Genomic DNA, 55,747 nt, shown 5'->3' with positions numbered 1-55,747 from the left:
GGCCTTGTAGTCGGGATGCTGGCGCAGCGTCTGGAAGCAGAAGCCCTTTTCCTTCAGGCCCACGATCAGCGGCTCCAGGTCGGCCGGCGCCCACGGATCCTTGCGCGACCAGATGCCCAGGTGCGCCAGCAGGATGTCGCCCGGGCGGATGCGGTCCAGGGCCTGCGCCAGCAGCTTCTCGTTGCTGTAGGTCTCGCTCGGCAGTTCGTCGCCGAGGAAGCCGGCCGGCGACCAGCCCACATGCTCGTAGCCACAGGCCTTGGCGGCGGCGAGCAGCTTCGGCGACGTCTTGCCGCCCGGCGCGCGGAACAGCGGCAGCGGTTGCTTGCCGGTGACATAGGCCAGCCGATCGGCCGCCTTGGCGATGTTTTCGCAGTACTGCGCCGCCGTCCAGGTGAACTCGCGGCCGGCAAACGCGCCCATCGACGGCCGCACGCGGAAGCGCGGCTCGATGCTCTTGTCGTCGCCGCGCCAGTAGACATGGTCGTAGGTGTGCGAGCCGAACTCGTTGCCCTCGGCGGCACGCGCCTTCCACCAGGCGGCCCAGTGGTTGTCGAGGCTGTCGCCCTCGGTCTGCGTACGCTCGGCGGCGGCGAAGAAGGTCACCCGCACGTTCTGCCGCTTCAGCACCTCGGCAAAGAGCGGCGCCACGCCCATGTGGCCCGTGTCGACCGTCAGATACACCGGCTTATCGCAGGACGTTTGCGCGACTGCGCCGGTGGTGCCTGCAAGGGCCGCAACCAGGAGGACGGCAAGCTGCAGGGACTTAACGCGCGCCATGGTCGAGCGTCCAGACGCCGTGCGGCGAGCGACCCACGTTCACCTGATGCACGACCTTGTGCGACGCCAGGTCCACCACGCTGAGCTTCTTGGCCCAGCGCGAGGTCACCAGCAGCGTCTTGCCGTCGGCCGACACGTCCATGCAGTCGGGGCCGCCCGGCACCGGGTAGTCGTCGGTCACCTTGAGCGTCTGGAGGTCGATGCGGCTGACGCTGTTCGACACCCGATTGCTGACGAACACCGTCTTGCCGTCGCCTGCGGCGCGGAAGGCGTGCGCGCCCTTGCCGGTGGGGATCTTGCCGGTCACCTTGGGCTGTGGGCCGGACACGTCGAACACCTGCACGCCATCACTGCCGGTCAGGCCGACGAGCAGCGTCTTGTCGCCGTTGATGCCGAAGATGTCCGCCGGCATCGCGCCGGTGGGAATGCGCCACTTGATCGCCTGCGTGGCCAGGTCGACCGCGATCAGCTCGTCGCTGTCTTGCATGGTCACGTAGGCCGTGGTGCTGGTCTTGTCGATCCAGATGTGGCTCGGCGTCTTGCCGGTGGCGATGCGCTTGGCCAGCTTCAGTTCCTTGCCGTCCCAGCGAAAGATGTCGACGTGATTGAGCCGGTTGCCCGCGGTCACGAACCACTTCATGTCGCGCGAGAACTGCAGTTGGTACGGATCGATGATCCCGTGCACCACGCGCTGCACCTCGGCCGTGCGCGGGTTCAGGAACGTGAGCGAATCGCCGGCCGAGTTGGCGACGATGAGTGATTGCTCGTCGGGCGTGAGGTAGAGGTGATGCGGCTCCTTGCCGGTCGGGATGCGCTGCTTCTCCGCCCAGGTGGCGGGGTCGATCACGCTGACAGTGGCGTCGAGCGAATTCAGCACGAAGACCGGTGGCGGCTCGGCCGCGACGGCGGTCGTGAGGGTCGCAGCCAGGGACAACAAAAAGGCCGCGATGCGGCCGGTCGGGGAAGCAGAAATTCGCAAGGGGAGGTTCCGTAAGAGGGCACTCGAATTTTAACGGCCGGGCCGGACCTGCGGCTGACCGGGGCAATGGGTGTTCAGTGCTGTTTTTGGCGCAGCGACTCGACCTGTCCAGCCGTGAGCCAGCGCCACTGCCCCGGTGCCAGGTCCGGCGGCAGCGCGAGTCGACCGATCGACGAACGATGCAATCCCTCCACCCGGTTGCCTACCGCCGCCACCATCCGCTTGACTTGGTGATACTTGCCTTCGGTCAGCGTCAGGCGCAGGTGCAGCGGCCCGACCGCCTCGCAGGCCGCGGCGCGCACCGGCTTCGGATCGTCGTCGAGCACCACGCCGGCCAGCAGCTTCTGCACCTGCACCTCGTCCAGCGGATGCTTCACCGTGACCTCGTACACCTTCGGCACATGGTGCTTGGGCGAGCCCATCCGGTGGATGAACTGGCCGTCGTCCGTCAGGAGCAACAGGCCGGTGGTGTCCTGGTCGAGCCGACCGATCGCCTGAACGCCCTGCACCGCACCCTTGTTCGGGCGCAGGCGCAAGGGCGACGGCAGCAGCGTGTAGATGCTGGGCCAGGTCGAGGGCTTTTGCGAGCACTCGGTGCCGGCCGGCTTGTGCAGCATCAGGTAGGCCTTCTCGTGGAACCCCCACTCGGTGCCCTGTACGGTGAAGCGCAGCCCATCGGGCTCCAGCTCGGCGAATGGGTCCGTTTCAACGGCGCCAGCGATGGATACATGGCCTTGCTGCACCAGGCCGGCACACACGCGACGGGTTCCGAAGCCCTGGCAGTAAAGAATTTCCTGGAGTTGCACGATTTCAATGACCGGAAGGATGACGCGAGGCATTCGCGCCGAAGCAGGGATTGTTGCCGACGGCGCCGCCAGCCGGCGGGGCGCCAGATCGACGGGACGCCATCGAAGAGGCCCGCAAGGCCAGCCGCCGGCTTCAGGCTGCAAGCAATCCCTTGCGACGCAAGTCCTGCAGAGCGAGCGCCACTTGCTGCGCAGCGAACTCGCGCAGCACCGATTCATCCTTCAATGGTTGTTCATTCTTGATGAACCGGATACGCCCCGCACGCGCTTCCGCTACCAGATGGTCTGCCAGCGCGTCATGCCCATGCGAGCCATCCAGCAAGGGCAAGAGGCAGCGCTCGAGCGGCGACAACGCAACGCTCTCATGCCACAAGTTGCAAGCCTGGGCGCTCGGGCCCGTGTGCAGCGCGAGGCCCGGCAAGCTGCGCACCGCCGCCAACGCGCGCGGCCTCTCCGTCACTGTCACTGCCGCCCCGAACGGACTCCGGCGCAAACGCACCGCGCCCAGGATGAGCAACTCCTCCAGCATGGCCATGACGAATGGCTCGACCGCATCACGCGGCTCGCCGGTGCGCGCGGCCACCTCGTCCAGCAATACATCGGGCAAGACGGCCGCCGGATAGTGCTGGTCCAGCACTTGCGCCACTGCCTTGTGGACCGGCAGGCGCAACGTGAGCTTCTGGTTGCGCAACGCGGTGCAGGGCTGCTCGGGCCCATCGAGCTTGATGGCGCCGCCATCATCCGGCAGGAACACCCCTGCATAAGCGAGCGAGCGCAGGCGTGCCGGATCGAGCCGATAGCGGATCTGTCCCGCCCGCTCCTTCCTGACCAGCAGCGTCTGCCGGAAAGTGCGGTTGACCAGGAAGTCGAGGTACTGTTCCATCATCACCTGGCTGCCGCCGCATTCGCGCAACAAGGGCTCGCGAACTTTCTCGCCATAGTTCTGCACGAACATCGTCGACGGCTCTGCATCGGCCAGGTAGGCCAGCCCGTACGCATCGGCGCGTTCGACGAATTCCTTGAAGTAGCAAGGTGCATTGCAGGGCTCGAGGAACTCGTGCAGCAGGTAGGCGCTGCTCGCATTGCGCACGATCGGCATCGCTTCCTCGAGCGTCTTCTCGAGCACGCTGTCCTTCCGGGCCGATTGCTCGAGGAACTCCAGCATGCCGCGCGCGAACGACAGTTTTTCTTCCGGCGCGTCACGCGGCCCGCCGCGCAGGATCATGGCGTCGCGCACGATCTCGCGCGACTTCCAGCCCGGATAGACGTTGTAGCTCACGTAGGCCACGCCATTCGGCGCAAGATTCTCGGAGCACACCCGCAGGATCGCCGACTGGACCGTGGGCGGAACCCAGCTGTAGACGCCGTGGCAGACGATGTAGTCGAACTTGCCGAAGGACGCGTCGATGTCGTGGATGTCGAAGGCGCGCAAGCCGACGTTGCCAAGCCCCGCCTGCTCGATCGCCGCGGCACCTTGCCCGACCTGTACCGGCGAAACATCCACGCCGATCGCCCTGCCAGCGGGATGCCGCGCCGCGAAGGGTATGAGGTTGCCGCCAGCCGCGCAGCCCAGTTCCAGCACGCGGGCCACGGCCGGCGGCTCCGCCTCCAGGCCGAACAGGTACGCCAGCGCCTCCAGGTGTTCGGGCGCCGACTGCGGAAAGGGATGGGAGTCGTACGGGACCGCGTCGTAGTAACTCGTGATCGCGCTCGTCAGCTTGTCCGGCATGTAGTTTTCCTGAGAGAAGAAAGACAGGCCAGCAACGCGGGCCCCGGGCAAGACCTAATGTAGTCTCGCGGGGCAAAAAAAGCCGCGCCTGGGCGGGGCGCGGCCCTTCCAGGTCCTTCTCCCAGCTCTTCCCAGCTCTTCCCAGTTCTTCCCAGCTCTTCCCGGCATTTCCTGCATTTCCCGACACTCCCGACACCTCTGACATCTCTGACACTCCCGGAGGCGGGCTGCATCTCAGCCACCAGCGCGGCGCCGGAAAGTGTCGCGCAAGAAAAAGGGCCCGGAGATCATCCGGGCCCTCTTGTGTGTGGTGGAGCTGGGGGGATTTGAACCCCCGTCCGCAAGCCTTCTTCGCGCAGTTCTACATGTTTAGTGATCTGATTTGAGTCTCGCTTCCGGAGTCGCGCAGTCACACGCTAAACCGGACGCCAGCACCCTATTTTCTCGCCCCGACCCAAGGTACCCGGATCGAAGCCAGCCCATGTAATTATCTTTGCAGCCGGGAGGTTTCAGATTGCTCTGTCACCCCCTTGCCCAGCCCATCGGCCTGCTGTTGCAAAGCTCACTGGCAATTAAGCAGCGAGTGCGAAACGTTCGTCGTTTGCAGTTAGTTTGTTTGAATCTGTTTTACGAGCGCATTCAGCTCGACATGCCCCGCTGCGATTCCGAACCCACGTCGAAACCAGTGCAGCCCCAAGCCCGCTATTCTAGGCCTGCTGGAGTACCTGCAAGAGTCCCAAGGGTGAAGCGATGGCCGCATTCGCCTGCCAGACGGTGGCATCGGCCTCCTCGCCAAGGTAGCCGTAGGTCGCCGCGACCGTCTGCATGCCAGCGGCGCGCCCGGCCAGGATGTCGCGATGGTCGTCGCCCACGTAGATGCAACGGGCCGGGTCGATGCGCAACCGCCGCGCCGCTTCGAACAGCGGCTCGGGGTGCGGCTTGGCGAAGGGCGTTGTGTCGCCGCTGATGATGGCGCCGGCGCTTGCGAACAGCGGGATCGATCGCGTCAGCGGCACCGTGAAACGCTCCGACTTGTTGGTCACCACACCCCAGCCGAGCCCGCGCGCGCACAACGCTTCGACCAACTCGGGCACGCCGTCGAAAATAAAGGTGTTTTCCAGCATGCGCGTCTCGTAGTTCACATAGAACTCCTCGCGCAATTCCTCGAACTCCACTGCTTCCGGCGTGATGCCGAAAGCGATCCCCAGCATTCCCCGCGCGCCCGCCCCGGCCATCGGCCGATACAACGCCGAGTCCAGCGAGGTCATGCCGCGGTCAGTACGCATCTTGTCAGCGGCGGCACCCAGATCGGGCGCGCTGTCGATCAGCGTGCCGTCGAGGTCGAACAGCACGGCTTGGACTTCATGGAAAAGCATCACGGGGCGGCTGGCGGTCGTTGGGTTGCAAACATGTAGTTGACGCTGGTGTCGTCATTGAGCCAGTACCGACGCGTGACCGGGTTGTGCTGCAGGCCGCGGGTCTCGCGCAGCACCAGTCTCGCTGCGCGGCAGTGCGCGGCGAGTTCGCTCGGTCGGATCAGTTTCTGGTATTCGTGCGTGCCGCGCGGCAACATGTTGAGCAGGTATTCGGCCCCGACGATGGCGAGCATGAATGCCTTGAGGTTGCGGTTGATGGTCGAGAAGAACACCCAGCCACCCGGCTTCACCAGCGTCGCACAGGACTTGACGACCGAGGCCGGGTCCGGCACGTGTTCCAGCATCTCCATGCATGTCACCACGTCGAACTCGTCCGGCGCCTCGGCCGCAATGGCCTCGGCACTCACCTCGCGGTACTTGACGTTGCGGGTGCCGGCTTCGAGCGCGTGCAACTGCGCCACCTTGAGCGCCTTGGCGGCCAGGTCGATGCCGAGTACGTCGGCGCCCTTGCGCGCCATCGAGTCGGCCAGGATGCCGCCACCGCAACCGACATCGAGCACGCGCTTGCCGCCGATCGGAGAAATTCCGTCAATCCAGTCAAGCCGCAATGGATTGATTTCATGAAGTGGCCGGAATTCGCTCTCCAGATCCCACCAGCGATGTGCCAGTTCGGAAAACTTGGCCAATTCGGCCGGGTCCGCATTCAAGCTATTTGTCATCCCGCGATTATGAATGGCGCATAAAAAAACCCCGCCGTGGCGGGGTTCCTCAAGATCCTTGCGGAGTGCTTAGTTGGCGCGGGTACCAACCACTTCGATTTCCACGCGACGGTTCTTGGCGCGGCCTTCCTTGGTGCGGTTGTCCGCAACAGGTTGCTTCTCGCCCTTGCCTTCGGTGTAGACGCGGTTGCGTTCGATGCCCTTCGAGACCAGGTAGGCCTTGACAGCTTCTGCGCGGCGGACCGACAGGCGTTGGTTGTAAGCGTCAGAGCCGATCGAGTCGGTGTGGCCGACGGCGATGATGACTTCGAGGTTCACGCCCTTGATCTTCGAGACCAGGTCGTCCAGCTTGGCGCGGCCTTCCGGCTTCAGGACCGACTTGTCGAAGTCGAAGAATGCGTCAGCAGCGAAGGTGACCTTCGAAGCGGCGACCTGCGGCGGGGGAACCGGCACAGGCGGCGCCGGCGTCGCGACAGGAGCGGCGGGAACCAAGGCACCGTCGCAACCGACAGCGGCGGTGGCGGGCGTCCAGTTCGAATCGCGCCAGCACAGTTCGTTCGTGCCGTTCCTCCAGACCAGTTGACCAGCGCTGTCTTGCCAGTTGTCGATCACGGGGCCGCCGTTTGCTGCGGTGACACGGGTCTGCGCGCCGGCGGCAGTGGCGAGCGCAGCGACTGCAAACATCATCGCCACTTTATTCAGTTTCTTCATGGTTCTCCTCTTGGGGAAAAAGCCGCAGCCGCGCTGCGAATCAAGGACGCTTTAAGTGACCACCACCCAAAACGTTGGGACGATTCTGCCACAGGGACCTTGGCAAACAGGCCGCCGGAGCGCCCGGAATCGCCGGACGGAGCCGGAATAGCCGCCTTGTGTTGCGGCGGTGCGACACCCGCCGGGGCGTAAAATTTCGCCTCCTTGCTGTCTGCGTACTGCTCATGACCTCGTTCGCCAAAGAAACCTTACCTATCAGTCTCGAAGAGGAGATGCGTCGCAGTTACCTCGACTACGCCATGAGCGTGATCGTCGGTCGCGCCCTGCCGGACGCCCGTGATGGCCTCAAACCGGTGCATCGCCGCGTGCTATATGCGATGCACGAACTCAACAACGACTGGAACCGCCCCTACAAGAAGTCGGCCCGCATCGTCGGGGACGTGATCGGCAAGTACCACCCGCACGGCGACCAGTCGGTGTACGACACCATCGTGCGGATGGCGCAGAACTTCTCGATGCGCCACATGCTGGTGGACGGCCAGGGCAATTTTGGTTCTGTCGATGGCGACCAGGCCGCGGCGATGCGCTATACCGAAATCCGGCTCGCCAAAATTGCGCATGAAATGCTCGGCGATATCGACAAGGAAACGGTCGATTTTCAGGACAATTACGACGGCTCCGAAAAAGAGCCCGCGGTATTGCCGAGCAAGCTGCCAAATCTGCTGGTCAATGGCGCCGGCGGCATTGCGGTCGGCATGGCCACCAACATCCCGCCGCACAACCTGAACGAAGTCGTCGACGCCTGCCTGCACCTGCTGCGCCACCCCGACGCCAGCATCGACGACCTGATGGAAATCGTGCCCGCGCCCGACTTCCCCACGGCCGGCATCATCTACGGCATCAACGGCATCAAGGAAGGTTACCGAACCGGTCGCGGCAAGGTCGTGATGCGGGCGCGCTGCCACTTCGAGGAGATCGACCGCGGCCAGCGCCAGGCCATCATCGTCGATGAGTTGCCCTACCAGGTGAACAAGAAGACGCTGCAGGAGCGCATGGCCGAGCTGGTGCACGAGAAGAAGATCGAAGGCATCAGCCACATCCAGGACGAATCCGACAAGTCGGGCATGCGCCTGGTGATCGAGCTCAAGCGCGGCGAAGTCCCCGAGGTGGTGCTGAACAATCTCTACAAGCAGACGCAGCTGCAGGACACCTTCGGCATGAACATGGTGGCGCTGGTCGACGGCCAACCCAAGCTCTGCAACCTGAAGGACCTGATCCAGGTCTTCCTGCAGCACCGCCGCGAAGTGGTGACGCGCCGCACGGTGTTCAACCTGCGCAAGGCGCGCGAACGCGGCCACGTGCTGGAAGGCCTGGCTGTGGCGCTGGCCAACATCGACGATTTCATCGCCATCATCCGCAACGCCCCGACCCCGCCCGTCGCCAAGACCGAGTTGATGTCGCGCCGCTGGGACAGCAAGCTGGTGCGCGAGATGCTCACCCGCACCCGCGCCGACGGCGGCGTGGTAAATGCCGACGACTACCGCCCCGACGGCCTCGAAGCCGACTTCGGCATGGCTGCCGATGGCCTCTACCGCCTCTCGGAAACGCAGGCGCAGGAAATCCTGCAGATGCGGCTGCAACGCCTGACCGGCCTGGAGCAGGACAAGATCGTCGTCGAGTACAAGGAAGTGATGGCCGAGATCGAGGACCTGCTGGACATCCTCGCCAAGCCCGAGCGGGTGTCGGTCATCATCGGTGACGAGCTGACCACCATCAAGCAGGAGTTCGGCCAGACCAAGCTGGGCGCACGCCGCAGCCAGGTCGAGCACAGCGCCTTCGACCTGTCGACCGAAGACCTGATCACGCCAACCGACATGGTGGTGACGCTCTCGCACAGCGGCTACATCAAGAGCCAGCCGCTCGGCGAATACCGCGCGCAGAAGCGCGGCGGGCGCGGCAAGCAGGCCACGGCGACCAAGGAAGACGACTGGATCGACCAGCTCTTCATCGCCAACACGCACGACTACATCCTGTGCTTCTCGAACCGCGGCCGGCTCTACTGGCTCAAGGTGTGGGAAGTGCCGGCAGGCTCGCGCGGCTCGCGTGGACGGCCGATCGTCAACATGTTCCCGCTGCAGGAAGGCGAGAAGATCAACGTCGTACTCGCCCTCACCGGCGAGAAGCGCACCTTCCCGGCCAACCAGTACGTTTTCATGGCCACCTCGATGGGCACGGTCAAGAAGACCACGCTCGATGAATTCAGCAACCCGCGCAAGGCCGGCATCATCGCGGTCGACCTCGATCCGGGCGACTACCTCGTCGGCGCCGCGCTGACGGACGGCGCACATGACGTGATGCTGTTCTCCGACGGCGGCAAAGCGGTGCGTTTCGATGAGAACGACGTGCGCCCGATGGGCCGCAACGCTCGCGGCGTGCGCGGCATGACGCTGGAAGACGGCCAGGGCGTGATCGCCATGCTGGTGGCCGAGGACGAACAACAAAGCGTCCTCACCGCCACTGAAAATGGTTACGGCAAACGTACAAGCATTACCGAATACACGCGTCATGGCCGGGGAACCAAAGGCATGATTGCGATTCAACAAAGCGAGCGCAATGGGAAGGTCGTCGCGGCGACGCTCGTGCACGCTGACGACGAGATCATGCTGATCACCGACAAGGGTGTTCTGGTGCGCACCCGGGTCGCGGAAATCCGCGAACTGGGACGGGCCACGCAAGGCGTCACATTGATCGGACTCGACGAAGGCGCAAAGCTCAGCGGGCTGCAGCGCATCGTGGAGAACGACGCCAACACCGACGCCGACTCCAATCCTGAAGAAACCAATCCAACATCCTGAACGGAAATTACCGAATGAAAAAACTCAAGCTCGCCATCCTCGCCACCGCCATGGCCGCCACCAGCTCGATCGGCTGGGCGCAAGACGGCAAGGCCGCCCTGGTCAAGCAGTTCATCGATCTGCAACGGCCCGGCATCGAAGTACTGGCGCGCGTGCTCGTCGAAGACTCCAGTGCCCAGATCGCCCAGGCCGGTTCGGGTTACCTGCAGACCCAGGTACCGGCCGACAAGCGCGAGGCCGCAGCCAAGGCAGCGGACGCCGAGCTCAAGAAGTATTTCGACGATGCCTACCCTTACGTGCGCGACAGGGCCATTGCATTGGCGCCTGGCGCGCTGGGACCGGTCCTGAGCGACTCCTTTACCGAAGACGAACTGAAGCAACTGATCGCGTGGCTGAATTCGCCGCTCAGCAAGAAGTACGAGGAAGTCAATCCCAAGCTTCGCAATGCGCTGACCGAAAAGCTCGTGGCCGAAACCAAGCCGACCATCGAGCCGAAGATGCGTGCACTGGATGCCGCCGTGGCCAAGGCCCTCGGCGCGCCGACCGGCGGTGGTGGCGGCGGCGGTCAAGGCGCGGCGCCTGCCAAGGCGCCCGCCAAGAAGTGATGCCCGCGCAGGGCAAGCGTCCATACAACTTCTCCGCCGGCCCGGCTGCCATGCCGGAAGCCGTGCTGCGCCGCGCCGCCGACGAGATGCTCGACTGGCGTGGCAGCGGCATGGGCGTGATGGAAATGAGCCATCGCGGCAAGGAATTCGGCATCATCCTGGCGCAGGCCGAAAGCGACTTGCGCGCGCTGCTCGCGATTCCCGAGCACTTCCACGTCCTGTTCATGCAGGGTGGCGGGCTCGGCGAGAACGCCATCGTGCCGCTCAACCTGTCGCGCGGCACCCAGGCCGACTTCGTGATCACCGGCAGCTGGAGCATCAAGTCGCACAAGGAAGCGCAGCGCTATTGCGACGCGCGCATCATCGCAAGCAACGCCGCCGACGGCCACACGGCCCTGCCCGATGCGGCAAGCTGGCAGCTCAATGCCGGCGCCTCGTATGTGCACGTCTGCACCAACGAGACCATCAACGGCATCGAGTTCCAGGAGTTGCCCGATCTGGCGGCGCTGGGCAGCAAGGCGCCGTTGGCGATCGACTTCTCATCGCACGTCGCTTCGCGCCCGGTCGACTGGCGTCGTGTCGGGCTGGCCTTTGGTGGCGCGCAGAAGAACCTGGGCCCGGCCGGACTCACCATCGTGGTCGTTCGCGACGAGTTGCTAGGCCATGCGCTGCAGATCTGCCCGAGCGCCTTCAACTACAAGACGGTGGCAGACAACCAGTCGATGTACAACACCCCGCCGACCTGGGGCATCTACGTGGCCGGGCTCACCTTCCAGTGGCTGCGCGAGCAGACCGAAGGTGGGCTCACCGGCATCGAGGCCATGGAGCAGCGCAACATCGCCAAGGCGAAGCTGCTCTATGACTTCATCGACGGTTCGGGCTTCTATCTGAACAAGGTACGCCCGGACTGTCGCTCGCGCATGAACGTGCCCTTCTTCCTGGCCGACGAGAGCCGCAACGAGGCCTTCCTGGCCAAGGCGCGCGAGGCCGGGCTGTTGCAACTCAAGGGCCATAAATCGGTCGGTGGCATGCGGGCCAGCATCTACAACGCGATGCCGCTTTCGGGCGTGCAGGCGCTGGTCGACTGCATGCGAGAATTTGAGCAATCGCATGCCTGACAACGCCTCCTCCCCTCCCCAACCGCCCACCGACGCTTCTGCCAGCCTGGCAGGACTGCGCGTACAGATCGACGCGCTCGACCAGAAGCTGCTCGGCCTGCTGAACGAACGTGCCCATGTGGCCGAACTGGTCGGCGAGATCAAGAAGCGCGAGGGCACGCCCTATTTCCGCCCCGACCGCGTCGCGCAGGTCATCGACAAGATGGAGCGCAGCAACCCGGGGCCGCTGAAGGGGCCGCATGTGGCCGCCATCTGGCGCGAGATCATGTCGGCCTGCCTCGCGCTCGAGTCGCCCCAGCGCGTGGCGGTGCTCGGCCCCGAGGGCACCTTCTGCGAACAGGCGGCCATCGAGTACTTCGGCGGCGCGGCCGACCTGGTCTACTGCGCCAACTTCGACGAGGTGTTCCACGCCACGGCCGGCGGCAGCGCCCAATACGGCGTGGTCGGGGTGGAGAACTCGAACGAAGGCGTGGTCACGCGTTCGCTCGACATGTTCCTGCATTCGCCGGCGCACGTGGTCGGCGAAGTCAGCCTGCTGGTGCGTCACAACCTGATGCGCAAGGAGAATTCGCTCGACGGCGTCGAGGCAGTCCTCGCCCATCCGCAGGCGCTGGCGCAGTGCCAGAGCTGGCTGGCCAAGCACCTGCCCGGCGTCGAGCGGCGCGCCGTGTCGAGCAATGCCGAAGGCGCGCGGCTCGCCGCAGAGAACCCGGCGTGGGCCGCATTGGCCAGCGAGCGCGCCGCGACGCGCTTCGGGCTGCACATCGTGGCCCACGCCATCCAGGACGATGCCTACAACCGTACCCGCTTCGCCATCATCTGCCTGCCGCAGACGCTGGCCATGCCGCCGGCTTCAGGGCGCGACTGCACCAGCCTCATCGTCTCGGTGCCGAACCGGCCGGGCGCTGTGCACGACCTGCTGGTGCCGCTGAAGACAAATGGCGTGTCGATGACGCGCTTCGAGTCGCGGCCGGCACGGACCGGGCAGTGGGAGTACTACTTCTACATCGACCTCGACGGGCATCCGTCGCAGCCGCATGTGGCGGCCGCACTGGCCGAGTTGCGAACCCTGTGCGCCTTCTACAAGGTTCTGGGCGCCTATCCCGTGACCGCCTGACACCGATCGCCTCATGGTCGAGCAACTCGGACTGATCGGCTGCGGCCTGATAGGTGGCTCCTTCTCGCTCGCGCTGAAGAAGGCCAAGCTGGTCAAGCGGGTGGTGGGCTACAGCAAGTCGCCCTCGACCACCGAGCGAGCCCGGCAGCTTGGCGCCATCGACGTGGCGGCGCCATCGGCCTTGCTGGCCGTGTCGGGCGCGGACCTGGTCCTGATCGCCGTGCCGGTCTCCGCGTCCGAAGCCACGTTCAAGGCGATTCGCCACGGCATCTCGGACGGCACGCTGGTCATGGACGTGGGTTCGACCAAGGGCGACGTGATCGAGGCGGCGCGACGCGGACTGCAGGAACAGTTCGGCTGCTTCGTGCCGGCGCATCCGATCGCGGGCAAGGAGGTGTCGGGCATCGAACACGCCGAAGCGGGCTTGTTCAAGGGCCGGCAGGTCGTGTTGACGCCGGTCAAGGCCACGCGTCGCTCGCTGGTGCAGACCGCGACGCGCACCTGGACGGCCGTCGGCGCCGACGTCATCCAGATGTCGCATGAAGACCATGACAGCGCCTTTGCCGCCGTCAGCCACCTGCCGCATCTGCTGGCCTTCGCCTTCATCAACGGCATCGCGGGACAGGAGAACGGCGAGCGCTTCATGCGACTTGCCGGGACGGGCTTTCGCGATTTCTCGCGCATCGCGGCCAGCGACCCGGCCGTGTGGCGCGACATTCTCCTAGCCAACCGGGAACAGGTGCTGGCGCAGACCCGCAGCTTTCGCGAGGCGCTCGAAACCCTCGAACTGATGGTCGCCACCGGCGATGCACAAGGCCTTGAAAACGCCATCGAGTCGGCCCGGCGCGTGCGCGCCCAATGGCAACCCGGCGGCGCGATGCCTGCCGACTGAACATGTTCTCCACTGATTTCCTCGACATTCCGCCGTTGACAGAGGCGGCTGGCACCGTTCGCCTGCCCGGTTCCAAGAGCATTTCCAACCGCGTGCTGCTGTTGGCGGCGCTGGCCAGCGGAACGACCACGGTGCACGACCTGCTCGACTCGGACGACACCCGCGTGATGCTCGCGGCACTGGCGCAGTTGGGCTGCGGTATCGAACAGGCCGATGGCACCCTGCGCATCACTGGCCTCGGCGGCAAGTTGTCGAACCCGCAAGCCAATCTGTTCATGGGCAACGCGGGCACCGCGATGCGACCGCTGACGGCGGCGCTCTCCCTGCTAGGCGGTGATTTCGAACTCAGCGGCGTGCCCCGCATGCACGAGCGGCCGATCGGCGACCTGGTCGATGCGCTCACCCAGCTCGGTTGCCACATCGACTACCTGGGCAATCCGGGCTATCCGCCGCTCCGGATTCATCCGGTGACGCTGCAGTCGCTGCAACTCGACACGCCGATTCGCGTACGTGGCGATGTATCGAGCCAGTTCCTCACAGCCTTGCTGATGGCACTGCCGCTGGCCAGCCGCCGCGACATCACGATCGACGTGGTCGGGGAATTGATTTCCAAGCCCTATATCGAGATCACGCTCAACCTGCTGGCGCGCTTCGGCATCCATGTCCGGCGCGAAGGCTGGCAGCGGTTCACCATTCCGGCGGGGAGTCGGTACCAGTCGCCGGGCGAAATCCACGTCGAGGCCGATGCGTCGTCCGCCAGCTATTTCATTGCGCTGGGCGCCATCGCCAGCGAGGGACTGCGGATCGAGGGCGTCGGCGCCGAATCGATCCAGGGCGACATCCGCTTCGTCGAAGCCGCCGGGCAGATGGGCGCGCGGATCGAGAGCGGCCCGAACTGGTTGCGGGTCGCGCGGGGCGCCTGGCCATTGAAGGCGATCACGCTGGACTGCAACCACATCCCGGATGCAGCCATGACGCTGGCGGTGATGGCGCTGTACGCCGACGGACCGACCACGCTGACCAATATCGCGAGTTGGCGCGTCAAGGAAACCGACCGCATCGACGCGATGGCCAACGAGTTGGTCAAGCTCGGCGCCAGGGTCGAGGCGGGCCCGGATTTCATCCGCGTGTTTCCGCTCGCTGCCGACGGCTGGCGCGCGGCCCGCATCAAGACCTACGACGACCATCGGGTGGCCATGTGCTTCTCGCTGGCGGCTTTCAACCCGGCGTCGATCCCGGTTCGCATCCTGGACCCGCATTGCGTGGCAAAGACATTCCCGGACTACTTCGAGACGCTGTTTTCGGTGGTCCGGCCGCTCAGCGTGCCAGTGATCTGCATCGACGGCCCGACCGCTTCCGGCAAGGGCACGCTGGCCGTGGAAGTGGCGCACGCGCTCGGCTACCACTATTTGGATTCGGGTGCGCTCTACCGCGTGACCGGGCTTGCCATGCGCCGCGCCGGGCTGGAAGCCGATCCGGCGCAAGAGATGCAGATCGCCGACCTGGCGCGCACCCTGCCGCTGCGCTTCGACGCGGGCAAGGTGATGCTCGCCGGCGAGGACGTGAGCGACGCGATCCGCTCGGAAGCAGCCGGCATGGACGCCTCGCGCGTCTCAGCCCTGCCCGCCGTGCGCGCAGCCCTGAAGGATCTGCAGGTCAGCTTCCGGGCGCTTCCGGGACTGGTCGCCGACGGCCGCGACATGGGCACGGTGATCTTCCCGGACGCCCCGCTCAAGGTGTACCTGACCGCGAGCGCCGCCCAGCGCGCCGAGCGGCGGTATAAGCAGTTGATTTCAAAGGGAATTTCGACTACACTCGACAGTCTTCGGTCCGACTTGGAAGCACGAGACCTGCGCGATTCATCCCGCAGCGTCGCGCCCCTCAAGCCGGCAGAAGACGCCCGCCGCCTGGACAATTCCAATCTGTCGATCGAGCAATCGGTCAACGAGGTCTTGAACTGGTGGCAGCAGGTGCAACCTTTCAGTGGACGCTGAAAGGCGGCGCTACACAACCCACCGGTCCGCCGGAGGGTGTTTCCGTCCAGCAGGTCCCCGCCGCGCGACAGCGCACTGACCTTCTGGTTTTTTAACTTAACCGGGCCCCAAGCCCACAACCGCCGTCTACAGATACACGCCAGCTGCAATGGTGCAGCTGCAAACCCTGCCTGACGGAAGGAACATACATGTCTGAATCTTTTGCCGACCTATTCGAAGAATCCCTGAAGCGTTCCGAAATGCGCACCGGCGAGGTCATCACCGCCGAAGTCGTGCGTGTCGAGCACAACCACGTCGTGGTCAACGCAGGCCTCAAGTCCGAAGCCTATGTGCCTATCGAAGAGTTCAAGAACGACAAGGGTGAACTCGAAGTCCAGGCCGGCGATTTCGTTTCGGTTGCCATCGGCAGCGTCGAAAACGGCTACGGCGACACCATCCTCTCGCGCGACACCGCCAAGCGCCTCGCTTCGTGGCTCGCACTGGAAAAGGCACTCGAGTCGGGCGACTTCGTCACCGGCACGACTAGCGGCAAGGTCAAGGGCGGCCTCACGGTCCTCGTCAACGGCATCCGCGCATTCCTGCCGGGCTCGCTGATCGACACGCGTCCGATCAAGGACCTGACCCCGTACGAGAACAAGACCCTCGAATTCAAGGTCATCAAGCTCGACCGCAAGCGCAACAACGTCGTGTTGTCGCGTCGTGCCGTGGTCGAAGCCAGCATGGGCGAAGAACGCGCCAAGCTGATGGAAACCCTGAAGGAAGGCGCTGTTGTCCGAGGCGTGGTCAAGAACATCACCGAATACGGTGCGTTCGTGGACCTCGGCGGCATCGACGGCCTGCTGCACATCACCGACATGGCGTGGCGCCGCGTTCGCCACCCGAGCGAAGTGGTGCAAGCCGGCCAGGAAATCACAGCGAAGATCCTCAAGTTCGACACGGAAAAGAACCGCGTCTCGCTGGGTCTCAAGCAGATGGGCGACGACCCGTGGATGGGCGTTTCGCGCCGCTACCCGCAAGGCACCCGCCTGTTCGGCAAGGTCACGAACATTGCCGACTACGGCGCGTTCGTCGAACTCGAACCCGGCATCGAAGGCCTGGTGCACGTCTCCGAAATGGACTGGACCAACAAGAACATCGCTCCGAACAAGATCGTCTCGCTGGGCGACGAAGTCGAAGTCATGGTCCTCGAAATCGACGAAGACAAGCGCCGCATCAGCCTGGGCATGAAGCAGTGCAAGGCCAACCCGTGGCAAGAGTTCGCGCAGAACACCAAGCGCGGCGACCGCGTCAAGGGCCCGATCAAGTCGATCACCGACTTCGGCGTGTTCGTGGGTCTGGCTGCCGGCATCGACGGCCTGGTTCACCTGTCCGACCTCTCGTGGAACGAAGCTGGCGAAACCGCCGTTCGCAACTACAAGAAGGGCCAGGAAGTGGAAGCGCTCGTGTTGGCAGTCGATGTCGACCGCGAACGCATCAGCCTCGGCATCAAGCAGCTCGACAGCGATCCGTTCACGACGTTCACCACCGTGAACGACAAGGGCCAGGTCGTGACCGGCAAGGTCAAGACGGTTGACGCACGCGGCGCCGAGATCGACCTCGGCGACGACATCCTCGGCTACCTGCGCGCCAGCGAAATCTCCCGCGACCGCGTGGAAGATGCACGCAACGTGCTGAAGGAAGGCGACGAAGTCACGGCCGTGGTGGTGAACGTGGATCGCAAGACCCGCAACATCCAGCTGTCGATCAAGCAGAAGGACATGGCCGACGAACAAGGCGCCATGGCCACGCTGAGCCAGCAGTCGTCGCGTGAAAACGCCGGCACCACCAGCCTGGGCGCCCTGCTGCGCGCCAAGCTGGACAACAACGACAACAAGTGATCTTGAATCCGGACCGGCCGTGCGAGCGGTGGGTCCGGAGATGAAATCATCTGCTGTTGAACGGGACAGACTGGCGGGCGTTAAGCTCGCCGCTCTGTCCCTTTTTTCGCCTTCCAGTTTCCTGCCGACCCTGACTCAATGACCCGCTCCGACCTCGTCGAAGAACTCGCCGCCCGCTTTGCGCAACTCACGCACCGCGACGCCGAGTACGCCGTCAAGACCATCCTCGACGCCATGGGTGACGCCCTGGTGCGCGGGCATCGGATCGAGATCCGTGGCTTCGGCAGCTTCTCGGTGAGCCGCAGGCCGCCGCGCATCGGACGCAACCCGCGCTCCGGCGAGAGCGTGCAGGTGCCCGAGAAACGCGTGCCGCACTTCAAGCCGGGCAAGGCCCTGCGCGAAGCCGTGGACGCCCGTACAGCCGAACTCGACGCCCAGGCGCAACGCGGCAAGCCCTGACGCCGTCAAGCAGGCACCAATAGAGCGACCTGCAACAGACAATTCGCAAGTGCCTGCCGCGCCAGCGACGCGCATGGCGGCGTTGCAAATGCTCGCAATAGCAATGGCTATTGCTGCGCTTTGCGCCTTGCCCTGCGCCCCGCTGACGCAGCCTTCACTCGCGAATCGACTGCTACAGGCCACTAAAATCGGGCCGCCAACGGGGAACCCGATGAAATACATCCTGTGGCTGCTCAAGGCAGCCATTTTTTTTACCCTCTTCGCGTTTGCGCTGAACAACCAGCACGATGCGACGGTGAACTTTTTCTTCGGCACCTACTGGCGTGCGCCACTGGTGCTGGTGGTGCTCGTCGCCTTTGCGGGCGGGCTGGTGGTGGGCGCGCTCGGGATGCTGCCGGGCTGGTGGAAGCATCGCAGCGGCGCCGCGAATCAGCGGCTCGCCGAATCCTCCTCCGCATCTGCCGCCGCCATCCCGCCGGCGCCTGCCGCGGCAGCCGACGCCGCGGCCGCGTCACCCCCCACTGACCTGCCGATCGTGCGCCAACATGGACTTTGACTACACATGGCTGCTGGCGGGCCTGCCGCTGGCCTTCGTCCTTGGCTGGCTGGCGTCCCGCTTCGATCTGCGGCAGTTGAAGCTTGAAAACCGCCAGGCGCCCAAGGCCTACTTCCGCGGCCTCAACTTCCTGCTGAACGAGCAGCAGGACAAGGCCATCGACGCATTCATCGAGGCAGTGCAGAACGACCCCGACACGCAGGAGTTGCACTTTGCGCTCGGCAATCTGTTCCGGCGTCGCGGCGAGTACCAGCGCGCGGTGCGCGTGCACGAACACCTGCTCGGCCGTGGCGACCTGAGCCGGGACGACCGCGACCGGGCACAGCATGCGCTGGCGCAGGATTTCCTTCGCGCCGGCCTGCTCGACAGGGCCGAGGCCGCATTGCAGAAGCTGGAAGGCACGCGCTACGAGACCGAGTCGCGACTGGCACTGCTGGCCATCTACGAGCGTTCCCGCGAATGGGCGCAGGCCGCCACGGTGGCGCAGAAGTTGGACGAATCGGACCAGGCCAGCTACGCCACGCGGCGCGCGCACCACCTGTGCGAGCAGGCGGCGGAGCGGACAACCGCAGGGGATCTCGACGCTGCCGGCGAACTGCTGCGGCAGGCGGTAGAACTCGCCCCGCAGGCGCCGCGGCCGGCGATCGACACGGCCAACCTCCAGTTGCGCAACGGTGAAGCGGCCGCCGCGTTCGATACGCTTGCCAACCTCTGCGACAACGCGCCGCTGGCCTTGCCGCTGTTCGCGGCGGCCTTGCAGCAGGCCGCCATCGCCTCGCAACGCACCGGTGAAGCGATCGCACTGCTGCAGCGGCGCTATGCCGCGTCGCCCTCGATCGATGTGCTGGAGGCGATCATCGCGCTGGGCGGAAATCCGAAGGTGCCCGACCAGGACCAGCCCGCGGATACGCCGCCAGAACCCCGCGACGGCTACATCGCGCACCTGGCGCACCATCCCTCGCTGGTGGCCGCTTCGCGCTGGCTCTCCGGCGAGCACTTCACGCGCGAGCAATTCCACCCGCAGGTGCAACGCGCACTCGACCAGGCCACGCGACCGCTGATGCGCTATCGCTGCGCGGCGTGCGGCTTCGAGGCGCACCAGTACTTCTGGCATTGCCCCGGTTGCCAGGCGTGGGACAGCTATCCGCCGCGCCGCGTCGAGGAACTGTAGGTTCGTGATCGCACGGGCCGGTCAACGAACCGGACGCGAACACCGTTGAAACGAGGCCGCCGCGCAGCGCTTGCGTCGGCGGCTTCATTTCACACAATCAGGGAGTTTCCACATGTTCAAGAAGATCGCGGCCGCGTTTGCCGCTGCACTGTTCGCCGTTTCGTCGTGGGCCGCAGTCGAGGCCAACAAGGGCACCGCCGCAGAACTCGACAGCCTCAAGGGTGTCGGCCCGGCCATGTCCAAGCGCATCGTCGATGCGCGCGCGCAAGGCGAATTCAAGGATTGGGGCGACTTCATGAGCCGCGTCAAGGGGGTGAAGGACAAGTCCGCGGCCAAGCTGTCGAACGAAGGCCTCACGATCAATGGCCAGGCCTTTACGCCGATGGCGCATGCCGACGGCAAGAAGAAGAATGGCAAGAACGCGCAGGTCGCTGCTGCTGCTGCACCGGCGGCTGCTGCACCGGCAGCGGCGGCTGCACCGGCTCCTGCTGCTGCGCCACCGGCAGCGCCTGCCGCCCCGGCCAAGCCCGCCGTGGTCCCGGCGGTCGCATCCGCCGCTGCGGCCGCAGCACCCGCCGCCACTGCTGCGGTGGCACCGGCTGCAAAGGCTGCTGCTGGCAAGTAGGCCGCGATCCGCTGATCGCGTCGAGCCGCCTTCGGGCGGCTTTTTTCATGGGCGGGAGCAGCACGGGCAAGGACAGCAACATCAACACCAAGACCGCGATCCCGTTCTTCTCTGCCCGGTGGTGTGCATCGCGCTCATCACGCTGTTCCCCGGGCACCGTGACGATCCTGCCCGACCTGTTGATGGGCGCGGAGAAGTAAAGTCGCGGCCATGCTGCTTCCCGTTTTCGCGATCTGCGTCGGCGCCTCGCTGGGCGCCCTTTCCCGCTGGGGCCTTGCGCTCTGGCTTGGCGTCGGCGGCTTCATGCCCTGGGGCACGCTCGCGGCCAACCTGATCGGCGGCTATCTCGTCGGCGTCATGGTCGCGATCTTTGCGGCCATGCCCGACATCGATCCCGTGTGGCGGCTCGCCATCGTCACCGGTTTCCTGGGCGGGCTGACAACGTTCTCGAGCTTCTCGGCCGAGGTAACGACGATGCTGATGGAGGGACGCGCCGGGGTGGCGCTGGTTACCGCGGCCAGTCATCTTGCAGGCTCGCTGGTCCTGACCTGGCTCGGCATCCGCACGGTCCACTTCATCGCGACATAGGCAAGGCTCCGGTTTCGCGATGGCGTCGCGCGCGTGCGCGACCCATAATCCACCGCGATGCCCTTGGTACTCCTCGTCGCGCTCCCCTTCGTCGCCAGCGTATTGGCGGCAGCCATGCCGTCGAACGCGCGCAACCGGGAATCGACGCTTGCGGGCCTGGTCGCCTTGGGCTGCGCGGCACAGGTCGCGTGGCTGTTTCCCCGAGTTGCCGGCGGCGAGGTGATCCGCGAGCGCTTCGAATGGCTGCCCTCGCTCGGGCTTGACCTGGTCTTCCGGCTCGACGGCTTCGCGTGGCTGTTCTGCATGCTGGTGCTCGGCATCGGGGCGCTGGTGGTGCTCTACGCGCGCTACTACATGTCGCCGTCCGATCCGGTGCCCCGCTTCTTCTCGTTCTTCCTGGCCTTCATGGGCGCCATGATGGGCGTGGTGCTGTCGGGCAACCTGGTGCAGATGGTGGTGTTCTGGGAACTGACCAGCCTGTTCTCCTTCCTGTTGATCGGCTACTGGCACCACCGGCGCGATGCGCGGCGCGGGGCGCGCATGGCGCTCACCGTGACCGGCGCGGGTGGGCTGTGCCTGCTGGCGGGCGTGCTGGTGCTTGGCCGCATCGTCGGCAGCTACGAGTTGGACGCGGTGCTTGCCTCGGGCGCGCGGATTCGGGCACACGGGCTGTATGCGCCGATGCTGGTGCTGGTGCTGCTGGGCGCCTTCACCAAGAGCGCGCAGTTTCCGTTTCACTTCTGGCTGCCGCGCGCCATGGCCGCGCCGACGCCCGTGTCCGCGTACCTGCATTCGGCCACGATGGTGAAGCTGGGCGTGTTCCTGCTTGCGCGCTTGTGGCCGGTGTTGTCGGGCACCGAGCAGTGGTTCTGGCTGGTCGGCGGGGCCGGCGCCATCACGCTGCTGCTCGGCGGGTTTGTCGCGATGTTCCAGCGCGACCTGAAGGCCCTGCTTGCCTATTCGACGATTTCGCACCTCGGGCTGATCGTGCTGCTGCTGGGGCTCAACTCCACGCTGGCCGCCGTGGCCGCGGTGTTCCACGTGATGAACCATGCGACCTTCAAGGCCTCGCTGTTCATGGCGGCCGGCATCATCGACCACGAGAGCGGCACGCGCGACATCCGAAAGCTCAGCGGGCTGATCAAGCTCATGCCAATCACCGGCACGCTGGCGATCATCGCGAGCGCCGCGATGGCCGGCGTGCCGCTGCTCAACGGGTTCCTGTCGAAGGAAATGTTCTTCGCCGAGGCGGTGCTGGTCGACGCCGCGCCGTGGGTCGAATGGACGCTGCCGATCGTCGCCACGCTGGGCGGGATCTTCAGCGTCACGTATTCGTCCCGCTTCGTGTTCGACGTCTTCTTCGGACCGCCCTGCGGTTCCGAGGTCCCGAAGACGCCGCACGAGCCACCGCACTGGATGCGCGTGCCGGTCGAGTTGCTGGTGCTGGTGTGCCTGGTGGTGGGCGTGGCGCCGGCCTGGTCGATCGGCCCGCTGCTGGCCGCCGCCGCACGGCCGGTGGTGGGTGGGGAGTTGCCCGACTACAGCCTGGCGGTGTGGCACGGCTTCAACCTGCCGCTGCTGATGAGCTTCATCGCATTGGCGGGCGGCCTCTCCTTGTTCCTGCTGCAGCGGCGCCGGCGCGAACGCGGCGGGCTGGTGCGCACGCCGTTCCTGCAGCACCTCGACGGGCAGCGCATCTTCGAGAACGTGATCGCGCGGATGAGCGAGGCCGGGCGACGCGGCCGGCGACTGTTGAGCACGCGCCGCCTGCAGCCGCAGTTGCTGGTGCTGGTGCTGGTGGCGATGGGCCTGGCGGCTGCCGCGCTCTGGTTGACGCCGGCATCGCGCGGTACGCGTGAGCTGCTGCCGTTCTCGCCGATGTTCGCGATGACCTGGCTGATCGGCTGCACCTGTGCCGTCGCGGCAGCCTGGCAGGCGAAGTTCCACCGGCTGGCATCGCTGATGCTCGCGGCGGGGGCAGGCCTGACCTGCTGCATCACCTACATCTGGTTTTCCGCGCCCGACCTGGCCCTGACGCAACTCGTGGTCGAGACCGTGACCACGGTGCTGATCCTGCTGGGCCTGCGCTGGTTGCCGCTGCGCAAGGCGACGGTGCAGCCGATGCGGGCGCGCCTGCAGCTCTGGAGGCGGCGTGGCCGCGACCTGGTGGTGGCCGCTTGCGCCGGCAGCGGCATGGCGCTGCTGGCCTGGATGATGATGACGCGACCTTTCCCGCTCAGCATCTCGCCCTTCTTCCTGGACCGCGCGATGACCGAGGGCGGCGGAGCGAACGTAGTCAACGTGATGCTGGTCGACTTTCGCGGTTTCGACACCTTCGGCGAGATCACGGTGCTCGGCGTGGTGGCGCTGACGGTGTATGCGCTGCTGCGGCGCTTCCGGCCCGCGCCGGAATCGATGGCGCTGCCCGAGCAGCAGCGCGCGCAAAGCCATGACGGCAGCACCGACCTGCTGAACCCGCGGCTCGCGAAGGACACGGCCGTGGGCTACCTGATGGTGCCGGCGGTGCTGATCCGCCTGTTGCTGCCGCTATCGGTGCTGGTGTCGGTGTACTTCTTCATGCGCGGGCACAACGCGCCCGGCGGCGGCTTCGTCGCCGGGTTGGTGATGTCGGTGGCCTTGCTGCTGCAGTTCATCGTGTCGGGCACCGAGTGGGTGGAGGAACATCTGCGCATCTATCCGCGCCGCTGGATCGCGGTCGGCATGCTGCTGGCGCTGGCGACCGGCGGCGGTTCGGTGCTGCTCGGCTATCCGTTCATGACCACGCACACCGCGCACCTGCACTTGCCGGTGCTGGGCGAGATCCATGTTCCGAGCGCGGCACTGTTCGACACGGGCGTTTTTTCAATCGTGCTGGGCTCGACCATGCTGATCCTCACGGCGCTGGCCCACCAGTCGATCCGCAGCCATCGCTGGGTGGCGGAACAGATGGAAAAGGAAGCCGAACGCCTGGCCGCTGCCGCTGCGTCAGCCGACGCCCCGCCTCTCGCACCCGTCGACGCCGGAGGCGCCCGCTGATGGAAGCCGTGCTGGCCATTGCCATCGGCGTGCTCACCGGATCGGGCGTGTACCTGCTGCTGCGGCCGCGCACCTTCCAGGTCATCATGGGGCTCACGCTGGTGTCGTACGCGGTGAACCTGTTCATCTTCAGCATGGGCCGGCTGATGGTCGACAGCGAGCCGGTGCTCACGCCAGGCATCCGCGCCACGCTGGCCAACACCGCCGACCCGATGCCGCAGGCGCTGGTGCTCACCGCCATCGTCATCGGCTTTGCCATGACCGCCCTGTTCCTGGTCGTCATGCTCGCCTCGCGCGGTCTTGCGGGCAACGACCATGTGGACGGCGACAAGCATGCGGACAGCGGGGATGGCACGTCATGAATACGGCATCGGGATCGGGATCGGGTACCGAACGCAGAAGGAAGACAAAAGCTACGCAGAAGCCGCAAAAGGACTTCAAGGAAAATTTTTGGGTTTTCTTTTGCGACCTCTGCGAAACCTTTGCGACTTCTGCGTTCGGTACCCGCACCCGCACCCCTGAGCAGGAGGCCGGCCCATGACCGTCACCCAGTTGCTCGACCGGCTGCTCGACGCCACGATGCCGCACCTGGTGGCGGTGCCGATCCTCGTGCCGATGCTCACCGCTGCGCTGATGCTGCTGCTCAACGAGAAGCGGCGCCGCGAGAAGGCGGTGCTGAGCGTGGTGTCGGGCCTCGCGGGGCTGGTGGCCGCGCTGGCCCTGCTGCGCTGGGTGAACGCCCCCGACGTGGGCGGCGGGGCCGGCTCCATCGGCGTCTACCTGCCGGGCAACTGGCGCGCGCCGTTCGGGATCGTGCTGGTGGCCGACCGGCTCTCGACATTGATGGTGGCGCTCACGGGAGTGATCGGCTTCGCGGCCTCGATCTACTCCACCTCGCGCTGGGACCGCGCGGGCGTGCATTTCCACGCCTTGCTGCAGTTGCAGTTGATGGGCCTGAATGGCGCCTTCCTGACCGGCGACCTGTTCAATCTCTTCGTCTTCTTCGAGGTGATGCTGGCGGCCTCCTACGGACTGCTGCTGCACGGTTCGGGCCGGCTGCGCGTGCAGGCGGGCCTGCACTACATCGCGATCAACCTGGCGGCCTCGTCGCTGTTCCTGATCGGCGCCTCCATGCTCTACGGCGCGACCGGCACGCTGAACATGGCGGACCTCGGCATGCGCATCGCACAGATCGCGCCGGCCGACCGTGGCCTCGTGCATGCGGCGACGGCCATCCTCTTCACCGCCTTCCTGGCCAAGGCCGGCACCTGGCCGCTTAACTTCTGGCTGGTGCCTGCGTACAGCGCGGCAGTGTCGCCGGTGAGCGCGGTGTTCGCGCTGCTGACCAAGCTCGGCATCTACACCATCCTGCGCTTGTGGACGCTGATGTTCGCGCCCGATACCGGCGCGTCGGCACAGTTCGGCCACAACGTGCTGATGGCGTTCGGCATGACCACGCTGTTCGTCGGCGCGCTGGGCATCATCGGCACGCAGCGCATGTCGAACCTGGCCGGCTTCAGCGTGCTGGTGTCGGCCGGGACGCTGTTGACGGCCATCGGTCTCGGCGAGCCCGCGGTGTGGGCCGGGGCGCTCTACTACCTGCTGAGCTCGACGCTGGCGGTGAGTGCGTTCTTCCTGCTGATCGACATGATCGAACGCTGGCGCAACGAGGGCGCCAGCATCGCGCCGCACGAAGTCGCCGACCACGCGCCCTTCCTCACGCCCGACCTGCAGCAGATCGAAGGCGTGAACCTCGACGACGACCAGCGCGAGATCTACGGCCGCGCCATCCCGGCGGGCGTGGCCTTCCTGGGGCTGGGCTTTGCAGGCTGCACGCTGTTGCTGGCAGGCATGCCGCCGCTGTCGGGCTTCCTGGGCAAGTTCGCGATGCTCTCGGGCCTTCTTGGCGCGCGCGAGACGGGCGCCTCTGGCTGGATGTTCATGGCCTTGCTGCTGGTGTCGGGCTTCCTGACCCTGGTGGCCATGACCCGCACCGGCATACGCCACTTCTGGACCCAGCCCGTGGAAACCCCTCCGCTGCTGCGCGCGGTCGAGCTGCTGCCGGTGGCGGCGCTGCTGCTCTGCTGCGTGGCGCTGACGACCGAGGCAGGCCCGGTGATGCAGCACGCCACGGCGACGGCCAGGGGCTTGTTCACCCCCACCGCCTATCGCAAGGCCGTGATGGGCGCACGGCAGGTGCCCAACCCCGTCGCCGGAAAGCGCACGCCATGAATCGCTGGTTGTCGTCTCTGCCGCTGTCGGTGTTCCTCTTCTCCGTGTGGGTGGTGCTGAACCAGTCGCTGGACGCCGCCACGCTGCTCCTGGCCGCGGTGCTGGCCATCGCGGTACCAATGCTCACCCGAAGCCTGCGACCGGCCCAGGCGCGTGTGCGGAATCCGGCGCTGCTGTTCAAGCTGGCGGTCCGTGTGACGGTGGACCTCGTGGCGTCGGCATTCGACGTGGCGCGGCTGCTGCTGACGCGCCGCAGCGCCGCCATCTCGTCGCGCTTCGTGCAGGTGCCGCTGGACATGCGCGATCCGAGCGGCCTGGCCATGCTGGCGATGGTGTTGTGCCTCACGCCGGGCACGGCCTGGGCAGAACTGGCGCTGGACCGGTCGACACTGCTGATCCACGTGTTCGACCTGGACGGGGAGGACGAAGCCTTCATCGCGATGATCAAGCAGCGCTATGAACGCCTGCTCATGGAGATCTTCGAATGACCCCTTTGCTGCTCTGGGCCCTGAAGGCCGCGCTCTTCCTGCTCGCGGTCGGCATGCTCTGCGCGCTCGGCCGCCTGCTGGTCGGCCCGACCGCGCAGGACCGCGTGATGGCGCTCGATTGCCTCTACATCAACGGCATGCTGATGATGCTGGTGCTCGGCATCATCTACGCCAGCGACGTGTACTTCGAGGCGGCGTTGCTGATCGCCCTGTTCGGCTTCGTAGGATCGATGGCGATGGCCAAGTTCCTCTTGCGCGGCGAGGTGATCGAATGAACAGCACGGATGCGCTGCCACTGTGGGCGGAGGTCCTGACGGCCGTGTTCGCCGTGCTCGGGGCCGCGTTCGCCGCGATCGGCTCGTTCGGGCTGGTCCGGTTGCCGACCTTCTTCCGCCGCATCCACGCGCCGACGCTGGGCGCGACCTTCGGCGTCTGGTGCATCACGCTGGCGACCGGCGTCTATTTCTCGGTGCAGGGCTTGCACCTGTTCCTGCATGCGGGGTTGATTTCGCTGTTCGTCGCCATGACCGCGCCGATCACCACGATCTTCCTCATGCGTGCGGCGCTGTTCCGTGCCCGCAAGGCCGACCGTGCGTCCGCCGAAGCGGCACCAACCGAGGGCCTCGAAGCGTCGGAAGCCGCTGCATCCGACGGCGCGCGGCCGGGAGTCGATCAGCGCAACGCGCCGTTCAAGTAGGGCTCCGGGTCCTGCGCGACGCCTTGCTTGCGGATCTCGAAATGGAGCTTCACGCGGTTGGTGCCGGTGCTGCCCATCTCCGCAATCTGCTGGCCTTGCCGGACCGCGTCGTCTTCCTTGACGAGCACCTTGCCGACATGGGCATAGGCGGTGATGAAGTTCTCGTCATGCTTGACGACGATCATCGTCCCGTATTCGGGCAAGGCGCTGCTCACCAGCACCACACGGCCGTCGCGTGAAGCCAGCACCGGATCGCCAGCGGCGCCCGCGATGTCGAGCCCCTTGTTTCGCTCGCGATCGTACCGGGCCAGGATCGGGCCCGGCGCAGGCCGGAGGTAGGCGCCCGCTGGCCGGGGCGCCACCACCGGAGGAGGCGCTGGCGCCGGTGGCGCAGCAGAGGTCGTCGACGAGGGCAATGGCGGCAGCGGCGGCAAGGGAACACGCTCTGTCGCGCAGCCTGCAATGCTCAATGCCGCGACGACGCAAAGGCCGTTGCGGAGGCTGCCAGGGGAAAGACCGAAAGGGCTGCGTGGGTGGTGCATAGTGCCTGCCGGCCATGATGGCTCGACGATCAGGTGCGACAACGTCATGTCAGAGCAAGGTTTTATACCTCACAACCCGGTCCGGCGGTCCACAACATGCGCACTCTCGACATTGCCGCGGGCCTGCCCAGCAGGGTCAGCGCCGGAGCTTCCGGACGATCCGCTTGGCTACCCGGAGCGGCGCGCCCAGGCGGTCGACGCCGGAGAAGATCGCTTCGTCGTAGCTACGCGGCCTGGACTTCGACAGCGCGGTCATGAAGCGATGCTTGGCCCTGTCGAGCGCCTGCGAGCGGCCGGGCGGCGTGGGTCGCAAGCCGAGCGTACGCAGCACGTAGTTGGCCTGGTACACATGTGCACGCGCATCGGCCTCGGGAAGGGAATAGTGGATCGAAATGCTCACCGAGACCTCATCGCCGGTGCGCGTCACCCGCGGCGACAACGGCGGGTTGTAGACCCCGACGCCGGGCCGAAGCAGGTATTCGATGCCGGTGTCCTCCACTTCGCTGCGGAACTTTGCCGCCAGCGGGTTGTGCCGGTAGTAGTCCTCGATCTCTTCCTCCGTGACGACGTGGCGTTCGTTCGGGAACACCGTCAGGTTCTTTGCGCCTCGAACCTGCAGCATGAAGGAGTTCGAATGATCGAAGTGGTAAGGCGCCACGAAGCCGGGCGGCTGGATGACGATGCTCATCCCGGCCCAGGTCATGTCCTTGCGGAACTGGATGCCCGCGGCGCGCTCGAGGTCCGCCAGCACCTGTTCGTACAACGCGTGGTATTCCGGGTCCGCCTGGTCCACGAAGTGCAGCACGACCCATTCGTCGGCGCTGGCAATGTGCAGCACCGAATCGCGCAGGCGATCCCGCAGCGCGGTGCGCCCCTGGCTTCGCTCTGCGGACGAGAACTCGCGCATCCAGTCTGTCCGGTCGAACAGGGTCTCGACGAGCGCGCCGAGCCGATCGAGTTCGAACAAGGGATGACTGGCGAGGTTGTGGTGGAAGGCAAACGACTGCTCGCCGACCTGCCGCCAGCGGGCCGGGTCGCGGGATTCCACCCAGCGTCGGCATGAAACATCGACTGCTGGCGGGGCGGTCACGGAGAGATCATCGAGAGGGTCGCGGAACATGGGAACAAGCAAGTGGACAGACGCTGCGCCACCAATTCAGCTTGGCACCGAGCAAGACGGCCCAATCTACTACACGGGACAGCCACTTTCCGCGCCGCTCGCGCAACGAGGCCGGATACCCGTGAAATGTTCAAGGTCAGTCTGCTTCCTGCAACGCCTTGGCATGCGCCACTTCGGCCTCGCGCGGCAAGGTCACCGCATTCTTGACGGCCAGGATTTCCGCCATCACGCTCACCGCGATCTCGGGCGGCGTCTTGCTGCCGATGTAGATGCCGATCGGGCCGCGCAGGCGCACCAGGGATTGCTCGGTCTGGTCGAAGTGCTCGATCATGCGCTCGCGTCGTGCGTCGGCATTGCGGCGCGAGCCGATCGCGCCGACATAGAAGGCTTCGGATTGCAGCGCTTCGAGGAGGGCCAGGTCGTCGAGCTTGGGGTCATGCGTGAGGCCGACCACGCAACTGCGCCGGTCGGGCCGGAAAGCGGTGACGGCGTCGTCGGGCATGACGGTGGTGATGGTCACGCCGGGGACCGACCACTCGCTGCGGTATTCGTCGCGCGGGTCGCACAGCGTGACGGCAAAACCGCTGAAGCGCGCCATCGTGGCCAGGTATTCGGCGAGCTGGCCGGCGCCGATCAGCAGCATGCGGTATTCAGGGCCGAAGGTGTTGACCAATTCGCGCTCATCCACCCTGAGCGCGGCTGGCGAGGAAGCCGAGGCCAGCCTCACGCTGCCGTCGGCCAGGGAGACGCTGCGCTGCATGAGCGTGCCTTGCTCCAGCTCGGCCACGAGCGCCTGCAGCGACGCGGCATCGGGGTCGTATTCGAGCAGCAGTTCCAGCGTGCCGCCGCAGGGCAAGCCGAAGCGGTGTGCCTCGTCGGCGGTGATACCGTACTTGACCAGCGCCGGCGCGCCATGCGGCATGGTGCCGGGCCCGCCATGGGCGCGCGAATAGCGAGCGATGAGGTCATCTTCGATGCAGCCGCCCGAGACCGAGCCGGACACCGCGCCGTCTTCCGCCAGCGCCATGATCGATCCGACCGGCCGGGGCGACGAACCCCAGGTGCGCACCACGGTGGTCAGCATGGCGCGACGGCCGGCGAGGCGCCAGTCGCGCAGGGTTCGCAGCACCATCACGTCCAGGTTTTCCATGGCCGCCCGTCCTAGCCGCGCAGATACAGGTAGGCGCCCACAGCCACCACGACGGCCACGACCACCCAGATCCATTTCTGGCTCGACCCGCCGGCGGACTCGCCCGAGGGCGACATCGGCCGGGTGCGCGGCGCGAGCGAATCGATGCTGCCGAAGGAGGTGCCGCCTTCCTCCTCGTCGTCGGCGCCGGCCACGGCGGCGGCGGGCGCCGGATAGCGCTCGGCCATCAGCGCGTCGAAGCGCTTGAAGAAGTCGTCGGCCATCGACTTGGCGGCGCCGTCCACCAGTCGCTGGCCCAACTGCGCGATCTTGCCGCCGACCTGGGCCTGCACGGTGTAGCCGAGCTCGCAGCCGCCCGGGTTCGGGGTCAGCGAGACGCTCGATGCGCCCTTGCCGAAACCGGCGACGCCGCCCTGCCCTTCGAAGGACAGCTTGTAGCTCTGCGGCGGCACGATCTCGGTCAGCGCGACCTTGCCGTTGAACTTGGCCGACACGGGGCCGACCTTGACCGCCATGCCGACGACATAGGTGTCGTCGCCGGCGGGCTCGAACTTGTCGCAACCTGCCAGGCAGGCCTTCAGCGTGGCCGGGTCGTTGAGCGCTTCCCAAGCCTGTTGTTGGGTGACGCCGAGTTGGCGGGTGCCGAGCATTTCCATGGTGTTTCCTTCTTTGTTCTGTCGTTCGCGGCCGAAGGGCTATCGACCCGCCCGCATCAGCGCGGCAAGGCTCGCGGCCAGCTCTTCCAGCGCGCTCAAATTGTGGACCGCGAGCATCGCGTCCGCATGGCGGTGCAGCAAAGCCGCTCCGCGCGCAAGGGGTGCGTAGCCCTCGTAGCGCATCAGCGGGTTGAGCCAGAGCAGCTTGCGCGAGTGGCGCTTGAGCCAGAGCAACTCCTGCTCCAGTTCGGCCGGCTCGCCGGTGTCGAGGCCATCGCTGATCACGAGCACGAGCGTGCGGCGGCCGACCAGCCGCCTCGCGTGGCGGCGGCGCAGCTGGGTCATTGAACCGCCGAGCCGCGTGCCGCCGGCGAAGTCGTCGATGGCGGCGCTGGCGGCTTCGAGCATGACGTCGGTGTCGGCGATGCGGAACGCGGGCGTGAGATCGGTCAGGTGCGTGCCGAAGGCGAACACGTCGCGCGGGCCGGCCCTGCGTGTGGCCGCATGCAGGAAGGCCAGCAGCAGGCGGGCGTAGCGTTCCATCGAGCCCGATACGTCGACCAGGATCAGCAGGGGCAAGGGCTGCTTGCGCCGCTCCAGGCGCGGCAGGCGGATCAACTCGCCGCCGGTGCGCGCGGCCTGGTGCAGGACGCCGGGCCAGTGCATGCGTGAATGGCTGCTCGCGCCGCTGGCCACACGCAAGCGGCGCGCGGGCAGCTTCGGCACCGGCAAGGAGATGTCGCGGGCAAGGCGCTCCACCAGCTGGTATTCGGCCGCGCCCAGCGCGTTGAAGTCGGCATGCTGCATGCGCTGGCGGTCGCTGGCTGTCATGGCAGCGTCGAACTCGACCTCGCGCTCGGTCCTGGCCGGCATGACCTTGGCGCGCGGCGCGGCCAGCGCCTCCCGCACGCGCGGCCGGCGCTTGACGGGCTCGGCCTTGCCTTCGGCGCTGGGCAGCATCTGCTGCAGGATCTTCTTGGCCAGCTCCGGATCGCGGAACCATGCGTCGAAGAGTTCGCGGAACACCATGCGGTCCTGTTCGCGGCTGACCATCACGGATTCCAGCGCGGCCGCGAAGTCGAAGCGGGTGTCGACGCCCACCAGCATGGCCGCCTCTGCCGCCAGCGCGATGCGCGCGGCATCGGTACGCACGCCGGCGCGGCGCAGCGCACGGCCGAAGCTCGCCATGTTGCCGGCGAGCTTGCCGGAGCGGGCGTCGCCTAGTTGTTGCATGGCTGTCCGATGCAAATACGGGGACCGAACGCAGAGCTCGCAAAGGCTTCGCAAAGGACGCGAAAAAGACAAGGAAAACTTTGAAGGTTTTCCTTTGCGACTTCTGCGAGACCTTTGCGACTTCTGCGTTCTGCTCCGGCTTTCATGCCCCGGCCTCCTCCGGCTTGAGCAGGTCGGCTGCCAATGTGTGCGTCAGCGCAGCCACGTCGTCGCGCTGCTTGAAGAGGATGCCGGCAGTGTTGACGATGACTTCGGGGTCGAGCTCGAGCGTGTCCATCGCGACCAGCGCCTTGGCCCATTCAACGCTTTCGGCAATGCCGGGCGCGCGCTGGAAGGCGTTGCTGAAGGGCTGGGAGCGCAGCTTGCCGACGAAGGCAGCCACCTGCGCGGACAGCACGGCGCTGGCCTGCGGCGCCTGCGCGCGAACGATGGCGAGTTCGCGTTCGCGCTCGGGATAGTCGAGCCAGTGATAGAGGCAGCGGCGCTTGACCGCGTCATTGAGGTCGCGCGTGCGGTTGCTGGTGAGGATGGTCACCGGCGGCACCAGCGCGCTGATCGTGCCCAGCTCGGGAATGCTGACCTGGTATTCGCCGAGGTATTCGAGGAGGAAGGCCTCGAAGGGCTCGTCGGCGCGGTCCACTTCGTCGATCAGCAACACGGCGCCGGGCGCTGGCGCCTGCAAGGCTTGCAGCAGGGGCCGGCGCACCAGGTAGCGGGGCTGGTACACCTCCGACTCGATGTCGCTCGACGCGCCATGCGCCTCGGCCGCGCGCATGTGCAACAGTTGGGCGGCGTAGTTCCATTCGTAGAGTGCCTCGCGCTGCTCCAGCCCGTCATAGCACTGCAGACGCAGCAGTTCGCGCGTCAGGGCCTTGGAAAGGGCCTTGGCCAGTTCGGTCTTGCCGACGCCGGGCTCGCCCTCCAGCAACAGCGGGCGCTGCAGCTTGAGTGCGAGGAAGACGGCGGTTGCCAGCCGGCGGTCCGCGAAATAGCCGGCCGCCTGCAGCGCTTGCGTGACCTCGTCGATGGAGGCGAACGGAGCGGTCGGCGTTTCAGAAGTCATATGTCTTTTTACCGCGAGTTCGCTCGGCGTTTCGTCGGGAAACATCGCGGATCGGGAGGGGGCCGGTCCGCAATGTTGCCTGCGACAGGGGTTTGGGTCGCCCGCGAAAAGCGCGCGGCGACCTGGGCGAGCCCGGTTAAGCCAGCGCCTTGACCGCCCGCTGCGTCAGCACGCTGATCAGGTTGGCACGATAGGCGGCCGAAGCATGCAGGTCGGAATTGAGCTCGCTCGCATCGATCTTCACCGCGGCTGCCGACTCGGGCGTGAAGCTCTTGTTGAGCGCATCTTCCAGCCCCTTGTGCCGGAACACGCCATTGCCTGCGCCGGTCACGGCCACGCGCACGCCGCTGTCGTACTGCGCGAGGAACACGCCGACCAGCGGGAAGTGCGAGGCCTTCTGGCGCAGCTTCTCGTACACCGCCTTCTTCGGGATCGGGAAGCGGATCGCGGTGATCAGCTCGCCGTCTTCAAGCGCCGTGGTGAACAGGCCCAGGAAGAAGTCGTCCGCCGCGATCTCGCGCTTGCTGGTGACGATGGTCGCGCCGGAGCCCAGCACCGCGCTCGGGTAGCAGGCAGCCGGGTCGTTGTTGGCCACCGAGCCGCCGATGGTGCCCATGGCACGCACCTGCCGGTCGCCGATGCGCGAGGCCAGGTTGGCCAGCGCCGGGTAGGCGGCCTTGACGTCGGCGTTGTTGGCCACGTCGAGGTGGCGCGACATGGCGCCGACGACGATGGTGTTGCCGTCTTTCCTGATGCCGGTGAGTTCCTTGATGCCGCCGAGATCGACGAGTTGCTCGGGTGCCGACAGGCGCAGTTTCATCGAGGCCAGCAGCGTCTGGCCGCCGGCCAGCGGCTTGCCGCCTGCGCCAGCCAGCTTGACGGCATCGGCGACGGTGGCGGGACGTTCGAGGGTGAAGGCGTACATGGTTTGTTTTTCCTTCTTGTCTTAGACGGCCGGACGGCCCTGGGTGCTGGCGGCCAGCGACGGGGTTTCAGGTTGCTGCGTGGGCGTGGTGCTGCCCTTCTGCATGGCTTCCCACACGCGGTGCGGCGATGCGGGCATGTCGAAGTCCTTCACGCCGAGCGGCGCCAGCGCGTCCAGCACGGCGTTGATGACCGCTGGTGGCGAGCCGATCGCGCCCGCCTCGCCGCAGCCCTTGGAGCCGATCGGGTTGTGCGTACACGGTGTGCTCAGCGTGTCGAGCTTGAAGTTCGGGAAGTCCTCGGCGCGCGGCATGGCGTAGTCCATGAAGCTGCCGGTGAGGAGCTGGCCCGTCTCGTGGTCGTACACGCAGTTTTCCATCAGCGCCTGGCCGATGCCCTGCACGATGCCGCCCTGCACCTGGCCCTCGACGATCATCGGATTGATGATGGTGCCGAAGTCGTCCACCGCGGTGAAGCGGTCGATCTTGACCTCGCCCGTGCCCTTGTCGATCTCCACCTCGCAGATGTAGGTGCCGGCCGGGTAGGTGAAGTTGGTCGGGTCGTAGAACGCGGTTTCGTTCAGGCCCGGCTCCAGCTTGTCGAGCGGGTAGTTGTGCGGCACGTAGGCCGTCAGTGCCACCTGGCCGAAGGGGATCTTCTTGTCGGTGCCTTTCACCGTGAACTCGCCGTTCGCGAACTCGATGTCGGCATCGCTGGCTTCCATCAGATGCGCGGCGATCTTCTTGGCTTTTGTCTCGATCTTGTCAAGGGCCTTCATGATCGCCGTGCCGCCGACGGCCAGTGAACGCGAACCGTAGGTGCCCATGCCGAAGGGCACGCGGCCGGTGTCGCCGTGCACGATGTCGACGGCTTCCACTGCGATGCCGAGCCTTGCCGCGACCAGTTGCGCGAAGGTCGTTTCATGGCCCTGGCCGTGGCTGTGCGAGCCGGTGAAGATCGTCACGCTGCCAGTCGGATGCACGCGCACTTCGCCGGCTTCGAACAGGCCGGCGCGCGCACCGAGCGCACCCGCCACGTTCGACGGCGCGATGCCGCATGCCTCGATGTAGCTGGAGTAGCCGATGCCGCGCAGCTTGCCGTTCTTCTCGCTCTCGGCGCGGCGGGCATCGAAGCCTGCGACGTCGCCGAGTTCGTTGGCACGCTCGAGCAGAGGCGGAAAGTCGCCCGTGTCGTATTGCAATGCGACCGGCGTCTGGTACGGAAAGCTGGTGATGAAGTTGCGGCGGCGGATCTCGTCCTGCTTCAGGTTCATCTCCCACGCGCAGCGCGTGACGAGGCGTTCCAGCAGGTACGTGGCCTCGGGTCGCCCGGCACCACGGTACGCATCGACCGGGGCGGTGTTGGTGAACCAGGCGTCGACCTCCGCGTAGATCAGCGGTGTCGCGTACTGGCCCGCGAGCAGGGTCGCATACAGGATCGTCGGCACGGCAGTCGCGAAGGTCGACAGGTAGGCACCGAGATTCGCGTCGGTGTGCACGCGCAGGGCGAGGAACTTGCCGTCCTTGTCCATCGCCATTTCGGCGTGGCTCACATGGTCACGGCCATGCGCATCGCTCAGGAAGGATTCCGAGCGCTCGGCCACCCACTTGATGCTGCGGTTGAGCTGCTTGGAGGCCCAAGTCAGCGCCACGTCCTCGGCATACAGGTAGATCTTCGAGCCGAATCCTCCCCCCACGTCCGGCGCGATCACGCGCACCTTGTGTTCGGGCAGGCCGAGCACGAAGGCCGTCATCAGCAGGCGCTCGACGTGCGGGTTCTGGTTCGACACATAGAGCACGTACTCCTCGGTCGCGCGGCTGTAGCTGCCGATGGCGACGCGCGGCTCGATGGCGTTGGGGATCAGGCGGTTGTTGACCAGGTCCAGCTTGGTGACGTGCGCGGCATTGGCAAAGGCCGCATCGACAGCGCCCTTGTCGCCGAGCACCCACTTGTAGCACTGGTTGTCCGGCGCCTCGTCGTGGATGGTCACGCCGCTGGCCTTCTTCGCCGCGTCGGCCACGCTGACTACGGGCGTGTGCACGTCGTAGTCGACGACCACGGCTTCGGCCGCGTTCTTGGCCTGCTCGATCGTCTCGGCCACGACGATGGCGACGTGGTCACCCACGTAGCGCACCTTCTTGATCGCGAGGATCGGGTGCATCGGCTCCTTCATCGGCGTGCCGTCGGGGTTGTTGATGAGCCAGCCGCAGGGCAGCCCACCCATCTTTCCCTCGATGTCCTTGCCCGAGAAGATGCCGATCACGCCGGGCATCTTCAGCGCCTCGGCAGTGTCGACGGACTTGACGGTGGCGTGCGCATGCGGCGAGCGCACGAAGACGGCGTGCGACTGCTGCGCCAGGTTGATGTCGTCGGTGTAGTTGCCGGCGCCGGTCAGGAAGCGATAGTCTTCCTTGCGGCGGATCGATTCGCCGATGTGCGGCAGTTTGGAGAAGTCGGATGCACCCATGTCGTGTGCTCCTCGTTCAAGCCGGGACGGTGGCTTTGGCCGGCTCGGCCAGCATCGCCTCGCCGCCCATCTTCACGGCCTTGACGATGTTCTGGTAGCCCGTACAGCGGCACAGGTTGCCGTCGAGCAGCGAGCGGATTTCCGTCTCGCTCGACTTCGGATGGTGCGTGCACAGGTCGATGGCGCTCATGACCATGCCGGGCGTGCAGAAGCCGCATTGCAGGCCGTGGCATTCCTTGAAGGCGGCCTGCATCGGGTGCATGGTGCCGTCGGGCTGGGCGATGCCTTCGATGGTGGTGATGTCTGCGCCGGCAACCTGGCCGACCAGCACGTTGCAGGACTTGACGGCGCGGCCGTTGACGTGGACGGTGCAGGCGCCGCATTGGGCCGTGTCGCAGCCGACGTGGGTGCCGGTCAGGTGGAGATGCTCGCGGATGGCGTGCACGAGGAAGGTGTTGGGCGGCGCGTCGACAGTGACCGCGCGTCCGTTGACCGTGAGCTTGACCTGCATTTGGCTGACTCCTTTTATGGGGATGGCTGATGGCCGAATTCGGCGAGTTGAATCTTCGGCGCGGGTCCGTAGCCGAATGCTAGGCAAAACCCTAGACGTTTGTACGGTTGCGGTGAAATTCTCAAAATTGAACAGCGCGTTCACAATCCGCCCCTGATGCATTCCAACCCTCCCGCCCTGCCGCCTGAACGCGCCGCGCAAATCGCCCAGGCGCGCCGCGAAGTGATCGAATCCGCCGCCCCCGACAGTCCGCGCGTCGCTCCCTGGATTTCGCGCTCGTGGCTGCGCTGTCTTTCCGCCGGCCACAGGCCGCAGCAGCGCGTGAGCTTCGATGCCGTGTCGGCGCAGCACGCACGCCGCATGTCGGAGCGCAACCGAGGCCTCGTTGCCGCGGCGCGGCCGGTGCTCGACCGGCTGGCGCGGGCCATTGCCGACACTGGCTACTTCGCGATCCTGACCGATGCGCGCGGCGTCGTGATCGATGCGCGCGGCCTGCCGCCGAATGCCGAGCGAGCGGCCACCAACATTGCGCGCGTCGGCGTCGACCTGTCGGAACGCGCCGTTGGCACCAGCGCCATCGGGGCGGCGCTGTCGGAGTTGCAGCCGGTGTGGCTGCATCGTGGGGAACATTTCTTCGACGACACCAGCGTGTTCAGTTGCGCCGGCGCCCCGTTGTTCGGACATGACGGGCGCTGCGTCGGCATGCTGGACCTGAGTGCCGTGAATGCGGTGGAGCGGCCGGAACTCAGGCAACTGGCGGCACTCTCGGCACGCAGCATCGAGAACGCGCTGGTGCTGCGGGAGCCGCACGACCTGCTGGTGCGCCTGAACTGGCCGGGCTGGGGCGGCCATGCGGAATCCGAGGGCCTGCTGTGCCTGGACAGTGATGGCCATGTGACGGCCAGCAATGCAGCGGCGCGGGAGATGGTCAATCAGTCCGCGATGACGGCCGCTTCGTCTTCACCCTTGCACGCCAGCGATCTGTTCGCTCTGCCCTGGACCGTGCTGTGGGACGCCGCGCGGCGCGCCGACGCGACGCCGATCGAGGTGCCGCTGTGGTCCGGGCTGCGCCTGCAGGCACTGCCGCTGGCCGGGCGTGGGTCTGACGATGCGATGACGGCGGCGGGCGCCCCCGCACCGCGTCCCAGGCTGCGCGACGTGGAGGCGGCGCTGATTCGCAAGGCCGTTGCCGAGGCCCGTGGCAACGTGGCCGAGGCAGCGCGTGTGCTGGGGATCAGCCGCGCGACCGTGTATCGAAAACTGGGGCACCGCGGGCGATGAAACGCAATGTCTTCCGTACGGCCGTGCTGGCCTTCGTCGCGCTGACAGCGGCGGCAACATCTGTCGCAGCGGAGGTCAAGGTCCTCACGGCCGGGGCGTTCAAGCCCGTCGTCGCTGCCATGGCGCCGGTGTTCGAGCAGCGCACCGGCCACAAGCTGACGATCGACTCCGACACGGCCGGCGCGCTCGCCAAGCGCATCGCTGGCGGCGAGGCCTTCGATGTGGCGATCCTCACCACTGCCGGGATCGACGATCAGGCGAAAGGCGGGAAGGTCGCGCCTGGCACGTCGATGCCCGTCGCCCGCGTCGGCATCGGCGTGGCCATCAAGCAAGGCAGCCCGGCGCAGGACATCGGGAGCGTTGCCGCCTTCCAGCAGGCGTTGCTGAAAGCCCGCGCGGTCGCGATGATCGACCCGGCCGCCGGGGGCTCCAGCGGCATCTACCTGTCGCAGCTTTTCGGGAAGATGGGCATTGCACCGCAGATGCAGGCCAAGGCCGTGCTCGTGCCCGGCGGCCTGACGGCGCAGAAGCTTGTGAGCGGCGAAGCCGACATCGCGCTGCAGCAGATCAGTGAACTCATGGTGGTTCCCGGCGTGACGGTGCTCGGCCCGATTCCTGCGGAGATCCAGAACTACACGGTGTATGCGGGCGGCGTCGGTTCGGCCGCACGCGACGCGGATGCGGCACGTGCATTCCTGGCGATGCTGGCTGGCCCCGAGGCGCGCACGGTGATGAAGGACAAGGGCATGTCAGCGCCCTAGAGCTGACCCACCCCCGAATGCACCTGCGGCGCCACGGGCGGACGCCAGAGGCGGCTGCTCTTGCGGGGCCGTCCAAGGCTGCGCAGGCAGGCTTGGAGCCGCGGCCCTCCTGCAGGCATGCAGCGCACGCGCATCGATGCCATCGTCAACCTGGCCGGCGCGCGCGTGCTCGGCATGCCGTGGACGGCGAGGCGGCGCCGCGAACTGCTGGCGAGCCGCGTCGACGTGACGTCGGCGCTGGTGGGCCTGATGCGCCGCCTGCAGCAGCCGCCGCGGGTGCTGGTCAGCGCGTCGGCGGTGGGCTACTACGGCACTTCGCCCGGGGACGCCATCGAATTGCTCGACGAGAACAGTCCCGCGCGGCCAGGCGAATTCCAGTCCGACCTGTGCGCCGCCATCGAGCACGAGGCACGTCGCGCCGAAGCCTTGAAGGTGCGCGTGGTGCGGATGCGCTTCGGCGTCGTACTGGGCCGTGGCGATGGCGCGTATCCGATGCTGGCGCTGAGCGCGCGGATGGGCTTCGGGGCGGTGCTGGGCAGCGGACACCAGCCGGCGCCGTGGATTCACCTGGACGATGCCGTCGGCATGATCCGCTTCGCGATGGACGACGACAGCCTCAGCGGCCCCCTCAATGCCGTCGCGCCCGACACGCCGCCGCAAGCGCGCTTCGCCAGGTCACTGGCTGCATCGTTCGGCCGCCGCGCGTGGCTGCGCATGCCGGCCGCACCGCCGCGTGCATTGGTCGGCGAGATGGCGACGATCCTGCTCGACGGGCAGAACGTCGTGCCACGCGCCGCGTTGGCCGCGGGCTATGCCTGGCGCCATCCCGTGCTCGAAGATGCCTTCAGCAACCTGGCGCGGAATCCCGCGAGGAATCAACCGGGCAGCGCCACGACGACTGCTGCTTCATCGACCACGGCAGTGACGCGCTGACGCGTGCGCAAGGCACTGCCGCCCGCCGCAAAGCCAACGACCTGCAAGCCGCCGGCCAAGGCGACCACCACCTCGTCACCGCTGTCGCTGTTCCTGTCGCTGTCCCTCTCTCGCGCAATGCGCGCCACCGTGCCGCCGAGTTGGTTCCCCAGCGGTTGCGCGTGCAGTTGCGCGGCGGCATCCGCGCGCTCGACGCGCACCGCCGTCGCCTTGCACAGCGCGATGGCCGCCATCCCTTCCGCGAGACCGAGCAATTCGGCGCTCTCCTGCGTGATGCGTGCCGCAATGCCATCGCCGCCCGGCAGGCTCATGCGCACGCGCACCACCCGGCCGGCGCGTTCCAGCGCGCTCACCGTGGCGGGCAGCTGGTTGCGCATGCTGGTGCGAATCGAGAGCCGCGCCATCGCCGTGGACGCGGTGCCGACAGCCTGCACGGCGCGTCGCGCCACCTCGTGCGCATCGGCCAGCTCCAGCAGTTGACGGCCCTCTCCTGTGAGCACCGCGCCCCCACCGCCCGCGCCACCCACCGAGCGTTCCACCAGCGGCACGCCGGCCAGGTTGGTCAGCGTCGCGATCGCCTGCCAGGCCGCCTTGTAGCTGACCCTGGCGTCGCGCGCTGCCTGGGAGATGCTGCCGGTGCGGCCGATGCCGCGCAGGATGTCGATGCGCTTGTCGCTCATGCCGTGGCCGAGCGCGTCGCTGAAGCGGGGGACTGTCATCCCCGGATTGTGCTGGCAGGCGCCAGCCTCACGGCGCTGCGCTATGCGGTGACGGCGGCGGCCCATCGCTCGGCAGTGGCCGGCGAGTTGAAGCAGGTGGTGTCGTACGTGGCGGCGCACACGGCGCGCTCCAGCAACTGGATGTCGGCTTCATGCTGGCGCGCCACATGCGGGTCCTCGAAGAAGATCACCTTGTCGCAGCGCCGGTCCAGCACCAGTTCGGCGATCTGCGCATCGCCGCCCATCGGGCCGCTGAGGTAGCGCGTGACCCAGGGTACGTCGGCGGGCCAGCCGCGGGACCAGGCAAGGTCGTTGAGCAGCCCGCCCGTCGTGCCCGTGCCGATGCGCATCGCAAAGCGGGACAGCAGGTCGAAGTGCCTCGACGCGTAGTCCACCATGCGCGTCTTCAAGGCATCGTGCGCGATCAGCGCGACAGTCTGCTTTCCGATGGCCGACGCAAAGCCCGCGTCGCCCTTGCCGGCGTGTGCCAGTTCCACCGCGATCCATTCCGTCGCGCCCGCAGCGGTGGAGATGAATGGCTTGCCGTGGATCACGCACTGCCGCTTGAGCGCCTGCGTCTCCGGGTACAGCGACGACGGATCGACAGGGTCGATGAAATAGATCACGCCATCCAGTTCGTCAGCCGGCGTCAGGCCGCCCGCGATGCACGAGGCCAGCCGCATCACGCCGCCTTCGACGCCCGATGGCAACCGCACCAGCGACGCGCCCGACAGCAACTGCTGCCCGACCAGCGCATCGTAGGTGCCACCGACCGCATGCAGGCCGAGGCCCAGCGTGCGGATGTCGTCCTCGCAGGCGCGCGCCCAACGCACGAGTGCACCGTCGACACGCTGCCTGTGCAGGCGATGGGCCACCAGTCCGAAACGCATCACGACATCCTCGCTTCCATCGGCTCCGCCACCGCCGGCTCCTCGCGGCGCGCCTCCATGATGCGCGGCAGGTTGAACTCGATCCAGTCGGCGAGAGACTCCACGCGCCGGCCCACCTCCAGGCCCAACGGCGTCAGGGTGTATTCGACGTGCGGCGGCACGGTGGGATACGACTTGCGCAGCACCAGTCCATCCGTTTCCAGCCACTTGAGCGTCTGCGCCAGCATCTTCTCGCTCACGCCGCCGATCTTGCGGCGCAGTTCGCTGAAGCGGTGCGTGCCGCCCAGCAGCACCACCAGCAGCAGCACGCCCCAACGGCTCGTCACGTGCTTCAGCACCTCGCGCGAGGGACATTCGGCAGACAAGAGTTCGCCGCGCCGGATCACGTCGGCGAGGGTGCCGGGCTTCGCGATGGCGGCGGCTTCGGTGGATTTCATCAAGCTAACCTTTTGGTACGTACTTACAAAAAGTGAGTTAGGGGATTATTCTGCACCTCACCCCATCTCACTGCAACAAGGAACACTCACCATGATCGTCATCACCGGCGCGACCGGCCAACTGGGCCGCCTCGTCATCCGCGCGCTGCTGCGCACCGTCCCTGCCAGCGACATCGTCGCGGCTGTGCGTAGCCCCGACAAGGCGAAGGACCTGGCCGCCCTGGGCGTCGCCGTCCGGCAGGCCGACTACACCAAGCCCGACACCTTGCGCACCGCCTTCGCCGGAGCGGATCGGCTGCTGCTGATCTCGTCGAGTGAGCTCGGTCAACGCGCATCACAGCACCGTGCCGCCATCGACGCGGCCAAGGCCGTGGGCGTGAAGTTCATCGCCTACACCAGCATCCTCAGGGCAGACACCTCGCCGCTGAGCGTGGCCGTCGAGCACCTGGCCACCGAGGTGATGCTCGGGGAATCGGGCCTGCCTTTCGCGCTGCTTCGCAACGGCTGGTACACCGAGAACTACACCGGCTGGACCGGCGCAGCCGTTGCCGGCGGCGCGCTGATCGGCAGCGCGGGCGATGGCCGCATCGCCTCGGCCGCGCGCGCCGACTACGCCGAAGCGGCTGCCGCCGTGCTCACCCGCGACAACCAGGCGGGCCTGGTGTACGAACTCGCCGGCGATTCCGCCTACACCCTGGCCGACCTGGCCGCCGAGATCGCGAAGCAGTCGGGCAAGCCGGTGGCCTACAAGAGCCTGTCGGAGGCCGAGCACAAGGCCGCGCTGCTCGGCTTCGGCTTGCCCGGACCCATCGCCGCCATGCTCGCGGACTCCGACGTCGGCGCGTCCAAGGGTGCGCTGTTCGACGACGGCGGCCAGCTCGGCAAGCTCATCGGCCGCCCGACGACGCCGATGCTGGCCACCGTTGGCGCGGCGCTGGCTGCCTGACAAGGACTTCGGGCCCGGTCTACACTTTCGCTATTCACCCATTGAATAGCGCTGGCGTCAGGCCGGCGCCGTCACCGATCGCTTCCATGCCTGCAGCCCCGCCGCAATCCACCGGCCACCGCCACCCCTTCTCAAGCCTGGGACGGCATCTGCATCGTTCGGTGCTGCGCACCTGCCTGCCGGCCGACGCGCTGCGCGCAGCGATGCGCCACGGTGGCCTGCCAAGCGGCGGCTCCGACGCGTTGCTGGTCGAAGCGGCGGTGCGGATCGTGGCCGAAGATGCTCGCGAGGCCGAGGCGCTGCACCGCGCGCTCGACGAGATGCATCACGAGGCCATCCGGCGCTTCGAATCCGCGCGCAACGAAATCGCGCTGCTGGCCTTGTGGACCGCAGCCGCCGGCACGCCGGACATGCCCGGCGCCTATTGGGCGGTGCTGACCCATCCCGCAGCCGGACGACTGGCGCGCCATCACGCATTCGGCGACGTCGAGATGCTGGCGACGCCGCAACCCACCGGCCCGTTGCCGATGCTGTTGGGACGCCGCTCGGTGTCGCCGCGTCGGCTGATGGAACCCGGCCCCGAGGCCGATCAGCTGGACCTGATGCTCCAAGCCGCCCTCAGCGCGCCCGACCATGGCCGCTTGCATCCGTGGCGCGTGATCGAGTTCCGCTCCGATGCGCGCGAGGGTCTTGCGGACCTGTTCGAGGACGAGAAGCGCCGTCGCGACCCCATCGCGAGCGCCCATGACATCCGCCGCGCCCGCGGTCATGCGACGGAGCCGCCGTGCCTGCTCGCCTTCGTGGTGTCGCTGCGCCAGCGCAAGAAGGTACCGCTGCGCGAACAGTGGATTGCTGCGGGCGCGGCCCTTGGCAGCCTGATGAATGCGGCGCACGAACTCGGCTTCGGCGCGATCGTCCTGAGCGGCGACCGCTGTTTCGACCCGCACATCGCTGCCGAGCTCGGCCTGGTCGAGGGCGAGACGCTGGCCGGCTTCATCAGCATCGGCACCATCGCCGACCCACCGCCCGAGGCCGCGCGCCCGCTGTCGCAGACCGTGTGGTCGTGCTGGTCGCCGCAGGTGGCGCTGCTGCGCACGGCGCAGCGCCCCCGCATGGCCTGGAACATCAGCGACTCGGAACCATGACAGCCGATGCGGGCCAGGTCGCCTGCCAACCCATCGGCTTCGTGCGCAGCCACTTCGTGCAGGTCGAGGGCATGCCGATCCAGGCCGTGGCGTCGCACGACATCGCGCGCCTGGAAGTGCGCGAGGACTTCGCGCCGGGCCTGCGCGACATCGAGGGCTTCGACTACCTGATCTTCATCACGCACATGCACCTGTGCACGCGCGAGCCACTGGAGGTCACGCCCTTCCTGGACAACACGCCGCATGGCGTGTTCGCCACGCGCGCACCGACGCGGCCGAACCGACTCGGCCTGTCCATCGTCCGGCTGCTGCGGGTCGAGGGCGCCACGCTGCACTTCTCGGGCAACGACATGGTCGACGGCACGCCGGTGCTGGACATCAAGCCCTATGTGCCGCGCTTCGAAGTGCGCGAAACCGACCGCATCGGCTGGTTCGCCGACAAGCTTGGCGCACTGCCGACTGCCCTGTCGGACCGCCGCATGACCTGAGCGCGGCCCTGCATCGCCTCCGTAGTTGCCCGTCTCGCACACGCGGGCACGACGCTATGATTCGCTATTCCAAAGATGAATAGCGCACGACGCGAAAGGACGCCCGCAATGAAGACCTGCCCTCGCTGGCTACGCACCGCCGCCGTACTGGCCACCCTCTCGCTGGGCGCCGTGGCCACGCAGGCGCAAGAGATCGTGGTGTCGGCCGCGGCCAGCCTGACCAACGCCTTCCAGGAAGTCGGCAAGGCCTTCGAGAAGTCGCAACCGGGCGCCAAGGTCACGTTCAATTTCGCGGCCTCGGGCGCGCTGCTGGCGCAGATGACGCAGGGCGCGCCGGTCGACGTGTTCGCCTCCGCCGACCAGGAGACGATGAACCGCGCCGTCACCGCCAAACTGATCGCCGACGGCACGCGCGTCGACTTCGCGCAAAACACGCTGGTGCTGATCGTCCCCGCCACCGCCACCGCCACCGCGACGCCGCAGAAACTCGGCGACCTGGCGGGCGATGCGTACAAGCGGATCTCCACCGGCACGCCCGCCTCGGTGCCAGTGGGCCGCTACACGATGGAAGCCGTGCAGCAAGCCGGCCTCACCGCCGCGCTGGAGCCCAAGTGGATCTATGGCGAAAGCGTGCGCCAGGTGCTCAACTACGTCGCGCGCGGTGAAGTCGATGCCGGCTTCGTCTACCGCACCGACGCAATGATCGAGCGCGACAAGGCGAAGATCGCGCTGACCGTGCCGACCAGCACGCCGGCGACCTATCCGATCGCAGAACTGGCCGCGAGCAAGAACGCGGCATCGGCCAAGTCGTTCATCGCCTTCGTGCGCGGTGCGGAAGGCCAGGAGATCCTGGCGCGCTACGGCTTCTCGAAACCCTGACCCTTGCTGGTTCCTCTCTGGCTCACGCTCAAGGTCGCGCTGATCGCCACGCTGATCGCAGGCGCGGCCGGGATCGGCCTCGGATGGTGGATGTCGCGGCGCCGTTTCCTCGGCCAGGGCGTGCTCGATGCGGTGCTGATGCTGCCGATGGTGCTGCCGCCCACGGTGCTCGGCTACTACCTGATCGTGCTGGTCGGCCGCAACGGCGTCTTCGGCCAGTACCTCGACCGCTGGTTCGGCATCAACCTGATCTTCACCTGGCAGGGCGCGGTGATCGCGGCATCGATCGTCTCGCTGCCGCTGATCTACAAGGCGGCGCGCGCGTCCTTCGAGGACGTCGACCACCGCTTCGCCCATGCGGCGCGCACGCTGGGCGCCGGCGAGCTGGAAGTGTTCCTGCGCGTGAGCCTGCCGCTGGCGGTGCGCGGCATCGCGGCCGGCCTGATGCTGGCCTTTGCGCGCGCCATGGGCGAATTCGGCGCGACGCTGATGATCGCCGGCAACCTGCCCGGCAAGACGCAGACGCTGTCGATCGCCGTGTATGACGCGGTGCAGGCCGGCAACGACGCGCAGGCGCTGTGGCTCACGCTGGTCATCTCTGTGGTCTGCATCGTCGTGCTGGTGATCTCGGGGCGCCTGTTGCAGGCGAAACATTGATGGCCGACCTGCTCGACGTCGACCTGCACGTCGCCCTGCACTCCGACGAGCGTGACTTCGCGCTGCATGCCTGCTTCCGCACGCAATCGATGCGCACGGCGCTGCTGGGGCCATCGGGCGCGGGCAAGTCGACCGTGCTGCTGGCGATGGCCGGACTGGTTCCGGGTGCGAAGGGCCATGTGCGGCTGAACGGCACCACGCTGCTCGACACCGCGGCCCATGTCGACCTGCCCGCGCGCGAGCGCCGCATCGGTTTCGTGTTCCAGGACTACGCGCTGTTCCCGCACATGACGGTCATGCAGAACATCATGTTCGGCATGCACCGTCTCGGCAGTGCCGCGTCGCCGGCGACCACGGCTCGCATCGAGGAACTGCTGCATCAGTTCGGGCTGGAGCAGTTGGCCAGCGCCTATCCACGGCATCTCTCCGGCGGGCAGAAGCAACGCGTCGCATTGGCGCGCGCGGTGGCACCGAATCCACGGCTCCTGCTGCTCGACGAGCCGCTTTCCGCCCTCGACACGCAATTGCGCACCCGCCTGCGGGCGGAACTGGCCGAGATGCTGGACCGCGTGCAGGTGCCGACCCTGGTCGTGACGCACGACCCGCACGACGTGGAGGCCTTGGCCCACAGTGCGATCCATCTCGACAACGGCCATGTCGTGCCAGCCGAAACCACTGGAGCCTGACGATGATGATTCGACTGTTTCGATGCGCCACCATGTTGTTCGCGCTCTGCGCACTGTGGAGCGGCGCAGCCGCCCAGGTGAGCATGCAGGTCGAGGTGTCGGGCGCGGTGCAGCGCACGCTGCGGCTCGACGCCACCGAGTTGGCCACGTCGGAAGCGCAGCAGATCGTCACCTTCGTGCAGACGCGCAGCACACAGGGCGTCGAGACCAAAAGCACGGTGCGCGGCGTGAAGCTGTCCGCCCTCATCGAGCGCGCGGGCCTCGTGGCGAAGGGCCGCGACGGATGGAAGACGCTGGTCATCGTGGCCACCGCGACGGACGGTTATCGCGCGGTGTTCGCCTGGCCCGAGGTCACCAACACGGCCGGCGGCGACGGCGTGCTGTTGCTGTTCGAACGCGACGGCAAGCCGCTCGATGAGCGCGAAGGCCGCATCGCGCTCATGTCCACCGCAGATCGCAACCTGGGCGCGCGCTATGTGCGCAACCTGGCGCGCATCGAGGTCCGTCCGCTGGACTGAGGAGGCGTTGCTCTTGCATGGGCCTGCCCCAAGGAGAGTCCCCTGATCAGGCGCCGGCCGGCACCTTGTCCAGGAAGCCGGTCACCGATTGCAGCTTGCCGTCGTCGAGTTGCGCGAAGTCCGTGCCCTGGATCAGGTCCGCCGCACCGCTCGGCCCGAGGGTCCAGCTAAAACGCAGGTTGTCACCGTGCGAATCGGCCTTGCCAGCCAGGGCAAAGCGGAAGCCCGGGTAGTGCGCTTGCACGACGCCGATCATCGAGCTGATCTCTTCATGTCCGCTGGCCCGCCCCATCGGGTCGACGTAGCGTGCATCTTCGGCCCAGCCGGCTTCGAGCATCTGCTGGCGGCGCGCGGCGTCGGGCTCGTTCCAGAGGGCGATGTAGCGGTGGGCAATTCCGACGGCGTCGACGGCATCGAGAGTGGCGGTGGTGGTGTCCATGGCGCGATTCCTTTCAGGGTTGGAACCCGCAACAGCGCGGGGTGAACGAATGGTCGCGAACCGCGTGTGTCGCGTCGATGACTCCGGAGGTCATGCCCGCGGGTAATCGCGTTGGCCATGAAACGGCCTCTGCTCTTACGATGGGGTTTTGGGAGCACTGGACTTGACGGACCTCACACTCGACACGGCCCCACCGCCGCCCGCGCTGGCGGACCTGATGGCGCGCCTCGATCGGAGCTGCCGCACCGGCACCCGCGAACTGGGCGCCGAAACGGGCAGCGTTCCCGCCAGCCACTACACCGACCGCGTGCACTGGCAGAACGAGCAGGATTCGCTGTTCGCGCATTGGCCGATCGTCGCGGCCCACAGCGCGGAGGTGGCGCCGGGCTCGGCGCTGCCCTTCGACGCGCTCGGCGTGCCCATCGTCGTGACCCGGTCCATCGAGGGCCGTGCGCGCGCCTTCTTCAACGTGTGCCGGCACCGCGGCATGGCGCTCGTCACGACCAAGGGCTCGGCACCGCCAAAGGCAACGCCCTGCAAGGCGCTGGTCTGCCCTTACCACGGCTGGACCTACGAACTGGATGGGCGCCTGCGCCACCGGCTCCATGCCGAGACCTTCGACGGCATCGACCCCGCCACGCTGAACCTGGTCGAGCTGCCCTGCGACGAAGCGGGCGGCCTGATCTTCGTGAAACGCACGCCCGGCCCGCCCTTCTCCGCCGCCACCTTCCTGCAGGGCCTTGACGCGCACCTGCAATGGCTGGGCCTGGCCGACATGAAGGTGTTCCGCAAGGTCGACCACGTGTACCGCGCGAACTGGAAGCTCACCGCCGATGCCTTCCTGGAGGGCTATCACATCCGCGTGCTGCACCGCGACACGATCTATCCGTTCTTTGCCGACGCGATGGCGGTCAACCTGCGTGCCGGTCCGCACCAGGATTCACTGGTCGCGCGGCGCACCGCCCTCGAAGGCTTCGAGCCACCGCGCGACCGCAGCGCGCTGTGCAAGGTGGCCACGCCGACGCAGTTCCTGTTCCCGAATTCATTCCTGATCTGGCACCCCGACTACGTCAGCCTGATCGGCATGTTCTCGCCGGCGCCGGACGAGGTGCGCTGGGTGCACACCATGCTGATCCCGCCCGATCGCACCGGCGATGACTGGCACGCGCACTGGGAGAAGACCTTCAACCTCATCGAGAAGACGGTGTTCCAGCAGGAGGACATCGCGACGGCCGTCGGCATCCAGAAGGGCCTGCTCAGCGGCGCCAACACGGGGTTGGTTGCGGGGCGGCTGGAAAGCGACGTGCTGCGATTCCACCGGGGCGTGGATGCGGCGATCGGGGGGACCTTGAAGCCTGCGGGCGATTAGCGGGCTTCGTGCCAGGAATACCGCGGAATCGGCTTCTCCGGGCCGCCGGTATTGCCCCCGGGTGCGGTTGGTAGGCTACAAGCAGTGAGCAAGCCTGGGGTCGAGCCAATACCTCGCGGAGCCTGGGAGAGAGCTACTTTGCGTTCGGGAAGAACAACTGCTCGCCGTCGATCTTGTAGCTCGCGATATTGCTCTGCCCCGCAGGCGAGATCACCCAGTCGACGAACTTCTGCGCGCCCGTGTGGTTGAGGTTCGGAAACTTCGCGGCGCTCGGCACCATCACGCCGTACTGGTTGAACAGGCGCTTGTCGCCTTCCACCAGCACGGCCATGTCGGCGCGGTTCTTGAAGCTCAGCCAGGTGCCGCGGTCCGACAGCACATAGCCGCCGGTGGAGGCCGCGATGTTCAGCGCCGGGCCCATGCCGCAGCCGCATTCCTTGTAGCCACTGCCCTTCTTCTCATTCGGCAGGGGCTGGCCCGCATCGCCCAGGCCGGTCTGGTTCCATAGGCGACGCTCGGCGGCATCGGTGCCGCTCTTGTCGCCGCGCGATACGAAGGCCACATTGCCCGCCGCCAGCTTCTTCAGCGCCGCGACGATGTCATTGCCCTTGACACCGGCCGGATCGTTCTTCGGCCCGATCAGCACGAAGTCGTTGTACATCACCGGATAGCGCTTGGCCGCGTAGCCCTCGGCCACGAACTTCTCCTCAGCCACGGTGTCGTGCACGAACAGCACGTCGGCATCGCCGCGGCGTGCCATGTCGATGGCCTGCCCGGTGCCGACCGCCACCACCTTGATGTCGATGCCGCTCGCCTGCTTGAACGCCGGCAGCATGTGGGCGAACAGGCCCGACTGTTCGGTCGACGTGGTCGAGGCCATCGTGATCGTCTCGGCCCGCGCCACCAGGATGCTGGCGCCCAGCAGCACCAGTGCAACCGTCGCCTGTGCGGTCGGCCCCACGCCGAACCGCTTGAAAAACACCTTCATACCAACTCTCCTTTGACAAACAAACGGGCCGCCTCAGGCAGCGGCCCGTTGAAGAAATCATGCACCGGCAGGTCGGCCACGACCCTGCCCTGCTCAAGGTAGACCACGCGGCTGGCCAGCCGTTTGACCTGGCCCAGATTGTGGCTCGCGAACACCAGCGTGCGACCCTGCGCAGCCTCGGCCAGCAAGGCTTCGACCTCGCGCTTGGCGGTGGGGTCGAGGCTGGCCGTCGGCTCGTCGAGCAACAACACCTTGGGCTGCAGGGCCCAGGCACGGGCCAGCGCGAGGCGCTGCTGTTGACCGCCGGAGAGCGTTCGCGCATTGCGTCCGATCAGCGCCTCGAGGCCCACGCGCGCCAACGCGGGGCCGGCCTGGCGCTTCGCCTCGCCCCATGGCGTGCCGCGCAGCCAGAGGGCGATCGCCACGTTGGTCCGCGCTGTGGCGCGCAGCATGTGCGGACGCTGGAACAGCATGGCCAGTTCGCGCCGGGGTGCATGGCTGGCGAATTGCCCGGACGCATGCGGCACCAGGCCATGGAGCAAGCGCAGCAGCGTGCTCTTGCCGCTGCCGTTGGCGCCGATCAGCGCAACGCGCTCGCCCGCATCAATCGCAACGGAAGCATCGCGCAATGCCGTCACGCGGCCGAAGCGCACGTCGACATGGCTCAGCGCAAACAGCGCCGTCATGCGGCCATCCGCATCGCCACCGCCGCGCCGCCGTCGACGCGTTCGCGCCAGTTGCGCACCAGCGCCACCAGCACGTTCAGCGCCAGCACCACCAGCAGCAGCACCAATCCCAATGCCAGCGCCAGCGGCAAGTCGCCCTTGCTGGTCTCCAGCGCGATCGCGGTGGTCATCACGCGGGTGAAGCCGTCGATGTTGCCGCCCACGATCATCACCGCGCCCACCTCCGACACGGCCCGGCCAAAGGCCGCGATCAGCACCGTGACCAGCGCATAGCGCTCGTCCCACACCAGCAGCAGCGCGCGCGCCAGCGAACCGGCGCCGAGCGAGCGCAACTGCTCGCCGTGGGCGCGGTCGGCGTCTTCTATGACCTGCCGCGTCAGCGCCGTCACGACGGGCAGCACCAGCACCGCCTGCGCCAGCACCATCGCCTTGAAGCTGAACAGCCAGCCCAGCCAACCCAGCGGCCCCGAGCGCGACAGCAGCAGGTAGACCACCAGTCCCACCACCACCGAAGGCAGCGCGAGCAGCGTGTTGAGCAACGCCAGCACCGCGCCGCGGCCACGGAAACGGGCCACACCCAGCCAAGCGCCGGCCAGCAGGCCAAGGCCGCAGGCGAGCGCACATGCGCTGGCGCTCACGGCCAGCGACCGCCCGACGATGCCGAGCAGCACCGGGTCGCCCGACACGACCAGCTGCCACGCGGACAGGAGACTTGACTCGAAGGTATTCATTGAAAAGCACGAAAACAGGTGGCGCGCACGCGCACGGGTGCGCATGATGCACGAGGCTGGCAGGATGGCGGCTCGCTGCGTCGCGATGGCGCAGCGTCAAGGCCGAAGGACAGGGGGGACACTCGATGAACGATACCGATCGATCAGGCCGCTGGCCGGCGTGCGCTGGCGAATGCGCGAAGTTGATACGCGGCTTCGGCCCGGACGCCACGCCGCTCGGCGCACCGGATCAATGGCCGAGGGCGCTGCGCAACATTGTCGACCTGCTGTTGCGCTCATCGGCCGAGATGGCCGTCTATTGGGGGCCGGACTACGTCGCCATCTACAACGACGCGCACGCCGGCATGATCGGCAACAAGCACCCCGGCAGCCTGGGGCGACCGGCGCGGGAGTTCACGACGGAAATCTGGGACAGCCTCAAGCCGCAGTTCGACAACGTCCTTTACCGCGGCGAGAGCGCAAGCGGCCGCGACCAGCCCTTTTCCATCAATCGCAATGGCGAACTCGAGCAGGCGTATTTCGACTACGCATGGTCACCAGTGTTCGACGACAACGGCCGCATCGGTGGCGTCCTTTGCATCACCACCGAAACCACGGAACGCATGCATGCGACCCAAGCCCTTGCCGACAGTGAAAGAACCGCGCGCGAGGGGGGCGAGCACCTGCAGATGGCGCAGTCGGCCGGCGGCGTCGGTGTCTTCTCGCTCGACATCCAGACCGACATGCTGAGCGTGTCGAGCGAGTATTGCAGCGTCTTCGGCTTGCCGCTGGTGGAGTTGCTTCCGCTCGCCGCGATCGAGCACCTGCGCATCACCCGGGGCGAGCACATGTCCACGCGCGAAACCCGGGTCGCCGGTACGGCGCCGCTCGATGTGGAATACCAGATCCGGCGCGCCGGCGATGGCGCCGTGCGCTGGATCTCGCGCCGCGGCGAACTGGTGCGCGACAGCGCGGGCAAGCCGGTGCTGATGCGCGGCGTGGTGCAGGACATCACCGACCGCAAGCTGACCGAAGCCACGCTGCGCCAGAGCGAAGCGCGGTTTCGGACGCTGGCGCGACAAATGCCCAACCAGGTCTGGACGGCGACGGCCGACGGGCGGCTCGACTGGGTCAGCGAGAGCATGAGCACCTATGCGGGACTCAGCCACGTCGAATTGCTGGGCGACGGCTGGGGGCAATTCGTGCATCCGGACGACATCCCGCACGCCGAGAAGCGCTGGGCGCATGCGCTGGCCACCGGCACTCCGTACGAAAACGAAGGCCGCCTGCGCCGCCACGACGGCGCATGGCGCTGGCACCTGTCGCGCGCCCAGCCGCTGGGCAGCGACGAAGTCGGCACGCCGCTGCGCTGGGTCGGCATCAACACCGACATCGAAGACCAGAAAGCGGCACAGCACCGGCTCGCCCAGAGCGTGGCCGAGCGCACGCGCGACCGCGACCGCCTGTGGCAACTCTCGGCCGACATCATGCTCATCGCCGACATCCGGGGCCGCATCGTGGCCGTCAACCCCGCCTGGCAGGCACTGCTCGGCTGGAGCGAGGCGCAACTGCTTGGGCGTCCGCTCCTCAGGCTGCTGCATCCCGACGATCTCGCGCCCGTCATCGCCGAAAGCCGCCGGCTCAAGGGTGGGCAGCCGCAATCGCGCATCGAGAGCCGGGTGCGCCACCAGGACGGCAGCTACCGCACGCTGTCGTGGACGGCCGTGCCTGACGAGGGGCTCCTGCATGCGGTCGGGCGCGACGTCACGGCCCTGCGCGAGTCCGAAGCCCGCCTGCGCCAGAGCCAGAAGATGGAAGCCATCGGCCAGCTCACCGGCGGCATCGCGCACGACTTCAACAACCTGCTGCAGGGCATCACCGGACCGATCGAACTCATGCGCCGGCGCGTCGCGCTCGGCCGCACCGAGGGCCTGGAGCGCTACATGGATTCGGCCGCGCAATCAGCGCGGCGCGCCGCGTCATTGATCCAGCGCCTGCTCGCTTTCTCGCGGCGCCAGACGCTCGACCCCAAACCGACCGACGTGAACGAACTCCTCGGCTCCATGGGGGAGCTGCTGCACCGCACGCTCGGCGAACACGTGCGCCTGGCCATCGCCGCCGATACGGGAACCGGCGCCGCATTCGGCGATGCGGCCCAACTCGAAAGCGCGATTCTCAACCTGGCCATCAACGCGCGCGACGCCATGCCCGATGGCGGCGAGTTGCGCATCGGCACCTCCTGCGTGATGTTCGACGAAGCGGCCGGACACCAGCACGACCTGCCCCCCGGCCACTACTGCGCCATCTCCGTGGCCGACACCGGCACCGGCATGACGCCCGAGGTGCTGGCCAAGGCCTTCGACCCCTTCTTCACGACCAAGCCGATCGGCCAGGGCACCGGGCTGGGCCTGTCGATGGTGTACGGTTTCGCGCAGCAGTCGCGTGGCCTGGTGCGCATCCAGAGCCAGCCGGGAACGGGGACCACCGTCACGCTGTATCTGCCGCGCGCTCATGTCGCAGTCCGTGGGGACACCTCGAGAATTTCCGGCGATGCCCACCTGCCGCAGGGCCGGGGCGAAGTGGTGCTGGTGGTCGAGGACGACCCGGCCGTGCGCCTGCTGGTGCTCGACGTGCTGGCCGAGATGGGCTATCGCACCGTGCATGCCGAAGACGGGGCATCCGCGATTCCCATCCTGCAATCGAAGGAGCGCATCGACCTGCTTGTCAGCGATGTCGGGCTTCCCGGCATCAATGGGCGGCAGGTGGCCGAAATCGCGCGCGGGGTTCGGCCCGGGTTGCCGGTGCTCTTCATGACCGGCTATGCCGAGCACGTACGCACACGGGCGGAGTTCCTGGCTCCGGGCATGGAGATGATTGCCAAGCCATTCGCAGTCGATGAGTTCGCGCGCCTGGTGCAGCACGCCATGCGCGGCAGGTCGGTCGGATAGGCGCACCGCCTTGCGCGATCAGATCGCGCAGGTGCGAAATCCGTAGAAGCCTTCGTCGCGCGCGGGCAGCGCGAAGCCGCGGGACCTGGTCGAGCGCAGCCTGGCGCGCGTCGCCAGCGAAGCGCCGCGCAGCACACGCGCCTGGCCAAACGCGGGCACCGGGTCGAAAGGCGTGCCCTCGCTCCACGGGTCGGCACGGAACCCGGACCAGGGCCTGAGCGTGCCGGCAGTCCACTCGTGCACGTCGGACCACCTGAAGCCCCGGCGCGATGCGGTCTCGGCGGCAATCTCCCACTCGACCTCGGTGGCGATGCGCCGCCCCGCCCAGCGCGCCCACGCATCGGCTTCCCACCAGCTCAGGTGCACGGCGCTTTGATGCCCCGCCGCGCGCACGGTGCGGCCGAAGCGGTGCTGCAGCACCGAGCCGCCCGTGCCGTGCCGTTCGACGCCGATCTGCTCGACATGGCGCGGGCCGCGGCGCCCTTCCTCGGCATGCCGCGCCAGCCAGGCCAGGCCTTCGGGCAGCCAGAGGTCGCTGCGGTCATAGCCGCCGTCATCGACGAACTCGACGTACTGGCTCCAGGTGACGGGCTGCGCATCGATCTCGAACTCGGGTACTTCGGCCTCGTGCAGGCCCTGCTCCTGCGCAAATGAAAAACCCTGCGCCGGCAGCCCGAGTTCCCACCGCGCGGCCGGCACGAGCAACGGTTCGCGCGGCGGCGGGGCGGGCGCGATCTCGATGCCGATCGGCAGGCCCAGCGTTTGCGCCATCACCACGAGTTGCTCGCCGCGCATGTCCTCGTGGAACAGCGCGAGCCGATAGAAGTACAGGCCGGCGTCGGTCTCGGCGGCACGCTCCAGCAGTTCGAGCGTGCTCTCCAGCGTCTCGAGCAGGTAGGCCTTGGTCTGGCCAAGATCCGGAATGTCTCGCGACCAGGCTCCTTCGGCGCCCCCCTGCTGCGGGTTCCACCACTCGTCGGCTTGCGGGTCGATGGCCGCCAGCCGCGTGGGCCGCGACGGGCAGTCGATGCCGAAGGCGCGCTGCGTGTTGCGGCCGATCCACCATTCGGCAAACCAGGCGACATGACCTGCCAGCCAGATCGGCGGGAGCACGCCGTCGAGACGCTCGACCGGCAAGGTGGCGGTGCCCATCGCCTGCTCGTAGAGCGAAAGCAGGTGCAGCGTGTGATT

General features: G+C 67.0%; 55 protein-coding genes and 1 other RNA gene (2 of these 56 only partly in view). 31 read left to right on the top strand and 25 right to left on the bottom strand.

Annotated elements, in window-relative coordinates; all coding sequences use genetic code 11:
* The 8 genes from HB681_RS15075 to ompA all read right to left on the bottom strand — a co-directional run.
* On the bottom strand, positions 1 to 780 hold the 5' portion of the coding sequence (locus HB681_RS15075; protein ID WP_213955649.1) for a polysaccharide deacetylase family protein. 21 nt of this gene lie to the left of the window's left edge; the window shows 780 of its 801 coding nt (coding positions 1–780); the start codon lies at positions 778 to 780; the stop codon falls past the left edge of the window.
* On the bottom strand, positions 767 to 1,759 hold the full coding sequence (locus tag HB681_RS15070) for a YncE family protein (RefSeq protein WP_213955648.1): 993 nt from the start codon (positions 1,757 to 1,759) through the stop codon (positions 767 to 769). Before HB681_RS15070 ends, HB681_RS15075 begins: the two co-directional genes overlap by 14 nt.
* Positions 1,760 to 1,833: 74 nt before the next feature.
* Positions 1,834 to 2,565, bottom strand: coding sequence for a 16S rRNA pseudouridine(516) synthase (locus HB681_RS15065; protein WP_213955761.1), 732 nt, complete (start codon positions 2,563 to 2,565; stop codon positions 1,834 to 1,836).
* 133 nt (positions 2,566 to 2,698) lie between these two features.
* The gene (locus tag HB681_RS15060; RefSeq protein ID WP_213955647.1) at positions 2,699 to 4,294 is read right to left on the bottom strand and encodes a methyltransferase regulatory domain-containing protein; all 1,596 of its coding nucleotides are present in this window, start codon (positions 4,292 to 4,294) and stop codon (positions 2,699 to 2,701) included.
* 308 nt (positions 4,295 to 4,602) lie between these two features.
* Positions 4,603 to 4,989: a transfer-messenger RNA gene (gene ssrA, locus HB681_RS15055) on the bottom strand.
* 12 nt (positions 4,990 to 5,001) lie between these two features.
* A complete protein-coding gene (locus HB681_RS15050; protein WP_213955760.1) occupies positions 5,002 to 5,670 on the bottom strand; it encodes an HAD-IA family hydrolase in 669 nt (222 codons plus the stop codon).
* Positions 5,670 to 6,389, bottom strand: coding sequence for a bifunctional 2-polyprenyl-6-hydroxyphenol methylase/3-demethylubiquinol 3-O-methyltransferase UbiG (gene ubiG / locus HB681_RS15045; protein WP_213955646.1), 720 nt, complete (start codon positions 6,387 to 6,389; stop codon positions 5,670 to 5,672). Before ubiG ends, HB681_RS15050 begins: the two co-directional genes overlap by 1 nt.
* Positions 6,390 to 6,458: 69 nt before the next feature.
* Positions 6,459 to 7,100 (bottom strand): outer membrane protein OmpA, encoded by a 642-nt coding sequence (ompA, locus tag HB681_RS15040; protein WP_213955645.1) that lies wholly within the window; start codon positions 7,098 to 7,100, stop codon positions 6,459 to 6,461.
* A gap of 224 nt (positions 7,101 to 7,324) precedes the next feature.
* On the opposite strand from ompA, the gene gyrA reads away from it, so the two are divergent.
* From gyrA to mnhG, 19 genes are all read left to right on the top strand, one after another.
* The gene (gyrA, locus tag HB681_RS15035; protein WP_213955644.1) at positions 7,325 to 9,955 is read left to right on the top strand and encodes a DNA gyrase subunit A; all 2,631 of its coding nucleotides are present in this window, start codon (positions 7,325 to 7,327) and stop codon (positions 9,953 to 9,955) included.
* A 14-nt stretch (positions 9,956 to 9,969) separates the two neighbouring features.
* Positions 9,970 to 10,560, top strand: a complete 591-nt coding sequence (locus HB681_RS15030) for a DUF2059 domain-containing protein (protein WP_213955643.1) — start codon at positions 9,970 to 9,972, stop codon at positions 10,558 to 10,560.
* On the top strand, positions 10,560 to 11,678 hold the full coding sequence (gene serC, locus HB681_RS15025) for a 3-phosphoserine/phosphohydroxythreonine transaminase (RefSeq protein ID WP_213955759.1): 1,119 nt from the start codon (positions 10,560 to 10,562) through the stop codon (positions 11,676 to 11,678). Before HB681_RS15030 ends, serC begins: the two co-directional genes overlap by 1 nt.
* A complete protein-coding gene (gene pheA / locus HB681_RS15020; protein ID WP_213955642.1) occupies positions 11,671 to 12,795 on the top strand; it encodes a prephenate dehydratase in 1,125 nt (374 codons plus the stop codon). Before serC ends, pheA begins: the two co-directional genes overlap by 8 nt.
* Before the next feature lie 13 nt (positions 12,796 to 12,808).
* Positions 12,809 to 13,687, top strand: coding sequence for a prephenate dehydrogenase/arogenate dehydrogenase family protein (locus tag HB681_RS15015; protein ID WP_213955641.1), 879 nt, complete (start codon positions 12,809 to 12,811; stop codon positions 13,685 to 13,687).
* 2 nt (positions 13,688 to 13,689) lie between these two features.
* The gene (locus tag HB681_RS15010) at positions 13,690 to 15,681 is read left to right on the top strand and encodes a bifunctional 3-phosphoshikimate 1-carboxyvinyltransferase/cytidylate kinase (protein ID WP_213955640.1); all 1,992 of its coding nucleotides are present in this window, start codon (positions 13,690 to 13,692) and stop codon (positions 15,679 to 15,681) included.
* A 188-nt stretch (positions 15,682 to 15,869) separates the two neighbouring features.
* The gene (rpsA, locus tag HB681_RS15005) at positions 15,870 to 17,558 is read left to right on the top strand and encodes a 30S ribosomal protein S1 (RefSeq protein ID WP_213955639.1); all 1,689 of its coding nucleotides are present in this window, start codon (positions 15,870 to 15,872) and stop codon (positions 17,556 to 17,558) included.
* Positions 17,559 to 17,696: 138 nt separating this feature from the next.
* Positions 17,697 to 18,017 carry an integration host factor subunit beta gene (locus HB681_RS15000; RefSeq protein ID WP_213955638.1) on the top strand — a complete coding sequence of 107 codons (321 nt, stop codon included), beginning with the start codon at positions 17,697 to 17,699 and terminating at the stop codon, positions 18,015 to 18,017.
* Positions 18,018 to 18,228: 211 nt separating this feature from the next.
* Entirely contained in the window at positions 18,229 to 18,573 is a 345-nt protein-coding gene (locus HB681_RS14995) for a LapA family protein (protein ID WP_213955637.1), read from the top strand.
* The gene (gene lapB / locus HB681_RS14990) at positions 18,563 to 19,744 is read left to right on the top strand and encodes a lipopolysaccharide assembly protein LapB (RefSeq protein WP_213955636.1); all 1,182 of its coding nucleotides are present in this window, start codon (positions 18,563 to 18,565) and stop codon (positions 19,742 to 19,744) included. The genes HB681_RS14995 and lapB overlap by 11 nt, the downstream gene beginning before the upstream one ends.
* Before the next feature lie 112 nt (positions 19,745 to 19,856).
* Positions 19,857 to 20,369, top strand: a complete 513-nt coding sequence (locus HB681_RS14985) for a helix-hairpin-helix domain-containing protein (RefSeq protein ID WP_213955635.1) — start codon at positions 19,857 to 19,859, stop codon at positions 20,367 to 20,369.
* Between the two features lie 47 nt (positions 20,370 to 20,416).
* Entirely contained in the window at positions 20,417 to 20,569 is a 153-nt protein-coding gene (locus tag HB681_RS14980) for a hypothetical protein (protein ID WP_213955634.1), read from the top strand.
* A 10-nt stretch (positions 20,570 to 20,579) separates the two neighbouring features.
* Positions 20,580 to 20,957, top strand: coding sequence for a fluoride efflux transporter CrcB (crcB, locus tag HB681_RS14975; protein WP_213955633.1), 378 nt, complete (start codon positions 20,580 to 20,582; stop codon positions 20,955 to 20,957).
* A 57-nt stretch (positions 20,958 to 21,014) separates the two neighbouring features.
* On the top strand, positions 21,015 to 23,993 hold the full coding sequence (locus HB681_RS14970; RefSeq protein WP_213955632.1) for a monovalent cation/H+ antiporter subunit A: 2,979 nt from the start codon (positions 21,015 to 21,017) through the stop codon (positions 23,991 to 23,993).
* Positions 23,993 to 24,355 (top strand): Na+/H+ antiporter subunit C, encoded by a 363-nt coding sequence (locus tag HB681_RS14965; protein WP_213955631.1) that lies wholly within the window; start codon positions 23,993 to 23,995, stop codon positions 24,353 to 24,355. The genes HB681_RS14970 and HB681_RS14965 overlap by 1 nt, the downstream gene beginning before the upstream one ends.
* Positions 24,356 to 24,530: 175 nt before the next feature.
* Complete coding sequence (locus HB681_RS14960) at positions 24,531 to 26,225, top strand: monovalent cation/H+ antiporter subunit D (protein ID WP_213955630.1); 1,695 nt, start codon at positions 24,531 to 24,533, stop codon at positions 26,223 to 26,225.
* Complete coding sequence (locus HB681_RS14955) at positions 26,222 to 26,713, top strand: Na+/H+ antiporter subunit E (protein WP_213955629.1); 492 nt, start codon at positions 26,222 to 26,224, stop codon at positions 26,711 to 26,713. The genes HB681_RS14960 and HB681_RS14955 overlap by 4 nt, the downstream gene beginning before the upstream one ends.
* Positions 26,710 to 26,988, top strand: a complete 279-nt coding sequence (locus HB681_RS14950) for a K+/H+ antiporter subunit F (RefSeq protein ID WP_213955628.1) — start codon at positions 26,710 to 26,712, stop codon at positions 26,986 to 26,988. The genes HB681_RS14955 and HB681_RS14950 overlap by 4 nt, the downstream gene beginning before the upstream one ends.
* A complete protein-coding gene (mnhG, locus tag HB681_RS14945; protein ID WP_213955627.1) occupies positions 26,985 to 27,410 on the top strand; it encodes a monovalent cation/H(+) antiporter subunit G in 426 nt (141 codons plus the stop codon). Before HB681_RS14950 ends, mnhG begins: the two co-directional genes overlap by 4 nt.
* Here the strand turns inward: mnhG and HB681_RS14940 are convergent.
* From HB681_RS14940 to HB681_RS14900, 9 genes are all read right to left on the bottom strand, one after another.
* Positions 27,386 to 27,844 carry a peptidoglycan DD-metalloendopeptidase family protein gene (locus HB681_RS14940; protein WP_256354082.1) on the bottom strand — a complete coding sequence of 153 codons (459 nt, stop codon included), beginning with the start codon at positions 27,842 to 27,844 and terminating at the stop codon, positions 27,386 to 27,388. The two genes, mnhG and HB681_RS14940, sit on opposite strands and share 25 nt — an antisense overlap.
* A gap of 244 nt (positions 27,845 to 28,088) precedes the next feature.
* Entirely contained in the window at positions 28,089 to 29,000 is a 912-nt protein-coding gene (locus HB681_RS14935; RefSeq protein ID WP_213955625.1) for a hypothetical protein, read from the bottom strand.
* A gap of 208 nt (positions 29,001 to 29,208) precedes the next feature.
* Positions 29,209 to 30,222 (bottom strand): XdhC family protein, encoded by a 1,014-nt coding sequence (locus HB681_RS14930; protein ID WP_213955624.1) that lies wholly within the window; start codon positions 30,220 to 30,222, stop codon positions 29,209 to 29,211.
* 11 nt (positions 30,223 to 30,233) lie between these two features.
* Positions 30,234 to 30,878, bottom strand: a complete 645-nt coding sequence (locus HB681_RS14925; RefSeq protein ID WP_213955623.1) for a carbon monoxide dehydrogenase subunit G — start codon at positions 30,876 to 30,878, stop codon at positions 30,234 to 30,236.
* 39 nt (positions 30,879 to 30,917) lie between these two features.
* Positions 30,918 to 32,111, bottom strand: coding sequence for a VWA domain-containing protein (locus tag HB681_RS14920; RefSeq protein ID WP_213955622.1), 1,194 nt, complete (start codon positions 32,109 to 32,111; stop codon positions 30,918 to 30,920).
* 142 nt (positions 32,112 to 32,253) lie between these two features.
* Positions 32,254 to 33,174 (bottom strand): MoxR family ATPase, encoded by a 921-nt coding sequence (locus tag HB681_RS14915; protein ID WP_213955621.1) that lies wholly within the window; start codon positions 33,172 to 33,174, stop codon positions 32,254 to 32,256.
* 136 nt (positions 33,175 to 33,310) lie between these two features.
* The gene (locus HB681_RS14910; protein ID WP_213955620.1) at positions 33,311 to 34,099 is read right to left on the bottom strand and encodes a xanthine dehydrogenase family protein subunit M; all 789 of its coding nucleotides are present in this window, start codon (positions 34,097 to 34,099) and stop codon (positions 33,311 to 33,313) included.
* A gap of 21 nt (positions 34,100 to 34,120) precedes the next feature.
* A complete protein-coding gene (locus HB681_RS14905; protein WP_213955619.1) occupies positions 34,121 to 36,565 on the bottom strand; it encodes a xanthine dehydrogenase family protein molybdopterin-binding subunit in 2,445 nt (814 codons plus the stop codon).
* A 16-nt stretch (positions 36,566 to 36,581) separates the two neighbouring features.
* Complete coding sequence (locus tag HB681_RS14900) at positions 36,582 to 37,076, bottom strand: (2Fe-2S)-binding protein (protein WP_213955618.1); 495 nt, start codon at positions 37,074 to 37,076, stop codon at positions 36,582 to 36,584.
* A gap of 156 nt (positions 37,077 to 37,232) precedes the next feature.
* Here HB681_RS14900 and HB681_RS14895 point away from each other — a divergent pair, with 156 nt between their 5' ends.
* The 3 genes from HB681_RS14895 to HB681_RS14885 all read left to right on the top strand — a co-directional run bounded on the left by HB681_RS14895 (position 37,233) and on the right by HB681_RS14885 (position 40,051).
* Entirely contained in the window at positions 37,233 to 38,357 is a 1,125-nt protein-coding gene (locus HB681_RS14895; protein WP_213955617.1) for a helix-turn-helix domain-containing protein, read from the top strand.
* Positions 38,354 to 39,118 carry a substrate-binding domain-containing protein gene (locus HB681_RS14890; RefSeq protein ID WP_213955616.1) on the top strand — a complete coding sequence of 255 codons (765 nt, stop codon included), beginning with the start codon at positions 38,354 to 38,356 and terminating at the stop codon, positions 39,116 to 39,118. The genes HB681_RS14895 and HB681_RS14890 overlap by 4 nt, the downstream gene beginning before the upstream one ends.
* Before the next feature lie 117 nt (positions 39,119 to 39,235).
* Positions 39,236 to 40,051 (top strand): TIGR01777 family oxidoreductase, encoded by an 816-nt coding sequence (locus tag HB681_RS14885; RefSeq protein WP_213955615.1) that lies wholly within the window; start codon positions 39,236 to 39,238, stop codon positions 40,049 to 40,051.
* On the opposite strand, the gene HB681_RS14880 is transcribed toward HB681_RS14885, so the two are convergent.
* The 3 genes from HB681_RS14880 to HB681_RS14870 are packed head-to-tail and all read right to left on the bottom strand — an operon-like array spanning position 39,994 to position 42,097.
* Positions 39,994 to 40,770: a TOBE domain-containing protein gene (locus HB681_RS14880; protein WP_213955614.1), complete on the bottom strand. Its 777-nt coding sequence runs from the start codon at positions 40,768 to 40,770 to the stop codon at positions 39,994 to 39,996. The two genes, HB681_RS14885 and HB681_RS14880, sit on opposite strands and share 58 nt — an antisense overlap.
* A gap of 41 nt (positions 40,771 to 40,811) precedes the next feature.
* Positions 40,812 to 41,660, bottom strand: coding sequence for a methylglyoxal synthase (locus tag HB681_RS14875; RefSeq protein ID WP_213955613.1), 849 nt, complete (start codon positions 41,658 to 41,660; stop codon positions 40,812 to 40,814).
* Positions 41,660 to 42,097: a helix-turn-helix domain-containing protein gene (locus HB681_RS14870; protein ID WP_213955612.1), complete on the bottom strand. Its 438-nt coding sequence runs from the start codon at positions 42,095 to 42,097 to the stop codon at positions 41,660 to 41,662. Before HB681_RS14870 ends, HB681_RS14875 begins: the two co-directional genes overlap by 1 nt.
* Before the next feature lie 91 nt (positions 42,098 to 42,188).
* On the opposite strand from HB681_RS14870, the gene HB681_RS14865 reads away from it, so the two are divergent.
* From HB681_RS14865 to HB681_RS14835, 7 genes are all read left to right on the top strand, one after another.
* Positions 42,189 to 43,043, top strand: a complete 855-nt coding sequence (locus tag HB681_RS14865) for an SDR family oxidoreductase (RefSeq protein ID WP_213955611.1) — start codon at positions 42,189 to 42,191, stop codon at positions 43,041 to 43,043.
* A gap of 86 nt (positions 43,044 to 43,129) precedes the next feature.
* On the top strand, positions 43,130 to 44,188 hold the full coding sequence (locus tag HB681_RS14860) for a nitroreductase (RefSeq protein WP_256734950.1): 1,059 nt from the start codon (positions 43,130 to 43,132) through the stop codon (positions 44,186 to 44,188).
* Complete coding sequence (gene tsaA, locus HB681_RS14855) at positions 44,185 to 44,676, top strand: tRNA (N6-threonylcarbamoyladenosine(37)-N6)-methyltransferase TrmO (protein ID WP_213955610.1); 492 nt, start codon at positions 44,185 to 44,187, stop codon at positions 44,674 to 44,676. Before HB681_RS14860 ends, tsaA begins: the two co-directional genes overlap by 4 nt.
* A gap of 108 nt (positions 44,677 to 44,784) precedes the next feature.
* A complete protein-coding gene (gene modA / locus HB681_RS14850; protein WP_213955609.1) occupies positions 44,785 to 45,555 on the top strand; it encodes a molybdate ABC transporter substrate-binding protein in 771 nt (256 codons plus the stop codon).
* A 3-nt stretch (positions 45,556 to 45,558) separates the two neighbouring features.
* Positions 45,559 to 46,212 carry a molybdate ABC transporter permease subunit gene (modB, locus tag HB681_RS14845; RefSeq protein ID WP_213955608.1) on the top strand — a complete coding sequence of 218 codons (654 nt, stop codon included), beginning with the start codon at positions 45,559 to 45,561 and terminating at the stop codon, positions 46,210 to 46,212.
* Positions 46,212 to 46,898, top strand: a complete 687-nt coding sequence (locus HB681_RS14840; RefSeq protein ID WP_213955607.1) for an ATP-binding cassette domain-containing protein — start codon at positions 46,212 to 46,214, stop codon at positions 46,896 to 46,898. Before modB ends, HB681_RS14840 begins: the two co-directional genes overlap by 1 nt.
* A 2-nt stretch (positions 46,899 to 46,900) precedes the next feature.
* On the top strand, positions 46,901 to 47,416 hold the full coding sequence (locus HB681_RS14835) for a molybdopterin-dependent oxidoreductase (protein ID WP_213955606.1): 516 nt from the start codon (positions 46,901 to 46,903) through the stop codon (positions 47,414 to 47,416).
* A 46-nt stretch (positions 47,417 to 47,462) separates the two neighbouring features.
* Here HB681_RS14835 and HB681_RS14830 read toward each other — a convergent pair whose 3' ends face one another.
* Positions 47,463 to 47,855, bottom strand: coding sequence for a nuclear transport factor 2 family protein (locus tag HB681_RS14830; protein WP_213955605.1), 393 nt, complete (start codon positions 47,853 to 47,855; stop codon positions 47,463 to 47,465).
* A 163-nt stretch (positions 47,856 to 48,018) separates the two neighbouring features.
* Here HB681_RS14830 and HB681_RS14825 point away from each other — a divergent pair, with 163 nt between their 5' ends.
* Positions 48,019 to 49,224, top strand: coding sequence for an aromatic ring-hydroxylating dioxygenase subunit alpha (locus HB681_RS14825; protein WP_213955604.1), 1,206 nt, complete (start codon positions 48,019 to 48,021; stop codon positions 49,222 to 49,224).
* 133 nt (positions 49,225 to 49,357) lie between these two features.
* Here the strand turns inward: HB681_RS14825 and HB681_RS14820 are convergent, their stop codons facing one another.
* From HB681_RS14820 to HB681_RS14810, 3 genes are read right to left on the bottom strand one after another with little or no spacing between them, the layout of a single operon-like run.
* The gene (locus HB681_RS14820; protein ID WP_213955603.1) at positions 49,358 to 50,212 is read right to left on the bottom strand and encodes a substrate-binding domain-containing protein; all 855 of its coding nucleotides are present in this window, start codon (positions 50,210 to 50,212) and stop codon (positions 49,358 to 49,360) included.
* On the bottom strand, positions 50,209 to 50,898 hold the full coding sequence (locus tag HB681_RS14815) for an ATP-binding cassette domain-containing protein (protein WP_213955602.1): 690 nt from the start codon (positions 50,896 to 50,898) through the stop codon (positions 50,209 to 50,211). Before HB681_RS14815 ends, HB681_RS14820 begins: the two co-directional genes overlap by 4 nt.
* A complete protein-coding gene (locus HB681_RS14810) occupies positions 50,895 to 51,629 on the bottom strand; it encodes an ABC transporter permease (RefSeq protein ID WP_213955601.1) in 735 nt (244 codons plus the stop codon). The genes HB681_RS14815 and HB681_RS14810 overlap by 4 nt, the downstream gene beginning before the upstream one ends.
* A 125-nt stretch (positions 51,630 to 51,754) precedes the next feature.
* Here HB681_RS14810 and HB681_RS14805 point away from each other — a divergent pair, with 125 nt between their 5' ends.
* Entirely contained in the window at positions 51,755 to 54,556 is a 2,802-nt protein-coding gene (locus tag HB681_RS14805; protein ID WP_213955600.1) for a PAS domain S-box protein, read from the top strand.
* An 18-nt stretch (positions 54,557 to 54,574) separates the two neighbouring features.
* Here HB681_RS14805 and HB681_RS14800 read toward each other — a convergent pair whose 3' ends face one another.
* Positions 54,575 to 55,747, bottom strand: the 3' portion of a protein-coding gene (locus tag HB681_RS14800; RefSeq protein WP_213955599.1) for an SUMF1/EgtB/PvdO family nonheme iron enzyme. It continues 99 nt past the right edge of the window; only the last 1,173 of its 1,272 coding nucleotides appear in the window; its start codon lies off the right edge, out of view; its stop codon occupies positions 54,575 to 54,577.

The sequence above is a fragment of the Variovorax sp. dw_954 genome, from assembly GCF_018449755.1.
In the GTDB taxonomy this organism is placed as follows: domain Bacteria; phylum Pseudomonadota; class Gammaproteobacteria; order Burkholderiales; family Burkholderiaceae_C; genus Variovorax.
Note: the sequence above shows the minus strand (reverse complement) of the source record. Positions and strands in the feature narration are given on the sequence as shown.

Excerpts from the sequence above, each read along its gene's own strand:
- HB681_RS14805 (WP_213955600.1), top strand. The coding sequence starts at position 51,755 with ATGAACGATACCGATCGATCAGGCCGCTGGCCGGCGTGCGCTGGCGAA.
- serC (WP_213955759.1), top strand. The coding sequence starts at position 10,560 with ATGCCCGCGCAGGGCAAGCGTCCATACAACTTCTCCGCCGGCCCGGCT.
- pheA (WP_213955642.1), top strand. The coding sequence starts at position 11,671 with ATGCCTGACAACGCCTCCTCCCCTCCCCAACCGCCCACCGACGCTTCT.
- gyrA (WP_213955644.1), top strand. The coding sequence starts at position 7,325 with ATGACCTCGTTCGCCAAAGAAACCTTACCTATCAGTCTCGAAGAGGAG.
- HB681_RS14890 (WP_213955616.1), top strand. The coding sequence starts at position 38,354 with ATGAAACGCAATGTCTTCCGTACGGCCGTGCTGGCCTTCGTCGCGCTG.
- HB681_RS14900 (WP_213955618.1), bottom strand. The coding sequence starts at position 37,076 with ATGCAGGTCAAGCTCACGGTCAACGGACGCGCGGTCACTGTCGACGCG.
- HB681_RS14995 (WP_213955637.1), top strand. The coding sequence starts at position 18,229 with ATGAAATACATCCTGTGGCTGCTCAAGGCAGCCATTTTTTTTACCCTC.
- HB681_RS15060 (WP_213955647.1), bottom strand. The coding sequence starts at position 4,294 with ATGCCGGACAAGCTGACGAGCGCGATCACGAGTTACTACGACGCGGTC.
- HB681_RS14960 (WP_213955630.1), top strand. The coding sequence starts at position 24,531 with ATGACCGTCACCCAGTTGCTCGACCGGCTGCTCGACGCCACGATGCCG.
- HB681_RS14870 (WP_213955612.1), bottom strand. The coding sequence starts at position 42,097 with ATGAAATCCACCGAAGCCGCCGCCATCGCGAAGCCCGGCACCCTCGCC.
- HB681_RS14905 (WP_213955619.1), bottom strand. The coding sequence starts at position 36,565 with ATGGGTGCATCCGACTTCTCCAAACTGCCGCACATCGGCGAATCGATC.
- HB681_RS14915 (WP_213955621.1), bottom strand. The coding sequence starts at position 33,174 with ATGACTTCTGAAACGCCGACCGCTCCGTTCGCCTCCATCGACGAGGTC.
- HB681_RS15000 (WP_213955638.1), top strand. The coding sequence starts at position 17,697 with ATGACCCGCTCCGACCTCGTCGAAGAACTCGCCGCCCGCTTTGCGCAA.
- HB681_RS14920 (WP_213955622.1), bottom strand. The coding sequence starts at position 32,111 with ATGCAACAACTAGGCGACGCCCGCTCCGGCAAGCTCGCCGGCAACATG.
- HB681_RS14985 (WP_213955635.1), top strand. The coding sequence starts at position 19,857 with ATGTTCAAGAAGATCGCGGCCGCGTTTGCCGCTGCACTGTTCGCCGTT.
- HB681_RS14820 (WP_213955603.1), bottom strand. The coding sequence starts at position 50,212 with ATGAAGGTGTTTTTCAAGCGGTTCGGCGTGGGGCCGACCGCACAGGCG.
- HB681_RS14950 (WP_213955628.1), top strand. The coding sequence starts at position 26,710 with ATGACCCCTTTGCTGCTCTGGGCCCTGAAGGCCGCGCTCTTCCTGCTC.
- HB681_RS15010 (WP_213955640.1), top strand. The coding sequence starts at position 13,690 with ATGTTCTCCACTGATTTCCTCGACATTCCGCCGTTGACAGAGGCGGCT.
- HB681_RS14880 (WP_213955614.1), bottom strand. The coding sequence starts at position 40,770 with ATGACAGTCCCCCGCTTCAGCGACGCGCTCGGCCACGGCATGAGCGAC.
- HB681_RS14980 (WP_213955634.1), top strand. The coding sequence starts at position 20,417 with ATGGGCGGGAGCAGCACGGGCAAGGACAGCAACATCAACACCAAGACC.
- HB681_RS14955 (WP_213955629.1), top strand. The coding sequence starts at position 26,222 with ATGAATCGCTGGTTGTCGTCTCTGCCGCTGTCGGTGTTCCTCTTCTCC.
- HB681_RS15015 (WP_213955641.1), top strand. The coding sequence starts at position 12,809 with ATGGTCGAGCAACTCGGACTGATCGGCTGCGGCCTGATAGGTGGCTCC.
- HB681_RS14835 (WP_213955606.1), top strand. The coding sequence starts at position 46,901 with ATGATGATTCGACTGTTTCGATGCGCCACCATGTTGTTCGCGCTCTGC.
- HB681_RS15050 (WP_213955760.1), bottom strand. The coding sequence starts at position 5,670 with ATGCTTTTCCATGAAGTCCAAGCCGTGCTGTTCGACCTCGACGGCACG.
- HB681_RS14965 (WP_213955631.1), top strand. The coding sequence starts at position 23,993 with ATGGAAGCCGTGCTGGCCATTGCCATCGGCGTGCTCACCGGATCGGGC.
- HB681_RS14840 (WP_213955607.1), top strand. The coding sequence starts at position 46,212 with ATGGCCGACCTGCTCGACGTCGACCTGCACGTCGCCCTGCACTCCGAC.
- HB681_RS14930 (WP_213955624.1), bottom strand. The coding sequence starts at position 30,222 with ATGGAAAACCTGGACGTGATGGTGCTGCGAACCCTGCGCGACTGGCGC.
- HB681_RS14970 (WP_213955632.1), top strand. The coding sequence starts at position 21,015 with ATGCCCTTGGTACTCCTCGTCGCGCTCCCCTTCGTCGCCAGCGTATTG.
- HB681_RS15030 (WP_213955643.1), top strand. The coding sequence starts at position 9,970 with ATGAAAAAACTCAAGCTCGCCATCCTCGCCACCGCCATGGCCGCCACC.
- HB681_RS14865 (WP_213955611.1), top strand. The coding sequence starts at position 42,189 with ATGATCGTCATCACCGGCGCGACCGGCCAACTGGGCCGCCTCGTCATC.
- HB681_RS14895 (WP_213955617.1), top strand. The coding sequence starts at position 37,233 with ATGCATTCCAACCCTCCCGCCCTGCCGCCTGAACGCGCCGCGCAAATC.
- modA (WP_213955609.1), top strand. The coding sequence starts at position 44,785 with ATGAAGACCTGCCCTCGCTGGCTACGCACCGCCGCCGTACTGGCCACC.
- HB681_RS14810 (WP_213955601.1), bottom strand. The coding sequence starts at position 51,629 with ATGAATACCTTCGAGTCAAGTCTCCTGTCCGCGTGGCAGCTGGTCGTG.
- rpsA (WP_213955639.1), top strand. The coding sequence starts at position 15,870 with ATGTCTGAATCTTTTGCCGACCTATTCGAAGAATCCCTGAAGCGTTCC.
- crcB (WP_213955633.1), top strand. The coding sequence starts at position 20,580 with ATGCTGCTTCCCGTTTTCGCGATCTGCGTCGGCGCCTCGCTGGGCGCC.
- ompA (WP_213955645.1), bottom strand. The coding sequence starts at position 7,100 with ATGAAGAAACTGAATAAAGTGGCGATGATGTTTGCAGTCGCTGCGCTC.
- HB681_RS14885 (WP_213955615.1), top strand. The coding sequence starts at position 39,236 with ATGCAGCGCACGCGCATCGATGCCATCGTCAACCTGGCCGGCGCGCGC.
- HB681_RS14875 (WP_213955613.1), bottom strand. The coding sequence starts at position 41,660 with ATGCGTTTCGGACTGGTGGCCCATCGCCTGCACAGGCAGCGTGTCGAC.
- HB681_RS14815 (WP_213955602.1), bottom strand. The coding sequence starts at position 50,898 with ATGACGGCGCTGTTTGCGCTGAGCCATGTCGACGTGCGCTTCGGCCGC.
- mnhG (WP_213955627.1), top strand. The coding sequence starts at position 26,985 with ATGAACAGCACGGATGCGCTGCCACTGTGGGCGGAGGTCCTGACGGCC.
- HB681_RS14910 (WP_213955620.1), bottom strand. The coding sequence starts at position 34,099 with ATGTACGCCTTCACCCTCGAACGTCCCGCCACCGTCGCCGATGCCGTC.
- HB681_RS14925 (WP_213955623.1), bottom strand. The coding sequence starts at position 30,878 with ATGGAAATGCTCGGCACCCGCCAACTCGGCGTCACCCAACAACAGGCT.
- tsaA (WP_213955610.1), top strand. The coding sequence starts at position 44,185 with ATGACAGCCGATGCGGGCCAGGTCGCCTGCCAACCCATCGGCTTCGTG.
- lapB (WP_213955636.1), top strand. The coding sequence starts at position 18,563 with ATGGACTTTGACTACACATGGCTGCTGGCGGGCCTGCCGCTGGCCTTC.
- ubiG (WP_213955646.1), bottom strand. The coding sequence starts at position 6,389 with ATGACAAATAGCTTGAATGCGGACCCGGCCGAATTGGCCAAGTTTTCC.
- HB681_RS14860 (WP_256734950.1), top strand. The coding sequence starts at position 43,130 with ATGCCTGCAGCCCCGCCGCAATCCACCGGCCACCGCCACCCCTTCTCA.
- HB681_RS14830 (WP_213955605.1), bottom strand. The coding sequence starts at position 47,855 with ATGGACACCACCACCGCCACTCTCGATGCCGTCGACGCCGTCGGAATT.